The 57,215-nt window shown below is 33.6% G+C and carries 67 protein-coding genes (2 of these 67 cut by a window edge); 53 read left to right on the plus strand and 14 right to left on the minus strand.

Features of this window, described 5'->3' with window-relative positions:
• Together B5V89_RS08785 and B5V89_RS08790 are read right to left on the minus strand one after the other, a co-directional pair.
• Positions 1-1,566, minus strand: partial view of an ABC-F family ATP-binding cassette domain-containing protein gene (locus B5V89_RS08785; RefSeq protein WP_108071519.1) — the 5' portion only. Its footprint begins 54 nt before the window's first position; only the first 1,566 of its 1,620 coding nucleotides appear in the window; the start codon lies at positions 1,564-1,566; its stop codon lies beyond the left edge, outside the window.
• 90 nt (positions 1,567-1,656) lie between these two features.
• Complete coding sequence (locus B5V89_RS08790) at positions 1,657-1,851, minus strand: hypothetical protein (protein WP_108071521.1); 195 nt, start codon at positions 1,849-1,851, stop codon at positions 1,657-1,659.
• Between the two features lie 118 nt (positions 1,852-1,969).
• On the opposite strand from B5V89_RS08790, the gene B5V89_RS08795 reads away from it, so the two are divergent.
• Both B5V89_RS08795 and B5V89_RS08800 read left to right on the plus strand, forming a co-directional pair.
• Entirely contained in the window at positions 1,970-3,502 is a 1,533-nt protein-coding gene (locus tag B5V89_RS08795; RefSeq protein WP_108071523.1) for an FAD-dependent oxidoreductase, read from the plus strand.
• A 116-nt stretch (positions 3,503-3,618) separates the two neighbouring features.
• On the plus strand, positions 3,619-3,825 hold the full coding sequence (locus tag B5V89_RS08800; protein ID WP_066229683.1) for a zinc ribbon domain-containing protein: 207 nt from the start codon (positions 3,619-3,621) through the stop codon (positions 3,823-3,825).
• A gap of 52 nt (positions 3,826-3,877) precedes the next feature.
• Here the strand turns inward: B5V89_RS08800 and B5V89_RS08805 are convergent, their stop codons facing one another.
• Entirely contained in the window at positions 3,878-4,090 is a 213-nt protein-coding gene (locus B5V89_RS08805; protein ID WP_235993038.1) for a methionine aminopeptidase, read from the minus strand.
• Between the two features lie 61 nt (positions 4,091-4,151).
• A complete protein-coding gene (locus B5V89_RS08810) occupies positions 4,152-5,138 on the minus strand; it encodes an acyltransferase family protein (RefSeq protein WP_108071525.1) in 987 nt (328 codons plus the stop codon).
• Between the two features lie 336 nt (positions 5,139-5,474).
• Between B5V89_RS08810 and B5V89_RS08815 the strand changes: the two genes are divergently transcribed.
• Positions 5,475-7,655 carry a DNA topoisomerase III gene (locus tag B5V89_RS08815; protein WP_108071710.1) on the plus strand — a complete coding sequence of 727 codons (2,181 nt, stop codon included), beginning with the start codon at positions 5,475-5,477 and terminating at the stop codon, positions 7,653-7,655.
• 36 nt (positions 7,656-7,691) lie between these two features.
• Here B5V89_RS08815 and yhfH read toward each other — a convergent pair whose 3' ends face one another.
• Positions 7,692-7,826, minus strand: a complete 135-nt coding sequence (gene yhfH, locus B5V89_RS08820; protein WP_108071527.1) for a protein YhfH — start codon at positions 7,824-7,826, stop codon at positions 7,692-7,694.
• 264 nt (positions 7,827-8,090) lie between these two features.
• On the opposite strand from yhfH, the gene B5V89_RS20600 reads away from it, so the two are divergent.
• The 15 genes from B5V89_RS20600 (at position 8,091) to hisIE (ending at position 19,809) form a co-directional block, all read left to right on the plus strand.
• Positions 8,091-8,225, plus strand: coding sequence for a hypothetical protein (locus tag B5V89_RS20600; protein ID WP_280523956.1), 135 nt, complete (start codon positions 8,091-8,093; stop codon positions 8,223-8,225).
• A gap of 199 nt (positions 8,226-8,424) precedes the next feature.
• Positions 8,425-9,357 carry a metal ABC transporter solute-binding protein, Zn/Mn family gene (locus B5V89_RS08825; protein WP_108071529.1) on the plus strand — a complete coding sequence of 311 codons (933 nt, stop codon included), beginning with the start codon at positions 8,425-8,427 and terminating at the stop codon, positions 9,355-9,357.
• A 13-nt stretch (positions 9,358-9,370) separates the two neighbouring features.
• The gene (locus B5V89_RS08830; RefSeq protein WP_108071531.1) at positions 9,371-10,123 is read left to right on the plus strand and encodes a metal ABC transporter ATP-binding protein; all 753 of its coding nucleotides are present in this window, start codon (positions 9,371-9,373) and stop codon (positions 10,121-10,123) included.
• 10 nt (positions 10,124-10,133) lie between these two features.
• A complete protein-coding gene (locus B5V89_RS08835; protein ID WP_108071533.1) occupies positions 10,134-11,063 on the plus strand; it encodes a metal ABC transporter permease in 930 nt (309 codons plus the stop codon).
• Positions 11,060-11,932, plus strand: coding sequence for a metal ABC transporter permease (locus B5V89_RS08840; protein ID WP_108071535.1), 873 nt, complete (start codon positions 11,060-11,062; stop codon positions 11,930-11,932). Before B5V89_RS08835 ends, B5V89_RS08840 begins: the two co-directional genes overlap by 4 nt.
• Positions 11,933-12,007: 75 nt before the next feature.
• Positions 12,008-12,694, plus strand: a complete 687-nt coding sequence (locus B5V89_RS08845) for a sigma-70 family RNA polymerase sigma factor (RefSeq protein ID WP_108071537.1) — start codon at positions 12,008-12,010, stop codon at positions 12,692-12,694.
• A 15-nt stretch (positions 12,695-12,709) separates the two neighbouring features.
• Positions 12,710-13,291 carry an ATP-dependent Clp endopeptidase proteolytic subunit ClpP gene (gene clpP, locus B5V89_RS08850; RefSeq protein WP_108071539.1) on the plus strand — a complete coding sequence of 194 codons (582 nt, stop codon included), beginning with the start codon at positions 12,710-12,712 and terminating at the stop codon, positions 13,289-13,291.
• Positions 13,292-13,461: 170 nt separating this feature from the next.
• Positions 13,462-14,595 (plus strand): ATP phosphoribosyltransferase regulatory subunit, encoded by a 1,134-nt coding sequence (locus tag B5V89_RS08855; protein ID WP_108071540.1) that lies wholly within the window; start codon positions 13,462-13,464, stop codon positions 14,593-14,595.
• Complete coding sequence (hisG, locus tag B5V89_RS08860) at positions 14,592-15,212, plus strand: ATP phosphoribosyltransferase (protein ID WP_108071542.1); 621 nt, start codon at positions 14,592-14,594, stop codon at positions 15,210-15,212. The genes B5V89_RS08855 and hisG overlap by 4 nt, the downstream gene beginning before the upstream one ends.
• Entirely contained in the window at positions 15,209-16,495 is a 1,287-nt protein-coding gene (gene hisD, locus B5V89_RS08865; protein ID WP_108071544.1) for a histidinol dehydrogenase, read from the plus strand. The genes hisG and hisD overlap by 4 nt, the downstream gene beginning before the upstream one ends.
• A gap of 25 nt (positions 16,496-16,520) precedes the next feature.
• Positions 16,521-17,108: an imidazoleglycerol-phosphate dehydratase HisB gene (gene hisB, locus B5V89_RS08870; protein ID WP_108071546.1), complete on the plus strand. Its 588-nt coding sequence runs from the start codon at positions 16,521-16,523 to the stop codon at positions 17,106-17,108.
• Positions 17,105-17,707 (plus strand): imidazole glycerol phosphate synthase subunit HisH, encoded by a 603-nt coding sequence (gene hisH / locus B5V89_RS08875; RefSeq protein ID WP_066229665.1) that lies wholly within the window; start codon positions 17,105-17,107, stop codon positions 17,705-17,707. Before hisB ends, hisH begins: the two co-directional genes overlap by 4 nt.
• On the plus strand, positions 17,704-18,408 hold the full coding sequence (gene hisA, locus B5V89_RS08880) for a 1-(5-phosphoribosyl)-5-[(5-phosphoribosylamino)methylideneamino]imidazole-4-carboxamide isomerase (protein ID WP_108071548.1): 705 nt from the start codon (positions 17,704-17,706) through the stop codon (positions 18,406-18,408). The genes hisH and hisA overlap by 4 nt, the downstream gene beginning before the upstream one ends.
• Positions 18,405-19,175: an imidazole glycerol phosphate synthase subunit HisF gene (gene hisF / locus B5V89_RS08885; protein WP_108071550.1), complete on the plus strand. Its 771-nt coding sequence runs from the start codon at positions 18,405-18,407 to the stop codon at positions 19,173-19,175. The genes hisA and hisF overlap by 4 nt, the downstream gene beginning before the upstream one ends.
• Positions 19,159-19,809 carry a bifunctional phosphoribosyl-AMP cyclohydrolase/phosphoribosyl-ATP diphosphatase HisIE gene (gene hisIE / locus B5V89_RS08890; protein ID WP_108071552.1) on the plus strand — a complete coding sequence of 217 codons (651 nt, stop codon included), beginning with the start codon at positions 19,159-19,161 and terminating at the stop codon, positions 19,807-19,809. Before hisF ends, hisIE begins: the two co-directional genes overlap by 17 nt.
• Before the next feature lie 96 nt (positions 19,810-19,905).
• On the opposite strand, the gene B5V89_RS08895 is transcribed toward hisIE, so the two are convergent.
• Positions 19,906-20,661 (minus strand): DUF1836 domain-containing protein, encoded by a 756-nt coding sequence (locus tag B5V89_RS08895; RefSeq protein WP_066229650.1) that lies wholly within the window; start codon positions 20,659-20,661, stop codon positions 19,906-19,908.
• Between the two features lie 222 nt (positions 20,662-20,883).
• Between B5V89_RS08895 and B5V89_RS08900 the strand changes: the two genes are divergently transcribed.
• The 11 genes from B5V89_RS08900 to B5V89_RS08950 all read left to right on the plus strand — a co-directional run bounded on the left by B5V89_RS08900 (position 20,884) and on the right by B5V89_RS08950 (position 27,959).
• On the plus strand, positions 20,884-21,309 hold the full coding sequence (locus tag B5V89_RS08900; protein ID WP_066229647.1) for a hypothetical protein: 426 nt from the start codon (positions 20,884-20,886) through the stop codon (positions 21,307-21,309).
• A 1-nt stretch (position 21,310) separates the two neighbouring features.
• A complete protein-coding gene (locus B5V89_RS08905) occupies positions 21,311-21,601 on the plus strand; it encodes a DUF2653 family protein (RefSeq protein WP_066229871.1) in 291 nt (96 codons plus the stop codon).
• 113 nt (positions 21,602-21,714) lie between these two features.
• A complete protein-coding gene (locus B5V89_RS08910; protein ID WP_066229645.1) occupies positions 21,715-22,683 on the plus strand; it encodes a DMT family transporter in 969 nt (322 codons plus the stop codon).
• Positions 22,684-22,767: 84 nt separating this feature from the next.
• Positions 22,768-23,016: a sporulation protein gene (locus B5V89_RS08915; RefSeq protein WP_108071554.1), complete on the plus strand. Its 249-nt coding sequence runs from the start codon at positions 22,768-22,770 to the stop codon at positions 23,014-23,016.
• 21 nt (positions 23,017-23,037) lie between these two features.
• The gene (locus tag B5V89_RS08920; protein ID WP_066229639.1) at positions 23,038-23,232 is read left to right on the plus strand and encodes a YbxH family protein; all 195 of its coding nucleotides are present in this window, start codon (positions 23,038-23,040) and stop codon (positions 23,230-23,232) included.
• Positions 23,233-23,517: 285 nt separating this feature from the next.
• The gene (gene def, locus B5V89_RS08925; protein WP_066229636.1) at positions 23,518-24,096 is read left to right on the plus strand and encodes a peptide deformylase; all 579 of its coding nucleotides are present in this window, start codon (positions 23,518-23,520) and stop codon (positions 24,094-24,096) included.
• A 46-nt stretch (positions 24,097-24,142) separates the two neighbouring features.
• A complete protein-coding gene (locus tag B5V89_RS08930; RefSeq protein ID WP_066229633.1) occupies positions 24,143-24,769 on the plus strand; it encodes an NUDIX hydrolase in 627 nt (208 codons plus the stop codon).
• 273 nt (positions 24,770-25,042) lie between these two features.
• Entirely contained in the window at positions 25,043-25,966 is a 924-nt protein-coding gene (locus B5V89_RS08935) for a metal ABC transporter substrate-binding protein (protein WP_108071556.1), read from the plus strand.
• A 94-nt stretch (positions 25,967-26,060) separates the two neighbouring features.
• Positions 26,061-26,768: a metal ABC transporter ATP-binding protein gene (locus tag B5V89_RS08940; RefSeq protein WP_066235330.1), complete on the plus strand. Its 708-nt coding sequence runs from the start codon at positions 26,061-26,063 to the stop codon at positions 26,766-26,768.
• Positions 26,714-27,565 carry a metal ABC transporter permease gene (locus B5V89_RS08945; RefSeq protein ID WP_066235328.1) on the plus strand — a complete coding sequence of 284 codons (852 nt, stop codon included), beginning with the start codon at positions 26,714-26,716 and terminating at the stop codon, positions 27,563-27,565. Before B5V89_RS08940 ends, B5V89_RS08945 begins: the two co-directional genes overlap by 55 nt.
• 193 nt (positions 27,566-27,758) lie before the next feature.
• Positions 27,759-27,959 carry a cold-shock protein gene (locus tag B5V89_RS08950; protein ID WP_058006790.1) on the plus strand — a complete coding sequence of 67 codons (201 nt, stop codon included), beginning with the start codon at positions 27,759-27,761 and terminating at the stop codon, positions 27,957-27,959.
• A gap of 50 nt (positions 27,960-28,009) precedes the next feature.
• On the opposite strand, the gene msrA is transcribed toward B5V89_RS08950, so the two are convergent.
• Positions 28,010-28,546, minus strand: coding sequence for a peptide-methionine (S)-S-oxide reductase MsrA (msrA, locus tag B5V89_RS08955; RefSeq protein ID WP_107920332.1), 537 nt, complete (start codon positions 28,544-28,546; stop codon positions 28,010-28,012).
• Positions 28,547-28,729: 183 nt separating this feature from the next.
• Here msrA and B5V89_RS08960 point away from each other — a divergent pair, with 183 nt between their 5' ends.
• From B5V89_RS08960 to B5V89_RS09000, 9 genes are all read left to right on the plus strand, one after another.
• Positions 28,730-30,979 (plus strand): AAA domain-containing protein, encoded by a 2,250-nt coding sequence (locus tag B5V89_RS08960; RefSeq protein ID WP_108071558.1) that lies wholly within the window; start codon positions 28,730-28,732, stop codon positions 30,977-30,979.
• Positions 30,980-31,152: 173 nt separating this feature from the next.
• A complete protein-coding gene (locus B5V89_RS08965; RefSeq protein ID WP_107920334.1) occupies positions 31,153-31,542 on the plus strand; it encodes a GntR family transcriptional regulator in 390 nt (129 codons plus the stop codon).
• Positions 31,539-32,228 (plus strand): ABC transporter ATP-binding protein, encoded by a 690-nt coding sequence (locus tag B5V89_RS08970; protein WP_107920335.1) that lies wholly within the window; start codon positions 31,539-31,541, stop codon positions 32,226-32,228. The genes B5V89_RS08965 and B5V89_RS08970 overlap by 4 nt, the downstream gene beginning before the upstream one ends.
• On the plus strand, positions 32,225-33,058 hold the full coding sequence (locus B5V89_RS08975) for a hypothetical protein (RefSeq protein WP_108071560.1): 834 nt from the start codon (positions 32,225-32,227) through the stop codon (positions 33,056-33,058). The genes B5V89_RS08970 and B5V89_RS08975 overlap by 4 nt, the downstream gene beginning before the upstream one ends.
• Before the next feature lie 10 nt (positions 33,059-33,068).
• Entirely contained in the window at positions 33,069-34,256 is a 1,188-nt protein-coding gene (locus B5V89_RS08980; RefSeq protein WP_108071562.1) for a hypothetical protein, read from the plus strand.
• Between the two features lie 132 nt (positions 34,257-34,388).
• The gene (locus B5V89_RS08985) at positions 34,389-35,000 is read left to right on the plus strand and encodes a DUF4304 domain-containing protein (RefSeq protein WP_181294636.1); all 612 of its coding nucleotides are present in this window, start codon (positions 34,389-34,391) and stop codon (positions 34,998-35,000) included.
• Between the two features lie 124 nt (positions 35,001-35,124).
• Positions 35,125-35,553 (plus strand): cell wall hydrolase, encoded by a 429-nt coding sequence (locus B5V89_RS08990; protein WP_108071566.1) that lies wholly within the window; start codon positions 35,125-35,127, stop codon positions 35,551-35,553.
• 95 nt (positions 35,554-35,648) lie between these two features.
• Positions 35,649-36,275: a spore coat protein gene (locus B5V89_RS08995; RefSeq protein WP_108071568.1), complete on the plus strand. Its 627-nt coding sequence runs from the start codon at positions 35,649-35,651 to the stop codon at positions 36,273-36,275.
• A 140-nt stretch (positions 36,276-36,415) separates the two neighbouring features.
• A complete protein-coding gene (locus B5V89_RS09000) occupies positions 36,416-37,342 on the plus strand; it encodes a manganese-dependent inorganic pyrophosphatase (RefSeq protein WP_108071570.1) in 927 nt (308 codons plus the stop codon).
• Positions 37,343-37,372: 30 nt separating this feature from the next.
• On the opposite strand, the gene B5V89_RS09005 is transcribed toward B5V89_RS09000, so the two are convergent.
• Together B5V89_RS09005 and B5V89_RS09010 are read right to left on the minus strand one after the other, a co-directional pair.
• Positions 37,373-39,094 (minus strand): transglutaminase domain-containing protein, encoded by a 1,722-nt coding sequence (locus B5V89_RS09005; RefSeq protein ID WP_108071572.1) that lies wholly within the window; start codon positions 39,092-39,094, stop codon positions 37,373-37,375.
• Between the two features lie 179 nt (positions 39,095-39,273).
• On the minus strand, positions 39,274-39,426 hold the full coding sequence (locus tag B5V89_RS09010; RefSeq protein ID WP_108071574.1) for a YpzG family protein: 153 nt from the start codon (positions 39,424-39,426) through the stop codon (positions 39,274-39,276).
• Between the two features lie 182 nt (positions 39,427-39,608).
• Here B5V89_RS09010 and B5V89_RS09015 point away from each other — a divergent pair, with 182 nt between their 5' ends.
• From B5V89_RS09015 to B5V89_RS09045, 7 genes are all read left to right on the plus strand, one after another.
• Positions 39,609-40,364, plus strand: coding sequence for an exodeoxyribonuclease III (locus B5V89_RS09015; RefSeq protein ID WP_108071575.1), 756 nt, complete (start codon positions 39,609-39,611; stop codon positions 40,362-40,364).
• A 54-nt stretch (positions 40,365-40,418) separates the two neighbouring features.
• On the plus strand, positions 40,419-41,156 hold the full coding sequence (locus B5V89_RS09020) for a YqcI/YcgG family protein (protein WP_108071577.1): 738 nt from the start codon (positions 40,419-40,421) through the stop codon (positions 41,154-41,156).
• 170 nt (positions 41,157-41,326) lie between these two features.
• Complete coding sequence (locus B5V89_RS09025; protein WP_108071579.1) at positions 41,327-42,094, plus strand: prolipoprotein diacylglyceryl transferase; 768 nt, start codon at positions 41,327-41,329, stop codon at positions 42,092-42,094.
• On the plus strand, positions 42,084-43,490 hold the full coding sequence (locus tag B5V89_RS09030; RefSeq protein ID WP_066235299.1) for a radical SAM protein: 1,407 nt from the start codon (positions 42,084-42,086) through the stop codon (positions 43,488-43,490). The genes B5V89_RS09025 and B5V89_RS09030 overlap by 11 nt, the downstream gene beginning before the upstream one ends.
• A gap of 43 nt (positions 43,491-43,533) precedes the next feature.
• Complete coding sequence (locus tag B5V89_RS09035; RefSeq protein WP_066235297.1) at positions 43,534-43,833, plus strand: hypothetical protein; 300 nt, start codon at positions 43,534-43,536, stop codon at positions 43,831-43,833.
• Between the two features lie 93 nt (positions 43,834-43,926).
• Positions 43,927-44,496 carry a YdcF family protein gene (locus B5V89_RS09040; RefSeq protein ID WP_235598374.1) on the plus strand — a complete coding sequence of 190 codons (570 nt, stop codon included), beginning with the start codon at positions 43,927-43,929 and terminating at the stop codon, positions 44,494-44,496.
• A 370-nt stretch (positions 44,497-44,866) separates the two neighbouring features.
• On the plus strand, positions 44,867-46,414 hold the full coding sequence (locus tag B5V89_RS09045) for an ABC-F family ATP-binding cassette domain-containing protein (RefSeq protein ID WP_066235295.1): 1,548 nt from the start codon (positions 44,867-44,869) through the stop codon (positions 46,412-46,414).
• Between the two features lie 60 nt (positions 46,415-46,474).
• On the opposite strand, the gene B5V89_RS09050 is transcribed toward B5V89_RS09045, so the two are convergent.
• Positions 46,475-47,074 carry a YdcF family protein gene (locus tag B5V89_RS09050; protein WP_107919778.1) on the minus strand — a complete coding sequence of 200 codons (600 nt, stop codon included), beginning with the start codon at positions 47,072-47,074 and terminating at the stop codon, positions 46,475-46,477.
• Positions 47,075-47,317: 243 nt separating this feature from the next.
• Here B5V89_RS09050 and B5V89_RS09055 point away from each other — a divergent pair, with 243 nt between their 5' ends.
• Entirely contained in the window at positions 47,318-47,599 is a 282-nt protein-coding gene (locus B5V89_RS09055) for a DUF6509 family protein (protein WP_066235292.1), read from the plus strand.
• A 55-nt stretch (positions 47,600-47,654) separates the two neighbouring features.
• Here the strand turns inward: B5V89_RS09055 and B5V89_RS09060 are convergent, their stop codons facing one another.
• Complete coding sequence (locus B5V89_RS09060; protein ID WP_108071581.1) at positions 47,655-48,503, minus strand: hypothetical protein; 849 nt, start codon at positions 48,501-48,503, stop codon at positions 47,655-47,657.
• A gap of 163 nt (positions 48,504-48,666) precedes the next feature.
• On the opposite strand from B5V89_RS09060, the gene B5V89_RS09065 reads away from it, so the two are divergent.
• Together B5V89_RS09065 and B5V89_RS09070 are read left to right on the plus strand one after the other, a co-directional pair.
• Positions 48,667-49,212 (plus strand): RNA polymerase sigma factor, encoded by a 546-nt coding sequence (locus B5V89_RS09065; protein ID WP_108071583.1) that lies wholly within the window; start codon positions 48,667-48,669, stop codon positions 49,210-49,212.
• The gene (locus tag B5V89_RS09070; protein WP_066234287.1) at positions 49,166-50,074 is read left to right on the plus strand and encodes a hypothetical protein; all 909 of its coding nucleotides are present in this window, start codon (positions 49,166-49,168) and stop codon (positions 50,072-50,074) included. The genes B5V89_RS09065 and B5V89_RS09070 overlap by 47 nt, the downstream gene beginning before the upstream one ends.
• A 42-nt stretch (positions 50,075-50,116) precedes the next feature.
• On the opposite strand, the gene B5V89_RS09075 is transcribed toward B5V89_RS09070, so the two are convergent.
• The 3 genes from B5V89_RS09075 to B5V89_RS09085 form a co-directional block, all read right to left on the minus strand.
• Positions 50,117-51,244 (minus strand): DUF2515 family protein, encoded by a 1,128-nt coding sequence (locus B5V89_RS09075; RefSeq protein WP_108071585.1) that lies wholly within the window; start codon positions 51,242-51,244, stop codon positions 50,117-50,119.
• Between the two features lie 160 nt (positions 51,245-51,404).
• Complete coding sequence (locus B5V89_RS09080) at positions 51,405-52,169, minus strand: hypothetical protein (RefSeq protein WP_244913475.1); 765 nt, start codon at positions 52,167-52,169, stop codon at positions 51,405-51,407.
• 105 nt (positions 52,170-52,274) lie between these two features.
• Entirely contained in the window at positions 52,275-53,927 is a 1,653-nt protein-coding gene (locus B5V89_RS09085; protein WP_108071586.1) for an FAD-binding dehydrogenase, read from the minus strand.
• Between the two features lie 226 nt (positions 53,928-54,153).
• On the opposite strand from B5V89_RS09085, the gene B5V89_RS09090 reads away from it, so the two are divergent.
• The 5 genes from B5V89_RS09090 to B5V89_RS09105 all read left to right on the plus strand — a co-directional run.
• Positions 54,154-55,038 (plus strand): polysaccharide deacetylase family protein, encoded by an 885-nt coding sequence (locus tag B5V89_RS09090; RefSeq protein ID WP_108071588.1) that lies wholly within the window; start codon positions 54,154-54,156, stop codon positions 55,036-55,038.
• A gap of 30 nt (positions 55,039-55,068) precedes the next feature.
• A complete protein-coding gene (locus B5V89_RS09095; RefSeq protein ID WP_181294637.1) occupies positions 55,069-55,743 on the plus strand; it encodes a YkyA family protein in 675 nt (224 codons plus the stop codon).
• Positions 55,744-55,821: 78 nt separating this feature from the next.
• Positions 55,822-55,980: a hypothetical protein gene (locus tag B5V89_RS20070; RefSeq protein ID WP_181294638.1), complete on the plus strand. Its 159-nt coding sequence runs from the start codon at positions 55,822-55,824 to the stop codon at positions 55,978-55,980.
• A 161-nt stretch (positions 55,981-56,141) separates the two neighbouring features.
• Positions 56,142-56,924 (plus strand): LAGLIDADG family homing endonuclease, encoded by a 783-nt coding sequence (locus tag B5V89_RS09100; protein WP_108071592.1) that lies wholly within the window; start codon positions 56,142-56,144, stop codon positions 56,922-56,924.
• A gap of 22 nt (positions 56,925-56,946) precedes the next feature.
• Positions 56,947-57,215, plus strand: the 5' portion of a protein-coding gene (locus B5V89_RS09105) for an rRNA methyltransferase (RefSeq protein ID WP_066233640.1). The gene runs 103 nt beyond the window's last position; 269 of the gene's 372 nt are visible here — the first part of the coding sequence; its start codon is at positions 56,947-56,949; the stop codon falls past the right edge of the window.

Raw genomic sequence — 57,215 nt, forward strand, 5'->3', positions numbered from 1 at the left:
ATCGTAGGTCATTACTTTATCAATCATACCATTAGGTGTCAGCTCTATGATTCGATTTGCGATCGTTTGAATGAATTGATGATCGTGTGACGCAAAAATCATTGACCCTTTGAAGCGAATCAATCCGTTATTTACGGCTGTAATTGATTCTAAGTCTAAATGGTTGGTTGGTTCATCTAATAACAGAACATTAGCGCCGCTTAACATCATTTTTGAAAGCATACAACGAACCTTTTCTCCTCCGGATAATACATTTGCTTTTTTTAATACTTCTTCACCGGAGAAAAGCATTCTCCCTAAAAATCCTCTTAAAAAGCTTTCACTTTGATCATTCGGGGAGTATTGGCGCAACCAATCAACAAGATTCAAATCACCATTTTCAAAGTAACTTGAATTGTCTTTTGGGAAATAGGATTGTGAAGTTGTCACACCCCATTTGAATGATCCACTATCTGGTTCCATTTCACCAGCCAATATTTTAAATAGAGTCGTTTTTGCTACTTCATTTTGACCAACGAGTGCAATTTTATCATCTTTATTCATGATAAAGCTTATATTATCAAGAACTTTAACCCCGTCAATTGTTTTTGTTAGCCCTTCAACACGGAGTAAGTCATTACCAATCTCACGTTCCGGCGTAAAGTGAACATAAGGATATTTTCTAGAAGATGGTTTAATATCATCTAATGATATTTTGTCCAGCAATTTTTTACGCGAAGTAGCTTGTTTAGATTTCGAGGCATTTGCACTAAATCTGGCAATAAAGCTTTGTAATTCTTTAATTTTCTCTTCTTTTTTCTTATTAGATTCTTGGGCCATTTTTTGGGCTAGTTGACTGGACTCATACCAGAAATCATAATTTCCTACATATAATTGAATTTTACCAAAATCTAAATCAGCAATATGTGTACATACTTTATTTAAGAAATGTCTGTCATGCGAGACAACAATTACGGTATTTTCAAAGTTTATTAGAAATTCCTCTAACCATTGAATAGCTTTTAAATCAAGATGGTTTGTAGGCTCATCTAGTAGAAGAATATCCGGTTTTCCAAATAGGGCTTGAGCAAGTAATACTTTTACTTTTTCAGCTCCTGTTAGTTCTGCCATCTTTTTCGTATGCAGTTCTTCTTCAATACCAAGCCCTTTAAGTAAAATAGCTGCTTCCGATTCAGCTTCCCAACCATTTAACTCAGCAAATTCACCTTCGAGTTCAGCAGCTCTCATCCCATCTTCATCGGAAAAATCTGCTTTCATATAAATGGCATCCTTTTCCTGCATCACTTCAAATAAGCGGGTATGTCCCATAATGACAACTTTCAGTACTTCCTCTTCTTCAAATTCAAAGTGGTTTTGCTTTAATACAGCTAGTCTTTCACCAGGAGTAACATGAACATCACCTGTTTGTGCATCTAATTCACCGGAAAGAATTTTCAGAAACGTAGATTTACCTGCTCCATTAGCACCGATTAATCCATAACAGTTACCTGGTGTGAATTTAATATTAATATCTTCAAAAAGTTTACGTTCACCAAATCGTAAGCCAACATTGTTAACAGTAATCAAAGACAAATACCTCCAAAACAGTAATATCCTATTGATTATAACATGACTTGAACGAAAAGGGGAAAGTACACTATACAACTTATACTCAAATTATAAATTCTCGTTTTGTTGTTTAATTTCATCGCCTGTAATGATTGTATTTGCTTCTTCTAAGTTTTTATGTTCTTCAACCGACCCACCCGGATAGTATGGTTTTTGATTGAGCGCACTCATAGCAGTATTTATTGTGAATTTTTCCGTCTTTGGTGTATCGGTTACCCTTTTTTCATTACTTTGATATGTCATACTTACAACTCCTAGTATTTATTTAAAATAAATCTATTTAAGTATTATTGCAAAAAACACATGAAAATAATCCATTGTGGTAAATATAGTTATAAATATTAATTTGGAGGATTAATAAATGACAAACGAACAAGTGAATATGCCGCAATTTCCTAAACCTATTTGGAAAGAGGGTGTCGAGTTACCTCGTTTTTCAACTTTAAATGAAGATATTGAAGTAGATGTCGCAATTGTTGGTGGAGGCATTACTGGAATTACAACTGCCTATTTGTTAACGAGAAAAGGGTACAAAGTGGCAATTATTGAGGCGGGTGAGCTGCTAAATGGTACAACTGCGCATACAACTGCGAAAATCACTGCACAGCATGGTTTAATCTATGATGAACTAATTCAAAATAATGGAAAAGACCAAGCGAAATTATATTATGAAGCTAATATAGATGCATTCAAATTTATTAAAACGACGATTGACGAACTACAAATTGATTGCGATTTTAGTGAAGAGGATGCTTATATATATACGAATAGTGAGGATTATATTAGAAAATTAGAAGCAGAAGAAAATGCCTATAAGGAACTTGGTATTAATGGTGAATTAATCAATGAAATTCCAGTTGATTTTCCTATAAAAGCAGCTCTTATTATGAGGAATCAAGCACAATTTCACCCATTAAAATATTTAAAGCCACTACTTGATTATATACAAAAAGAGGGTGGATTGATTTTTGAAAAGACGACAGCTACAGATGTCGATTATTCAGATCAGCCAATTGTTATTACGAAAGAAGGTTTAAAAGTAAAAAGTAAATTTGTTTGCGCATGTTCACATTTTCCGTTTTATGATGGGCTAGGTTTTTATCCGACCCGAATGTATGCGGAGAGATCTTATTTAATTGCAGTTAAAACGGATAAGGATGTTCCACGGGGAATGTACATTAATGCGGAACAGCCGACAAGATCCTTCCGAACAATGACGTTGAACGGAGAAAAAGTCCTATTAGTCGGCGGTGAAAATCACAAAACCGGCCAAGGAATACCGACAATTCTTCATTATGAGGCGTTAGAAGAGTTTGCGGAAAATGAGTTTGGAATAAATGAATTCTTATTTAGATGGTCTGCTCAAGATTTAACTACATTGGACAAGATTCCATACATTGGGCGGATTACGAATAATCATGATCAAGTTCTTGTAGCGACAGGATTTAGAAAATGGGGTATGACAAACAGTACAGTTTCGGCCATTTTATTAGCCGATATTATTTCGGAAACTACAAATAAATATGAAGATCTATTCTCACCATCAAGATTTAATGCAAACCCAAGTGTAAAAGAATTTATCACGACAAATCTTGATGTGGCCAAACATTTAATTGAAGGTAAATTGGAGTATCCTTTGCGAGACATTAATGATTTAGCTAATGATGAAGGTTCAGTTGTCAATGTAAACGGTAAACGTGCGGGAGCGTACAAAGATGCTGACGGTAAAGTTTATGTAGTCGATACGACCTGTACACATTTAGGCTGTGAAATTGAGTGGAATTCCGGTGATCGCACATGGGACTGTCCTTGTCACGGTTCACGATTTTCAATTGTTGGGGATGTGATTGAAGGACCTGCAGAAACACCATTGGGGAAAGTCGATTTAGATTAAGCAATGACCACCTAATGTTGGTGGTTCTTGTTTTTGAAAAATTTAAAATGAAACTTAAAGGAGTTTTGCAACGTAAAAATTAGTTGAAAGTTATTTTAATGAAAGAAGGTTTCTTTATGAGTGATAAAGGATGTATAAAATGTGGAAGTACGGATGCTGGAAAAAAGGAAGTGGCCATGACAGGAACTGGACTTTCGAAAATGTTTGATATCCAAAATAACCAATTTATCGTTGTTTACTGTAAAAACTGTGGCTACTCGGAATTTTACAATAAACAATCCTCGACCGCCTCGAATGTATTAGACTTTTTCTTTGGAGGCTAATAAAAAAAGGAGTTTCCTTTAACTGTTCTACAGTTAAGGAAGCTCCACTTACCTATTGATTATTTTCATACCAATCTGAGAATAACCCACTGCCATTACACCCCGGGCAATCAAAAACATTTGTTACATAAAATTCATTAAGTGCTAGAGAATTGATGCCCTTCCCATAACAATCCGGGCATATTCCTTTAGACTCCATTTTTGCAATTTTTTCTTCATATTTATTTGCTTTCCACTCTTGAAATGTATTGAATAGTCCCAACATATCCACCCCATCCTTTTATTTTTAGGATGGATAGGATTTGGGAAATTTATACGCCTATTTATTAAAGCCTAAGTTCAATTAATGGTTTAGTGTATTTTTTAATTAAATAACTTCCGAGAGTTAAACAGACGACAAATGAAAAAATGAAAAGCAAGAAATAATTTTGCGAAATTGATTCAAGTGTTTCGTCTGAGACAGCTGTTTCAATAATCTTAATAATAAAACCATGTAATAAATAAATATAAAGTGTTCGTTGTCCTATAATCGTTAATTTTGATCCGGTCGCAGGTACGAGTGCAAAAAATCCAAAAATAACGATTAATGTTAACAAGTATTGAAGCATACGGAAAAGCCCATCAAACCATTCAGCATTGCCCATATCTGCGTAAGAGGAGGAACCAAGCAACCATGGAACCGCATCCTTAGGAAAGGATAAACCAAATAGCAGAAAAGTTGACAATATGATTAAAACACCTATTACTGCTGAAAATTTCATGTTCTTTATCCAATTAATATGCTTTTGTTCAATTAAGAATCCTAATAGAAAATATGGGAAAAAGACAAAAGTTCTTGACAGACTTAAATAGTTCCCAACTTGATCCACATATCCTATTGCGATTCCTATTGCTACAGCAACGATAAGACCAATCCATTTTAACTTTGCGAAGGCATAAATGAGTACATTCCAACAAAATAAACTCAATAAAAACCATAAAGTCCAGTGTGGCTGTAAGAAATCAAATGTTAGGGATTTTTCATCGCCATTGATAAAATAAAAAAATGAATAGATAGCCTGAAAAATTAAATAGGGCAATAATATTTTTTTTACAGATTTAAGTAAATACCCTTTTTTACGATATCCTTTCGCAAAATAGCCAGATATTAAAATGAAGGCAGGCATATGAAAGAGAAAAATGACTGTATACAAAGTGAAAAGAAGATCATCATTTCCTTTTAAAGGACTAATAACGTGTCCGAATACGACTAAGAAAATAAGGATTAACTTCGCATTGTCAAAATAAAGACTTCTCTTTGAAGTAGAAGCCATGCTAACACCTCCGAGAAATATTATTTTAAAAAATATTCTAGTGTTGTATTCTTAACTTACCATTAAAATATATAAAGTTTAGCTTGAGAATTTTTACATTGAAAAATCAACCTTTCTATAAGCAAATTTTATCATTTATATACCACAATTCAGTTACGCTAATCTAAAATCTAGATTAAAAAATATTATTGTATGATTATTTTTTTTACAAAAAGATTACATGTCTCTAAGTTAGTGAATTTAATAGTATTTCTTTCATGTGATGAAATATAGTAAAATATAGTATGAATATAATGCTAGATACCAAAAGAAAGAAGGTTTTTGGAACTAATGACTATTCCATTAATCATTGCCGAAAAGCCAGATCAAGGAATGAAACTTGCCGCCCCTTTTCCTCATAAGAAAATGAAAGGCTACATCAAAATCTCTCCAAATCAAACATTTCCAGATGGTGCTTATTTAACTTGGGCAGTTGGTCATTTATGTGAACTCATTCCTCCGGAAGAATATAACCCGAAATGGAAAAAGTGGTCCCTTGATACATTGCCTATTCTTCCTGAATCCTTTCAATATAAAGTAAAAAAGGACAAGTGGAATCAGTTTACGATCATAAAAGATTTATTAAAGCGTTCTGACATTGACGAAGTGATCATGGCGGGAGATGCGGAACGTGAAGGGGAAGCAATCATACGGATTATTTTAAAGCAATGTCATAATCGAAAGCCGGCGAAACGATTATGGATTTCCTCCCTCACTGAAAAGGCTGTAGTAAATGGTTTTCACCATTTACTAAGTGAAGAAGAAACAAGAGCTATTTACTATGAAGCAATGAGTCGTGCATGTGCTGATTGGCTAATTGGGATGAATGCATCGAGGGTCTATACATTATTGCTACAACGAAAAGGGATACGAGATGTGTTTTCAACTGGACGTGTGCAAACACCAACGTTAGCTTTAATCGTTAAAAGAGAAAAGGAGATTGAAAATTTCAAAAGTGAAACATTTTGGGAAGTCAAGGCTATTTTTCAAATGACAAATAAAAAGTATGAAGGCACATGGCATATCGATTCCGAAACGAGATTAAAAGAAGAAAAGAAAGCAATTGCCATCGCAAATTTTTGTAAAGGGAAGTCTGCTAAAATTGATGAAATAGAAAAGGAAAGAAAAGAATTTCAACCACCATTATTATTCAATTTGTCATCCCTACAAGCAACGGCGAATAAATTATTTAAGTTTTCACCAAAGAAAACATTAGATATTGCTCAAAAATTATATGTAAAAGGAATTATTTCATATCCGAGATCAGATTCGAGCTATGTTACAAAAGAAGAAGCAGCATTATTCCCTGAAATATTAAATCAAATTAGTCGTATTGAATCATATAAAGGATTTTTCCCGCTTCCTAATCAATCAGTTATGAATAATAAAAGATTCGTAAATGAAAAGAAAGTGACGGATCACTATGCAATTATTCCTACAGAGCAAGTGGTAAATCCGTTAACATTAGAAAAGGATGAAGAAAAAATCTATGATTTAATCGTTAGGAGATTAATTGCTGCTCATTTTGAAAAGAGTATTTTTGACTATACAACTGTTCATACAATTGTAGATGAGCGGGCAACATTCATTTCTAAAGGAAAACAGATGGTACAAGAAGGATGGAGAAAGGTCATCTATCAAATGGAAGAATCAAAGGAGGATAATGAGCAAGTTCTTCCTAATTTAACGAAAGATGAAACTGGTATTGTTTCGAAAGTAATGGTTAAAGATGGCAAGACACAACCTCCTAAGCGATATACGGAAGGGCAATTAATCACATTAATGAAAACGGCTGGTAAGTTTATAGAAGATACGCAAATGCAAAGTATTTTAAGAAAAACAGAAGGATTGGGAACAGAGGCAACCCGTGCGGGGATAATTTCCGTTCTTAAAGATCGAAAGTATATAGAAGTGACTAAGAATGTAGTGTATCCCACTAAAAAAGGAATTTTGCTAATTGATAGTATTGGAAATAGTATTCTAGCTTCTCCGGAAATGACAGCTAAATGGGAGCAAAGACTTCATGAAATAGGAGAGGGAAAGGCTTCACCGAATGTTTTTTTGGAACAGGCAAAGAAGTTGTCAGTTAAATTAATTGATGATGCGAAAATTGCAGAATCAAAATGGGCATTTCCCACGAATCTTCTTAAAGAAATATCCGCTAATACAATTGCGGGCAAAAAGGGGAAAAGAGTAAAGGCTAGGCTTGGACAATGTAAAAAATGTGATGGAATGTTGATTGAAAAAGGAAATTTTTATGGTTGTACGAATTATCAAAAGTCAAAATGTGATTTTACTATTTCAAAGAAAATTCTTGGCAAAACAATTTCTCAAAAAAATATTTCAAAACTATTAAAAGAAGGGAAAACGGATTTGATTAAAGGATTTAAAAAGGGTGAAAATACATTTGATGGCTATTTAGAATGGAATCAAGAAAAACAAGTGATTCAATTTGAATCGGCATCTATAAAAAAGTAGTGGGGCGTATTTCGCTCCACTACTTTTTTATAGATGCTATTCCACTCTTTTTGATAAGCAGTGTTCGCATTCTAAAATATATGATTCTGCCTGATCCTCTACATATTCACCGCATTCTGGACAAATCTTTTTTGATAAATTCAGAAAAAACTCGACTGGATTTTGTAACATATAAACCCCTCCGTAAATTTAATTTAAAATAGTGAAAACATGAAATATTTTTATATTTTAACACTAATATAATACAGTTGTAAATAAGTTATTCTGTTATGATACAGATTATGTTGAAAAGTATATGATTGTGCATAGACAAAATGCCCTTTTCTATTTAACAATAGAAAAATATTTGGTGGATTCATTATTTTTTCTTTAAGGAAACTTTCTTTAAATAGCACATATAATTTTACAACAACTATAAACTAGGTGGTGTTAAGCATGAAAAAAGTTATTTTTTACACAATCCTTTGTGAAAAAATTGGACTTTTATCAAAAGAAGAAACAACAAAAATTTTAAAAAACAATTCTGTAAGTATAATAGAACATCATTTAAAAAATGAAAACCAGAACTAATCCAAATAAAAAATAGTTGACTAAAGAAAATATTTACAGTATTTTTTCCTTAAGGAAACTTTTTTGCGAAAGAAAGTAGATTTTTTTAAAACAAAAGTTGCGTTAGTGAAACAAAGTGTCATTAATGAAAAAGGAGGAGTGTTATTCAAGAGTGTGAACTTAATCATGCACTTATCCACTAAGGAAAAGAGGGGAAAAAATGAAGGAAACGAAAATGTTTTTTCTAGGGTTATCAATCGTAGTATTCTTACTTTCAGCCTGCACAAAAGCTTCAACAGACAGTAAACCAATAGATGGGAAGATCAAGGTAACGACAACGATAGGGATGATAAAAGACATAGTTGATCACGTAGGAGGAAACTATGTCAAAACAATTGGATTAATGAAGTCAGGTGTGGATCCACACTTATATAAAGCATCTCAAGGTGACATAAAAAAATTAGAGGATGCGGATATGATTTTTTATAATGGGCTGCATCTTGAAGGGAAAATGGTCGATATCTTTGAGAAGCTGGCAAAGAAGAAGGCAACTGTACCTGTATCCAAAAACATTCCGGAAACAGATTTACGAACATGGGATGATGGGACAGAGGGGCATGATCCTCATATTTGGTTTAATGTAAAGCATTGGATAACAGCGACGGAAACCGTTCGTGATGCATTAATAAAATTTGATTCGAAGCATAAAGAGAATTATGTAAATAATGCTGACGAATATATTGAGAAATTAAAGGAACTTGATCAATATACGACTGAAAAAATTGCAAGCATTCCGAAAGAATCTAGAGTATTAGTTACCGCACATGATGCGTTTGGTTATTTCGGGGATGCATATGAAATAAAAGTTATGGGTTTACAAGGTATTAGCACAGCCTCCGAGTATGGGGCTAAAGATGTTAGTCAGCTACGTGACTTTCTTGTTGATAATAAAATTAAAGCTGTTTTTGTTGAATCGAGTGTTCCGAAAAAAGCGATAAATGCAGTTGTCGAAGGAGCAAAGAAAAAAGGTCATGAAGTGAAAATTGGCGGTGAACTTTATTCTGACGCAATGGGAAAGGAAGGAACGGATGAAGGTACGTATATTGGAATGGTTAAACATAATGTCGATACGATTGTAAATGCACTGAAATAAGGAGGTAAGAAAGATGAGTTCACCATTATGTATAAATAATTTAACTGTAGCCTATCAAAAAAATCCAGTATTAAAAAAAATTTCTTTCACTATTCCTGAAGGCAATTTAATTGGAATTATTGGTCCGAATGGAGCCGGAAAATCCACATTAATCAAGGCGATATTAGAATTGATTCCAACTATTGCTGGTGAAGTATCTATTTATGGAAAACCATATAAAGACATGCGAAAAATCGTTGGTTATGTTCCCCAACGGGAATCAGTTGATTGGGATTTCCCAACAAATGCTTTGGATGTTGTGTTGATGGGAAGATACGGACATCTTGGGTGGATTAAACGACCACGTGAAAAAGATAGGCAAATAGCTTTGGATTGTTTAGAAAAGGTAGGTATGGAAGCCTACGCACAAAGACAAATAAGTCAATTATCGGGAGGACAACAACAAAGAATCTTTTTAGCAAGAGCGTTGGCACAAGATGCGAAAATTTACTTTATGGATGAACCATTTGTAGGGGTAGATGCAGCAACTGAGAAAGCAATTATTACTCTTTTAAATGATTTGAAAAGGCAAGGAAAAACAGTATTAGTCGTACATCATGATTTAAATACAGTGAAAGAATATTTTGATTGGACGATATTGTTAAATGTTCATTTAGTAGGCGTTGGACCGACGGAAAAGCTATTTACGAAGGAAAATCTTCAAAAAACATATGGTGGAAAATTAACGATGCTTGATTCAAATTCTTCACCTTTAATTATAAGTTGAGGTGGATCAGATGAATGTAATTGCTTTGTTACAAGACCCAAACACACTTTGGATATTAGTAGGCTCAATTCTACTTGGAATAAGTAGTGGAGTGATTGGTTGTTTTGCTTATTTAAGAAAACAATCTTTGATGGGCGATGCATTGTCACATGCGGCATTACCGGGAGTGTGCTTCGCTTTTATCCTAACTGGTACAAAGTCAATCTTTTACTTTTTAATTGGTGCGATTATAGCCGGAATTATTGCCACCATTTCGATTGGTTACATTACAAGGAAAACGCGTATTAAACAAGATTCCGCTTTAGGAATTGTCCTTACCGTATTTTTCGGGGTTGGTATTGTATTATTAACTCAAATTCAACATAGTGCAAGTGGGAATCAAAGTGGATTAGATAAATTTTTATTTGGTCAGGCAGCATCCATGGTACAATCTGATGTTTACACAATGGCTGGCATAGGTCTTTTCGTAATTGCTATGTGTACTCTCTTTTTTAAAGAATTTAAGCTTCTTTCTTTTGATTCCGGTTTTGCTAAAGGGATCGGCCTTCCAATCACTTTGCTTGATCAATTAATAATGATACTTATGGTAATTGCTGTTGTGATTGGCATACAAGCTGTTGGAGTAGTGTTAATGGCCGCCCTACTCATTACACCGGCAGTATCAGCTCGTTATTGGACTGAAAAATTGCATGTAATGGTGATGCTTTCAGGCTTATTTGGTGCAATTAGTGGTTTGATAGGGACTATCTTGAGTACACAAGTGAATAATTTACCGACTGGGCCATTAATTGTTTTAGCAGCTACATGTATTTTTGTTCTATCCGTTGTAATTGCACCAACACGAGGAGTGATAGCAAAGATTGTAAGTCGAAAGAAATCAAAAAATGCGTTCTTGAAACAGCATATAAAGCATAGTGTAAAGGATAGAAGTACGATATGAATCATTTATGGATTATCTTAATTGGTGCATTAGTCGCATCATCTTGTAGCATTGTTGGATGCTTTCTTGTTTTAAGGAAAATGTCAATGATTGGGGATGCTATAAGTCACGCAATCTTGCCAGGGATAGTCATTGCCTTTCTCCTATCCGGAACAAGAGACTCTATCGTAATGATCGTGGGGGCAACTTGTATCGGTTTAATTACAGTCTTTTTAATCCAAATGTTTCAAAATAGCGGTGTACAGTCGGATGCATCGATTGGGGTGGTCTTTACTGCACTCTTTGCCGTCGGTGTTGTATTAATAAGCCTTTTCACTAGACAGGTTGATCTGGATTTAGATTGTGTATTATATGGTGAAATTGCTTATGCTCCATGGGATACATTGGAGATTGGGGGAAGGAATTTAGGACCAACAACGGTATGGGGAGTTGGAAGTATTTTTTTCGTAAATATTCTTGTCATCAGTTTATTCTATAAGCAATTTAAACTTTGTTCGTTCGATCCTACTATGGCGGCGGCGTTAGGAATACCTGTAGCGTTTTTTCATTACTTATTAATGAGTCTTGTTTCCATAACTACAGTATCTTCTTTCGAAAGTGTTGGAGCAATACTTGTTGTAGGAATGATAATTGTTCCAGCAGCCACTGCATATTTACTTACCGATAAACTGAATCGAATGATCATTTATAGTATGATCATTGGTATACTCAGTTCTATTATTGGATATTATGTAGCATATTTAGTAGATGCATCGATTGCAGGATGTATGATCATGATTGCTGGTTTACTATTCTTAGTTACCCTATTTCTTTCGCCAAAGCATGGGGTTCTTTTGAAAAAATGGAAACAGCAAAAAGTTGCCGTGTAAATATTTTTAAACTTCCCGTAACTTTTTAAAGATAATAAACGTTTATTAGTTAGAGGTTCAAAAGGAGTGATCACTTTGAAAACCAAGCTTGGTTATGAATCGATGAATAAACAATTGCAATTAATAAATTGGTATCCTGCTTTGAAGAGGTATTGCCGGAGTATAACGAGAAGTGAGTGGGATGGAGATGACCTTGCCCAAGAAACAATGATAAAAATGTATCGTTCGTATGTTGGGAAAGACTGTAATAGTAATAAAATTAGTCTTACCCTTCTTTATAAAATCGCACATAATCATTGGATAGACCAACTAAGGAAAACAAAAGAAACGACCGCTACACATAAGGAACTATCCTATGAGCCAATGAAAGGTCTGCCTGATTTATATTCAAATATTGAAAAACTGGTAAATCATTTGACGCCAAAACAAACCATCATATTTCTTCTAAAGGATGTATTTGAATATAGTTTAGCCGATATTTCTGCCCAATTAGCTATGTCGGAAGGCTCTATAAAGGCGTCTCTATTTAGAAGTAGAAACTGGTTGAAATCCATTGAAATAAAGGAAGAATCCGAAAATCCTTCAATAATAAGTGATGTTAAAGATCAAATGTTTCGTCAAACGATACTCGAAGCGATAAGAAAAGAAAATCCATCTGAATTAATTAAACAGTTCTATGAGATAAAAATGAAAGAAACAGGTTCAGTTCCGTCACAATCTTCACACTTCAAACCGGAATGCCTCCTTTTACAAGCAGCATAATAGGAGGAAGCAAAAATGAATGCAATTCCATATGTCATTGAACAATCATCACATGGGGAAAGATCATACGATATTTATTCTAGATTATTAAAAGACCGTATTATTATGATTAGTGACGAAATAAATGATACAGTTGCTAATAGTGTTGTCGCCCAATTGCTTTTTCTGGCAGCTGATGATCAAGAAAAGGATATTTCACTATATATTAATAGTCCTGGTGGTTCCACCTCGGCTGGTTTTGCCATCTTAGATACGATGCAATACATTAAACCCGATATTCAGACGATATGTATTGGAATGGCTGCGTCATTTGGAGCGATGTTGCTTTTAGCCGGGACTAAGGGAAAGCGTTTTGCGCTACCAAATAGTGAAATTATGATTCATCAGCCATTAGGTGGTGTGCGTGGTCAAGCAACGGATTTAGAAATTTCCGCGAAAAGAATATTAAAACTTAAAGATCGTTTGAATCATATGATTGCGGAGCGAACAGGACAATCGATTGAAAAAGTAGCACATGATACAGACAGAGACTATTTTATGTCAGCTGAAGAAGCAAAAGATTATGGGATAATTGATAAAATTATATACGAAAGATAAGAAATAAAGGGGTACACAGTTAAAATGTGTACTCTTTTTTAGTATACCTTGTAGTTTTATTTAAAAAATGGATTGACCAATAGTTTTCTATTGTGATATTGTATTAACAATTCAAATACTTTAGTATATTAGAGTGATAATATGATAAAGAACTTAGGAAGTGAATTAAAATGTTGTTACCAATTGGAAGTCAGGATGATTTTGGAAAAACGGTTGCAAACAGAAATTTTGTCTTCGAAGCATTCCGAAAGGTTACTACATTACGAGGGTATGAGGAAATCTCTACCCCAGTTGTTGAATATGCGAGTATATTTACAAACAAGCATGTAGGAATGTCCCTTCAAAGTTTAATGAAATGGTTTAATAGCGAAGGAGAAATTGTAGTATTACGTCCTGATTGGACGACTGCGATTGCACGAGCCTTAACAAAGCATAGTAAATCCCCTGAAAAATGGGCCTATCAAGGATCAATATTCAAAAATAATAAACTTGGTGTTGAAAGTCGACAGGTAGGTATCGAAATTATTAATTTTCCTAATTTTCAAGGGGAAAGTGAATGTTTATTACTGACAAAAGACTTTCTCGATGAATTAACTATTAACCATTACATAATTGAATTAGGACATACTGGTATTTTTGAGTTTCTAATAAACCAACTTGATTTAAATGATGGAGAAATAGAAACACTACAGCTCGCCATGCATGATAAAAGAAAAGACAAAGTTTATGAATTAGCGGCACGAAACGGAAAAGAACATATTGCATCGGAATTAGTTGTTTTAATTGATGCTTTTGGCCCTTTTGATGAGGTATTGAATGAATATGAGATACGATGGAAAAATCGCCCCGCTCTTCTAAAAATCGTTAAACATATTAAAAAGTTAGCAAAATTACTAAATGAATCGGGCAAGATACATGTCATCGTTGATTTAGGAATGGTTAAAAAATTACCTTATTATTCAGGAATCATATTTAGGGGGTTTTTAGAGGGAAATGGATCAACATGTTTCTCGGGTGGACGTTATGATAAGTTATATGATCAATTTGGAGAAAACAAAAATGCTGTAGGCTTGGCCTTTGATGTCGACATTTTAGCTGAACAACTGAGAATTGATAAAATACCAAAAAGAGTGTGCATTATTGCATCAGATGAAACATTGTCTTATGCAGAAAAAATTAGAAAAAACTATGAAAATTTCATTGTAGAGGTATTTTATGATGATGGAATGATTAATAAAGATGACTTCCATAAGGTACTTTACATACTTCAAAAAGACGGAACATATGAGGTGGTGGAAAAATGAAAATATGTATTGCTTTAACAAAAGGTAGGCTAGAAAATCAATTTTTAGAGTATTTTCAATCACTTTCATATAACTTAGAACCATTGTTGCATAAAGGGCGGAAGCTTTCAATTGAGACAGAACAGTTTCATTTCATTTTTGCAAAAGGAGTGGATGTAGCCACTTATGTAGAACATGGGATAGCTGATTTAGGAGTTGTTGGAGAGGATATTTTACTTGAGTATCAGCCGGATGTGTATAACCTATTGGCACTTCCTTTTGGAAAATGTCAATTTGCCCTCGCAGAGCGAAAAGATCATTCACCAACAGTGAGTAAAAGAACAATCGCCACGAAATATCCATTTGTTGCAACAGAATATTTTCGAAAAAAAGGTGAATCAGTGGATATTGTCAAGCTTGAAGGTTCTGTTGAACTAGCACCAATTCTTGGATTGGCTGATGCGATAATCGATATCGTCGAAACCGGGACTACATTAAAGGCTAATGGATTGATTGTTAAAGAGACAATCCATTCAATATCTGCACGATGTATTGCTAATCGCTCCTCATTGAAAATAAAAAGAGAAAAACTAGCCCCTATTATCGAATTGTTGGAGTCAAAGGAGTTTATTAAATGATTCGTACATTCACAAGTGAACAATTTATTGAAACATTTATTAGATCGAAAAATAAAGCTAAATCATTAAGTGATGACACGTTAAAAATTGCTAAACAAGTCATTGATCAAATTCGTTTGCAGGGTGAATCAGCTTTAAAAGAATATGTGCAAAAGTTTGAAGGATATCTTCCTTTAAACTGGGAAGTAACAGATGAAGAAAGAAAACAGGCATGGTCTAAGGTTGATGTAGAAACAATTACATCTCTACAAAAAGCTGCCGATAATATAAAGAAATTTCATTCAAAGCAAATTCAACAATCTAAAATAATGGAACTAACTGAAGATATCATTGCTGGGCAATTATATCGTCCGATTGAACGTGTAGGCATTTATGTACCCGGTGGGACTGCTTGTTATCCTTCAACCGTTTTAATGAACGCTATACCTGCTGTGCTAGCGGGTGTTAGTGAGGTCATCATGACAACACCTGTACGTGAAGAAGATTCCATTGCACCTATTCTTTCAGTAGCCGCAGATATTTCTGGAGTAAATAAAATATATAAAATAGGTGGAATTCAAGCGATAGCAGCACTAGCGTATGGAACAGAAAAGATTGCACCTGTTGATAAAATCGTTGGACCAGGTAATAAATATGTTGCTGCAGCTAAATCACTCGTATTTGGTGATGTTGGCATTGACATGATTGCCGGTCCTTCGGAAGTGGCGATCATTGCTGATGAAACAGCAAATCCAAAATATGTAGCAGCGGATTTAATTGCCCAAGCTGAACATGATGAAAACGCACGTACATTCCTTTTAACCACTTCTGAAAAACTTATAAATGAAACGAAGATAGAAATTGTAAAGCAATGTGAAAAATTACCGAGAGCAACAATTGCAAAAAAATCATTATCTACGCAAAGCGCAAGTGTACGGGTAAGTAAAATTGATTTTGCATTTGATCTTGTAAATAAATTAGCACCTGAACATGTAGAAATTCAATTAGAAAATCCTTTGTCGTATTTAAGTAAGGTGAAAAATGCAGGTTCCATTTTTTTAGGTTCTTATACACCTGAAGCAATCGGTGATTACTTTGGTGGACCAAACCATGTATTACCAACATCAGGTACAGCAAGATTTTCCTCAGGTCTGTCTGTTGATGATTTTATGAAGAAAACGACTTACTTATATTATTCTGAAAAAGCATTGTGTGATGCCGCCCCACATGTTGTAAACATTGCTTCAGAAGAAAAATTAATTGGTCATACTCGTGCAGTACAAGTTAGGTTGGGAAAAGATTAATCGTAATATTGGAAGGGTGAAGAATATGCGGACGGCCGAGAAATCTAGAAAAACGAATGAAACTGCCATTTTTATTTCATGTAATTTAGACGATTCAAGTGATACTTCAATAAACACTGGCATTGGATTTTTTGATCATATGCTTGATTTATTTGCAAAACATGGCCGGATTGGATTAAACGTTAAGGCTGATGGAGATTTACATATTGATGGTCATCACACAGTGGAAGATGTTGGAATTGTTCTAGGTCAGGTAATTAAGGAAGCCTTAGGCGATAAAAAAAGTATCACCCGTTATGGAACTGCTTACGTACCTATGGATGAATCATTAGGATTTGTAGCTATAGATATTAGTGGTCGACCATTTTTACATTTTGAAGCCGAGATTACTAATTCAAAGCTAGGTGATTTTGATACGGAATTAGTGAAAGAATTCTTAACTGCTTTAGCGTTTCAATCAGGTATAACACTTCATGCACGAGTTTTATATGGTGATAATACCCATCATAAAATTGAATCTTTATTTAAAGCACTAGGTAGAGCATTTTCACAGGCAATTCAGATTGACCCGATGATTACAGGAGTCAATTCGACGAAGGGGTTCATCGAATGATAGCAATTGTGGATTACGGAATGGGAAATATCGCCAGTGTTTCAAACGCATTTAAAAGTCTAGGGTATGATGTTTGTATTACTGATAATTATGATGAACTAGCAAAGGCATCACATATTATCCTACCGGGGGTTGGCTCTTTTCGTGCAGCTGTAACAGAAATAAACCGCAGAGACCTGAAAGATTCATTACGTGAGTTGGCAAAGCGAAAACCTGTTCTAGGTATTTGTTTAGGCATGCAATTATTATTTTCTGATGGATATGAAGGTGGAAAGTCGAAAGGGCTTAACCTCATACCAGGAACCGTTGAAAAAATACAAACGAATCTTATCTTGCCTCATATTGGTTGGAATACATTGAATATACAAAACTCGCAATTTGAAAATCTACAAAATAAACATGTATATTTTGTCCACTCATACGAAGTGAAAACGAAAAATGAGTATATAATGGCTACGACTAATTATGAAGTGAAAATTCCCGCAATCGTTCGAAAAGATAATGTCTATGGAATGCAATTTCACCCCGAAAAAAGTGGGGCTGTAGGAAGACAATTGTTAAATATATTTCTTCACTCTACACAGGAGGTACGAATGTGAAAATAATACCAGCGATCGATTTAATAAACGGAAAATGTGTACGTTTATATCAAGGAGACTTTAGTAAAACGACAGAAGTTGGTAGTGATCCGGAATCCCAATTATTACGTTTCATCCAGGATGGAGCTGAAATGATCCATATTGTTGACCTCGATGGGGCACGCGCAGGAAAACCAAAACAATATGAATTAATTAATAAACTTTGTTCCCTTTCAACTATTCCTATTGAAGTCGGAGGAGGGATACGGGATATTGAAACAATTGATAAATACGTTTCTATCGGTGTATCTCGTATTGTACTAGGTACCGCAGCTTTAGAACGAGAAGACTTTTTAAAGGAAGCACTTGATAAATATAATCAATATATTGTCATCGGCATTGATGCGAAAAAAGGTAAAGTAGCAACGAGGGGATGGGAAACAGTTTCAGAAATTAAATATATTGATTTTGCAAAAAAAATAGAGTCACTTGGGGTACAAACGATTATTTATACAGATATTTCAAAAGATGGGACGATGGCAGGACCAAATCTTGAAGAACTTAAACAAATTTCTAATGAAGTAAGATGTAATATTGTGGCATCTGGAGGTATTCGAAACATGGAAGACTTGCAGGGATTGGAAAAAATTGGGATCACTGAAGCGATTGTCGGAAAAGCAATCTATGATGGACAAGTGAAATTAATTGGAGAACGAGTATGATTGCAAAGAGAATTATCCCCTGTCTAGATGTAAAAAATGGCGAGGTCGTTAAAGGGACCAATTTTGTTTCGTTACGTAAAATGGGTGATCCGGTAGAAATGGCAGAATATTATTCAAAAAATGGTGCTGATGAACTTGTGTTTTTAGATATTTCAGCTACAAATGAACGTAGAAAAACGGTAATAAATATGGTAAGAAAAACAGCCGAAAAGGTGTTTATCCCCTTTACAGTTGGAGGAGGGGTTCGCACAATAAATGATGTGACAGCATTATTGACTGCGGGAGCGGATAAAGTTGCGATTAATTCAGCAGCTACCCAAAATCCAGAATTAATAAAGGATGCTGCCTTTCGATTTGGATCCCAATGTATTGTTGTCGCGATTGATGCAAAAAAGATATCACATGGATCTTGGCATGTGATGTCCCATGGTGGGAAGAAAGATACAGGTTTGAACGTAGTTGAATGGGCGAGAAAGGTAGAAAAATTAGGTGCTGGTGAAATTCTTCTAACTAGTGTTGATTGTGATGGGGTAAAGAATGGTTTTGATATCCCACTGATAAACGCAATAGTCAATTCTATATCAATCCCCGTGATTGCTTCAGGCGGTTGCGGCCAACCACAGCATTTTCTTGATCTATTTGAACATACACAAGTATCTGCAGGACTTGCCGCGTCTATTTTTCACGAAGAAACGTTTACAATTAATCAAGTTAAACAACTTTGTATAAAGAATGGGGTGAATATTAGAAATGATCAATTTTTCTAAAGGTTTAATTCCGGCAATTATTGTTGATATACATACAAATAATGTATTAATGCTCGCTTATATGAATAAGGAAGCATTTGATAAAACAATAGAAACAAAAGAGACTTGGTTTTATTCACGATCGAGAAAGACATTATGGAATAAAGGAGCAACATCAGGAAATAAGCAAAACGTCATCTCAATAAAAACAGATTGTGACGAAGATTCTTTATTAATCTATGTAGAACCACTTGGACCAGCTTGCCATACTGGAGAGTATACATGTTTCTACAAAAACATTTTAGAACAGAAAAACATAAACGATTTTTCAACGTCAATATATACACAAGTTATGAATGAAATTATTGATCGAAAAACAAATACAGTTGAAAATTCATATACAAATTATTTGTTTGATAATGGAATTGACAAAATTGGAAAAAAGGTGATTGAAGAAGCAGGTGAAGTTGTTATCGCTGCAAAAAATAAAAACAGCCAAGAAATAATAAATGAGTGTAGTGATCTCCTTTATCACACATTTGTTCTTTTAGCTAATCAAAATATCCAATTAGAAGAAATTGAAGAAGAATTAAAGAAGCGCTTTGCTAAAAAAGGAAATAGTAAAGGGGAGCGTAAGGAAATTGTGAATTGGTAGTTAATGTTTTTTGCTATAACAGAATTGATCGGAGTGTTCATCTTAGTTGGTTTGCATTTAGCACTAAGTGGATATCCCCTTAGTGCAAAACCATTATTAAGGTGTAGTAAAGTCTTGTAAAAATAATGTTGCTGATAAATATTTTCTTGCATACATTTGAAAATACGCAGTGTAAACAGATAGGGTAGCAATAACAATGGTATTTCTAATTGCTTCCTTTTGTTGTTTACTTAAATGTGTATACTCATCAACCATTTGTTTAGCAGAAGATTCTATTATATTTTCAATGTCTTTAATTGAATAATTTGTCATTTTATAAGTACCGTGATTGATATGGTCAAATAATGTAGAATAACATGCATATAGGTGTACTGGATTTATAAGATCATCATTCTCGTTTTCGGGATCATTAACGACCAGTTTCAAAAGCTTTCGAATGGAATCAAAATCTAAGGCTGTTTTTAAATCTTCAACGAGAAAAAGTAATGCTGTTTGTTCTAATGAATACTTTTTTCCTATTTGAGGAGAAGAAATCATTTCTTTTAAATCTCTTTTTACCCAATTTTGTACAGCGGTCGTCGTAAAGTTTGTATTTTCAATTTGGTTTCCGAGTGCGACAATCTCATTGATAGAAAAAGCCGGTTCTGCCTTTTCAAATTTAATGACCTTGTCCAAAATCGGCGCTAGAATTGTTGTAATAAAGGCTGTCATCGGTTTTTCATTTTCAATAGAAATTTTGTTTGACCGAATCCATGCATCCCGCAAAATAGTTAGAGGTTTTTTATTCCCCCATCCTTTTAGAGCTACCAAGATGTCAGCCATCTCTTTCCTCGTTAATTGAAATGTGAGCATGAGTTCATCTCCATCTTTTAAGTTCTTTTGACCTTATCTTATGATTAGTATTTTGAATTGTCAAATGCTCTTTTTTAAAGAGTTGTGACAATTTTTTTGTATGTAGGGAAAATACTTGCATTTAATAAAATAAGTTCATATAATAAGTTCATAGGAACTTAAAAAGTTTAAGAGAACAATAGAAATAAACTCTCTTAAAAACTTAAATAAAGGAGAATTGATTTGAGAAAAAAATTATTAATGTTTTTAACTGTATTTACACTCATTTTTACCGTAACTAGTATAGGATATGTAGATGATGCTGCTGCAAAAGGGTATCGTTCTGGTAAAAGATCTTTCAGCCCGTCACATTCTAATCAATTTTCACCAAATAAGAGTACAACGAATAAGTTTAAACAAGATACTAGAACGAATTCAACTAATAAATCATTTACGAATAATAGCAACAAAGGTGGATTTATGAAAGGAATGCTACTTGGCGGTTTAGGTGGATTATTAATCGGTAATTTATTTGGACACCTTGGAATGGGAGCATTTGGCTCAATTTTAGCTGGATTTGTTAATATTATCATTTTAATAGGTGTTATTATGATCATTGTTCGGATATTTAGTTTCTTTAAACGAAATAAAACAAAAAGGTATAATTAATATGGAAAAGACGGCTATTTATGAACAAGATATTATCAATGCGATTTGTATTTATATTGCAGACAAATATTATATTCAGCCTGAAGAAGTTTCTGTTGAATTAATTTATGATGACGAAACTGGCTTTTCAGCCGAGATTGAAATGAATGATCGAATCCAACAATTATCTGAACTTAACCTAATTGAGGCACTTCGTCATTGGCTTGGCACAGAGCATGGTCTAGATTCAATGTCGGTTGCATTAGAATTAGAATTAAATGATGATGAAGGAATTATAGCTTATGTTAGTTAAGTAATAATGACTTCATACTTAATGAAAAAAAATCTAGAGAAAAATTCTCTAGATTTTTTTTCATTTAAAGAATATTCTTGTTATATAGTTTTTTAATGGAGGGGACCAATCAAATGCGAGCAATTTTATTAGGTATCGCTGCAGCTTTCTTTTTTGCTGTTACGTTTGTCCTTAATCGTTCCATGGAATTATCGGGTGGAAATTGGTTATGGAGTGCATCCTTACGATATTTTTTTATGATACCGTTTTTATTCATTATTGTTATGTTAAGAAAGAATTTAAAAGAGTTATTTGTTGAAATGAAAAAGCATCCATTTCAATGGTTCCTTTGGAGTTTTATTGGATTCGGATTATTTTATGCACCTTTATGTTTTTCTTCGGCTTTCGGACCTGGCTGGCTTGTAGCAGGAACATGGCAAATCACCATTATATCTGGATCATTGCTCGTACCTTTTATAAGTGAAACTGTGCAAACTGAAAATGGTCCGATAACTATAAAAGGTAAGGTACCACTAAAAGGTTTAGCAATGTCTGTAATTATTTTACTTGGCGTGTTTTGTATGCAGTTGGATCAAAGTCAAGGAATCTCTTTTAAAAGTACTATGCTTGTCGTTATACCAGTTGTTATAGCATCATTTGCGTATCCTCTCGGTAATCGTAAAATGATGCAGATTTGTAAGGGAAGACTTGATGCATTTCAACGAGTCCTTGGCATGACCATTGCCAGTTTGCCATTTTGGATCGTTTTGTCTATCTACGCTGTTCTAACTGATGGATTACCTTCTATTAGTCAGACTAACCAATCTTTAATTGTAGCAATTTCCTCAGGAGTAATTGCGACAGTTTTATTTTTTAATGCTACTGACTTAGTAAAAGATAATTCCTCGCAACTTGCTGCCGTTGAGGCAACTCAATCAGTTGAAATATTGTTCGCGCTAATTGGTGAAATAATCATTTTGCATACATCGTTGCCTTCTAAGTTATCATTATTTGGAATTCTACTCGTTATTATTGGAATGATCTTACATAGCTATGTATCGCGCCCAAAAACAAATGTGATAAATGATAGCATCAGTGCATAATCGCAATTAAATGAATGTATGAATTTTTGTTTATAATCCAATATAAGTGGAAGAAGTATTCAAATTAAAAAATGAGGTGATTTTTTGGACACGACTTTAGCTTATTTACGAGAATCTTTATCAAATCATTTAAATCATTCGATTTGGGAAGAAATATACAAAAAGCTACAAGCAAATACCAACCAAAACGAGATGGAATTTGTTCGTACCTTGTCAGAAGAAGAGACAGCTTTTCTAAATTCAGTGTTGGAAAAAGAAATACGATATGCTCAAGACGAACAGGATCAAATACGTGTTACTCAATTAAATGAAGTGTATGAATTACTTATATAATCTTGAAGGGAAATGAATAATATGGGGGCAATTGAGAGAAATGGTTACGTATTCGAACCTGAATTTAGTGTAGTAAATCAAGATGGTGCAATTCATGTTTATAAAAATGGACAATTCATTGAGGAAATTCAATTCGATTTTACTGGTGATTTTCCAGAACATGATCAAATTGAAGAATTAGTTAATCACTATTGTTCTCAGAAAAGTAAGAAGTAGATTGTAATCAGATTATGTTAACCAATAACGATGTTATCCATTACCCAGGTAGTCAAATAATCATTTGACTACCTTTTAATTAGTATAAATTGTTATGAAATAGTGGAATTATTTGATACTATTTATAATAGATTAGCTTTAAAAGAGGGTGTATTTTTGATTACATTATGTGCAATCGAGATTGGCGATATTGCTAAATAGGAATACTCAGCAAAATTAGACAAAATGAGTTAGTGAAGATATAAAAAATGGATTAATTTTTTTTAGAAAAGGAGTATGTACTGCATGGGTAAGTTTAATGAAAATTATGTTATTACGATGAAAGATATCGTAAGAGAAGGTGCACCGATTTTACGAAAAGTGACGGATGAGGTTGACATCCCACCGAGTGAAGAGGATAAAGAAACATTATTATGTATGCTTCAATATTTAAAAAATAGTCAAACACCTGAAATAGCTGCAAAATATAAACTACGGTCAGGGGTAGGATTATCTGCAAATCAAATCGGTTTAGATAAACGAATGTTTGCTGCTTATATTGTTGATGATAAGGGTGAACATGAGTACACTTTATTCAATCCGAAAATTATTAGTCACTCACTAACAATGATCTATTTACAACAAGGTGAAGGGTGCCTATCTGTTGATCGCGCTGTCCCGGGATATGTGCCAAGATATGAGCGTATAAAAGTCAGAGCATATGACATTACCGGGGAAGAAGTAGTACTTAAACTAAGTGGTTATCCTGCAATTGTTTTTCAACATGAAATCGATCATTTAAATGGAATTATGTTCTATGATCATATTAATCCTGATAATCCATTTCAACTTCCGGAAAATGTAGAAATAAAAAGCGTTTTTTAAGAGTAGGACAAGTAGTAAGATTTATAAATAAAAGAGGAGGAAAACGATGCGTATTGATCTTTTGTTTGATAAATATTCAAACCGCGTCCCGTCCATAATTGGTGAGGAAAAGTTCGCAAAATATGCGGTTTTTCTTCCCGTTTTAAAAAAAGGTGACGAATATCATATATTATTTGAAGTACGTGCCTTACATATGAGAAGACAACCAGGAGAAGTTTGCTTCCCTGGAGGAAAAGTTGATAAAGACGATGTAAATTCGATGGAAACAGCGCTTCGCGAAACAAGAGAAGAGCTTGGGATACAAAAAGAAAATATACAACATATTTTTCCGTTAGATTATATAATCTCTCCATATGGTACGATAATCTATCCGTATGCAGGCCTTATTAACGAAATCCAAAATATTCAACCGAATCCATCTGAAGTAGCCGAAATCTTTACTATTCCATTATCATTTTTTGAAAATATAGAACCCGAGTGTTTTAAAATAAATTTTAAAGTAGAACCGGAAAAGAACTTTCCTTTTCATTTGATCATTGGTGGTGAAAATTATAATTGGCAAACTAGACAAATGGATGAACTATTTTATTATTTTGAAGATAAGACAATATGGGGTTTAACAGCAACCATCTTGAATAATTTTATAAATTTAATAAAAAAAGATAATATGTAAAATTAGCTAATAATAAATATATAGAAAAAAATACTTGCAAATAAGAATGATTACGTATTATTATATATAAGGATCATTTAAATAGAAAATCTTTTTGAAAAAATAAATCGTAATGATTTTGTTTTATCGATTTTTGCAGTCTTTAACTAGATTATTCGAAGAAAAAATGCTATTTGTCTATAAAAAGATTAATAGCATCTAATATTTATCAAAGCTAAATCGTAATAGTACCGATTAACAATTCCGATTTATTTATAGAAATGGGGAGTATGTTTGAGAAAAAAGAACTATTCTATTATTTTATCTCTATTACTTTTGACTGTTTTAATTATTAGTGGGTGTGGCACTATTAATCAAGTAAGCAATAAAAACGTTTCAAGTAATAATAAATTACAAATTGTTACAACATTTTACCCAATGTATGAATTTACTAAAAACATCGTTAAGGATAAAGCGAACGTAAAGTTATTAATTCCGTCAAACGTTGAACCACACGATTGGGAACCTACACCGAAAGATGTTGGAAAGATTCAAAAAGCGGATATATTTGTTTTTAATAGTAAATATTTCGAGACATGGGTTCCTTCAATCAAAAATAGCGTAAGTAATGAAAATCTTTCTTTTGTTGAAGCAAGTAGTGATATTCATTTAATGAATGGGGATGGACATCATCAATTTGATCCCCATGTTTGGTTAAATCCAGTGTTGGCACAGCAAGAAGTAAAAACGATCACTAAAGCTCTAATAAAGGCTGATCCGGAAAATAAAGAGTTTTATCAAAAAAATAGTGATGCGTACATCGCAAAACTTGCAAAACTTGATCATCAATATCGTGAAACCTTAAAGGATGCCAAGAAAAAGGAGATTATCACTCAACATACGGCATTTGGATATTTAGCAAAACAATACGGAATGAAACAAATCCCAATTGCTGGACTGTCACCTTCACAGGAACCAAGCCCGGCAAGATTAGGGGAACTAAAAGAGTTTGCTGTTAAACACCATGTTAAAGTAATCTATTTTGAAGAACTGGCATCACCGAAAGTTGCCGAAACATTAGCTAAAGAAATTGGTGCAAAAACGGAAGTACTCCATACGTTAGAAGGATTAAGCAAGGAAGAGCAAGATAAAGGAATGAATTATATTAGTGTCATGCAAAAAAATCTTGACGCGATTAAAAAGTCCTTATTTGATTAAAATGATAGTGAATGTATATTTTTATTTTTCTTACAGCGTGTGTCATTCTAATTACGCACGCTTTTTCTTGTTTTTTGTAGAAAGGATGGTCGATATGAAATTAGCTTCATTACATAATATTGTTTTTGGCTATACACATGTACCAGCATTAAATGGGGTTTCCTTTGAATTAAATAGCGGGGAGTTTGTAGGAATTACAGGCCCGAATGGCGCTTCTAAATCAACTATGCTTAAAGTAATGCTCGGCTTACTGAAGCCTTGGGAAGGCGAAGTTAACATTAGTAAGAAAAATTGTGATGGAAAGCGCCTAACTATTGGATATGTACCACAACAAATAGCCTCTTTCAATGTAGGTTTTCCAAGCACAGTGATAGAACTTGTGCGGTCTGGGAGATATCCAAGGGGAAAATGGTTTAAACGTCTTGATGAAAATGATGATTTACAAGTTAAGAACGCTCTTGAGATGGTTGGGATGTGGGAGTATAGACATCACAAGATTGGCGCATTATCCGGTGGGCAGAAACAAAAAATTTGTATAGCTCGAACATTAGCTTCAGAACCTGACTTATTAGTTTTAGACGAACCTACAACAGGAATGGATTTCGAAAGCAGGAAAGGATTCTATGAATTTATGAGTCACCAAGTAAAGAAGCATAATCGAACAGTCGTAATGGTTACACATGATCAAGACGAGGTGGAAGATTATCTTGATAAAATCATCCATTTAGAGAAAGGGGAGCAAGGCGGTTGGAAATGTTTAACCTTGAATTCATGCAACGGGCGTTTTGGGCTGGCGGATTAATCGGGATCATTGCTCCACTATTAGGTGTCTTTCTCGTTTTAAGAAGACAAGCATTAATGGCAGATACACTTTCACATATTTCTTTAGCAGGGGTAGCCATTGGATTTTTTATTCATTCGAATATAACTTTTTCAACAATTGTCGTCGTAGTAATAGGGGCGATTGGCATCGAGTATATGCGTAGAGCGTATCATACTTACTCCGAAGTTTCGATAGCGATATTAATGGCGGCTGGTCTCAGTTTTGCTTTATTTTTAATGAGCATTACAGATGGGGGGATGACAACAAATATTGATCAATTCCTATTTGGTTCCATCGTAACGATTAGCGCTACACAAGTTTATACGATGGTAGGAGTGACCATTGTTATATTATTGTATTTCTTTATTTTGCGAAGACCATTATATTTAATGACTTTTGATGAGGATACGGCATTTACAAGTGGAATAAATACGAATCTTCTTTCCTTATCATTTAGCATTATTACTGGTTTAGCGATCTCGATAATTATACCAACCATTGGCGTATTGCTCGTCTCAGCATTATTAGTTTTACCTGCAGCGTTTGCGATACGATTAACGAAAGGGTTTAAAATGGTCTTTGCCACAGCGATGATCGTTTCTTTATTTAGTATCTTTACAGGTCTTATTTCATCATACTCGTTAGGGACTCCACCAGGCGCAACAATTACATTATTATTAGTGGTGATTTTGTTAGTCGGCTTTACATGTCAAAAAATAATTTTGCATTTTACAAGAAGTATAAAGAGAAGGTCACATAAAAGGCTGAATTATTAAAGATTAATTTTAAAATTAACAAAAAATTGTTTACCAATTACTTGCTAAATTGAATTACTTCTGTTATTCTAAAGAAGAATTATTTTTGTTCGGTATGTAAGGAAAAGATAGTGTTTTCAAACTTATCGCCTAATATCACTTGAGCAAGGATAGTAATACAATGTGTGTATTGCACACTAGGAGGAAGATTTACATGACACAAGGTACAGTTAAATGGTTCAACAGTGAAAAAGGATTCGGCTTCATCGAAGTTGAAGGCGGAGACGATGTATTCGTTCATTTCTCAGCGATCCAAGGCGAAGGTTACAAAACACTTGAAGAAGGTCAAAAAGTAACTTTTGACGTTGAACAAGGTCAACGTGGAGCTCAAGCTGCTAACGTAGTAAAAGCATAATAATGCTTAAAAAAAACAGACTCATTTGAGTCTGTTTTTTTTCTCTGAACTTATTTTTCTTCGTTCCAATGTGCCGAAATAAATTCATCACGACCTGATTTCTTCCTATCATCCATGTAGTCATCTTTATTCTTCTTATAATAATCCTGATGATAATCTTCAGCAGGATAGAAGGTAGCAGCAGGAAGTATTTGCGTCACAATTGGTTTTTTAAACTTTCCACTTTCACTTAACTGTTGTTTTGATTTTTCTGCTAATTGCTTTTGTTCTTCAGAATGATAGAAAATCGCTGTCCGGTAGGAATCTCCGCGATCATGAAATTGGCCACCATCATCAGTAGGATCGATTTGCTGCCAATAAATTTCAAGTAATTTTTCGTAAGGGAAAATGCTTGGATTATAGGTAATCTGAACAACTTCATAATGTCCGGAGTTACCTGCTTTAACCTCCTCATATGTTGGGTTATCAATATGACCTCCAGAATAACCGGAAACCACTTTTTCAATTCCATCCCATTGGTCGAATGGCTTGACCATACACCAAAAACAGCCGCCTGCAAAAGTTGCTTTTTCTACTTGATTGTCCATTATGTACCTCCATAAATATCGAGCTTAATCGGATAATATCATTTTTAGCGTAAATATAGCAATAAATAGGTTTGAAAAATAAGAATATAAAACTAATTTTATATATAAAGCAGAATACGGTAAAATATATGGGTTCAATCAAATTGACCTGATTCAAAATATTTAAAAGGGATTGCAATACCAATGACTATAAATACTAAGCTATTAATAAAAGAATGGCAGCATGCTTTACAACTAGAAATTCAACATTTGAAAAAATACGGGAGTACAAAATATCATGTTTCAAATGGTTTTTTAGTTTCTAATGATTCATCATATACTTATTATTTTGAGACGGCTGTAAGTTTGAAAATTCCAATTGGTGCATCTGTACGTCTTGAATGGGAGAAAAATAAGTATAACGGAAGAATCCTCTCTTCAGAAGGAAAAAACATGATAATAAGTTTCGATAAATATATCGGTGATCTTATCAGCACGGCTTTTCTTTACCATGATCCATGGGAATTATTAGAACAACTTATAAATCGTTTAGACGAAGCGAAGAAAAATAAGCGAAAAAGAATTAGTATAAAGCAGTTAATGGATCCTGGAAGCCAAGTTAAACACCCAACAAACAAAATAAAAAGTAATATTCATGAGTTAGTATTACGATCAAAATATAATCCTGTTACATTTGTCTGGGGGCCACCTGGAACGGGGAAAACCTATACATTAGCAAGAGTTGCAGCAAACAAGTATTTTAAAGAAAAAAGAGTCCTTATACTATCCCATAGTAATAAAGCCGTAGATGTGCTAATGAATGAAGTATTATCATTTGTTCAACAAAAGAACCGTTTTGTTGAGGGTGATGTTATACGGTTTGGCATGGGTGGAGATTTACGGGAAGAGAATCAATTATCAATGATGCATTTACTTGAAAAACGAGAACCTGCGCTATTTGAAAAAAAACAACAGTTTTCCATTCAGAAAAAAGAAATAAAGAAAGATTTAGGCAATTCATTTAGCAATAGGGATACAGACAAGCTTTTAGAGGTAGAAGGAAAACTTGCGAAAATATTAGAAACGATCCGGCGGAAAGAAGTTGAATATGTAAAAGAGGCTAGGATTATTGGAACAACTTTAGCAAAAGCAGCTGGAGACCCGACGATATATGAACAAGAATACGATCTAATAATTATTGATGAAGCAAGTATGGCCTATATACCGCAAATTGCTTTTGCAGCGACTTTAGCCAAAAGAGTGATTGTTTGCGGTGATTTTAAACAATTGCCGCCAATTGCATCTTCAAGACATTCTTTAGTCAATAAATGGCTAAGAGAGGATATCTTTCATAAAGCTAATGTCGTTTATACGAATAACGAAGATCAATTGCATCCACATTTATTTTTGCTAAAAGAACAAAGAAGAATGCACCCGGACATTTCCGCTTTTACGAATCGATATATTTATCAATCATTGGTTGGGGATCACGAAAAAATAGGAGAGATGCGAAAGTCGATTGCGCGGAATTTCCCCTTTCCTAACCGCGCATCTATTTTACTGGATACAAGTTTTTCAGGTTCATATTGTATTAGTGAACGAATTTCAACATCAAAAATAAATCCATTTCACCTCTTGCTATCTTTTCAGTTAATCCACGAATCTCTTGTCTCCGGCATTTCTTCGATAGGATTTGTCACCCCATATCGGGCACAAGCTACTCTAATGGATCAATTACTGATGGATCTTTATCCTTCAGAAACGCTAAATGGAGACATTGTTTCGGCAACTGTACACCGTTTTCAAGGTAGTGAAAAGGATTTAGTCATATTCGATACGGTTGATGGATCACCTCAAACTCGTCCAAGTATGCTTCTTTCCGGAAGTGAAAGTGAACGTTTAATAAATGTCGCAATGACTAGAGCAAAGGGAAAGTTTATCCACATAGCCAATAAAGATTTCATTCGCCATCATGTATTTCGTAATAAAACAATAAGACAATTAGTAGAACATCAAGATCGGTTAGGCCAAACGGTTTCACTGAACGATATTGGTAAGTGGGTGAGACACTCACATCCTAAGTTAAAGTGGATCTATGCACGTAAATTGGATCAAGTATTTATCGATATTCATACTGCACAGGACATTATCATACTCTCATTGCCAAAACATGCAACTCTTTCTAAGCAATGGGAAGATGTACTAAATAACAGGGATAAAAAAGTTAGATTGCTTATTATTTCAACAAAGGAATGGAAAAATATCCAGCCAAACGAACAGATTAAAGATCATTTGCCATTCCCATTTGTAATAATAGACCAAAATATTTTTTGGTTAGGTCTCCCTCTTGAAGGGATGATAAATATTAAACCTCCATATATTACAGCAAGACTAGAATCGGATGCTTTTGTTAATTACTTCATTAAACAATTGCCGATAAGTAGAATGATATAATCCATTTTTTAGCCAGGATAATTTACTGGCTATTTTTTTTGAAATTTTGTTGACACCAAATGTGTATTACACATATAATACACATATGAAGTGTATGAACTGAATAATACATACATCTTTCTAATCAAAGTGTATGAACTAATTAATACACACAATAAATAGGAGATGTTTCAATGAAAATAAACTTTAATAATCGTGATCCTGTATATGCTCAAGTAGTAAGGTATTTCAAGGAACAGATAGCGATTGGAAATTTAGGGGCGGGGCAAGAAATTCCATCTCGAAGGGAGCTTGCATCCATGTTAAAGATTAATCCTAATACAGCTCAACGGGCGTATAAAGAAATGGAGGAACAAGGGTTGATTCATACTGAAAGAAACCACCCAAGTCGAATAACAAATGATGAAGCGATACTAGGGAAATTAAGATCAGAACTTATTGTGGAAGCTGTTGATTCTTTTGTGGAATCAATACGGGCGATTAATGTGCCGGTAGAGGAGATTCTCACCTTAGTAAAAGATAAATACACTTCTACAGAAAAAGGGAGGATGGAAGCAGAATGATTGAAGTAAAAAATGTCACGAAAAAATTTGGTCGCAAGAAAGTACTAAATGGCATATCTTTCACTGCCAATAAAGGCGAGATTACTTGTTTAATTGGGATTAACGGGGTAGGTAAAACGACCACATTAAAAGCGATTTTAGGACTCACACCGATAAATAGCGGCACGATCTTAATTGATGGAGAAAAGTTAACAAAATCAAGTTATGAAAAAATTACGTTTATCCCTGATGCAATTACGATGCTGCCGCAAATGACGATTCGTGAAGCGATGGTATTTATGAACGACTTTTATCAAAATTGGAATCAAAAACGAGCAGATGATTTATTAACGTTTTTTAAGTTAGATAGGCATACACGAATATCCGATTTATCGAAAGGAAACGTAGCAAAGGTTAATTTATTATTAGGACTTTGTCTTGATGTTGATTATGTATTAATGGATGAACCTTTTTCAGGAATCGATATTTTTAGTCGTGAACAAATAGCGGAGGTTTTCACAAGTCATCTGATTGAGGATAGAGGAGTTATTATCACTACCCATGAAATTAATGATATTGAACATTTAATTGATAAAGTTGTATTAATGGATAATGGTGTTGTCCTAAAAGAATTTAATACAGAAGAAATTCGATTCTCTGAAGGGAAATCCGTTGTTGATGTCATGAGAGAGGTGTACCAACCGTGAACAAGTTTTTAAAATTAGTTAACTTTGAAATGAATCGTTTTAAAAAGATATACATTGTCCTACTACTGATTACTGTTATCTTTCAATTTGTTGGCGTATTTGTCATATCATTAAGTTTTATGAATGATTCAAAGCGTATTATGCACGATGAATCTTTGTCTGTTGTTCAATATGTACACCAATATGGATTGTTTGATTTTACTCATATATTACGGAGTTTGTGGTTTTTCGCACCAATCGGTATTGGTGTTACAGCAATATTATTCTACATTTTTTTCATCTGGTATCGCGATTGGTTCGGAAAAAATACATTTATTTATCGACTATTAATGCTTCCAACCTCAAGATTAAATATTATTTTGTCAAAAGGATTGACAATTCTTATATTTGTTCTTGGTTTAATTGCCTTTCAACTAATTTTACTTCCAATTGAAAACGCAATGGTAAATTGGCTTGTTTCTAATGAATTTCTTAATAGAATGAACGTACAAGAAATTTTAGGATCATCATTTGAATTATCTTTATTAATTCCAGGCTCTTTTATTGAATTTATCCTTTATTATGCAACAGGGTTAATGGCGGTATTTGTTATCTTTACTGGTATTTTATTTGAGAGAAGCTATCGAATAAAAGGAATCATTTTTGGAGTATTGTATGCAATTGCGGCATTTATTGTCTTCTTTTCTCCTTTCCTTGTGGAAATGATTTTACAAAAAGATTATTTATATGGGATTGAAAAACTACTACTGTTAATAGTAATGGGGATTATCGTTTTCATCGGTTCATTACTTGTTAGCAATTTCCTATTAAAGAAAAAGGTATCAGTTTAAGGGGGATCATATGAAACGATATATTAGTTCAATTGTTATTATAGCAATAATGTTTTGTACCATCGGTGCATTTTATATTTATACTTCAGCAGCAAATTCTTTACCGGAAATGAAAATCGTTAAAGTGAGTGGAAATGATGATGAATTAAAAAATGTCGTAATAAGCGGAAACTATCACATTGGCAATACGAATGAGAACTTTGAAGCTACGACGAAGGGAACAACATACTTTAGTGAAAGATCTTTCTTTGAAAAGCTAGATTTAGAAAAAGGGAAGCTTTTAGAATTAAGGAAAAACTATCGAAATTTTATGAGGGGAAAACATGACCTTGACTCAATATTTGAAGATCAAGAATTACTCACCTATACAGAATTAAATACGCGTTACAATAAATATTCATTGAATATCTCAATTTTAAATAAAAAAAATAAAAAGAAAAATTCCTTTCAAGTAGATATTCCAAACTATCAAGAATTTACAGGAGTTTATTTTCATGACGTACAACGTGTAGGAAATGAATTAAAAGTAATTACGGAAAATAATCGACGTTTAGATCAGGGCAAAAGTAAAATTGAATTACATCTCTATACCATTGATTATGAACAGAAAAAGATAATTAAAGATGATATTATTGCTTCAAAATTTACGGATAATCGCCATGGTGATCAGTATGATTCGATTTATTCAAATGACCCTACAATCGCTAATAAATATTATTTCATGCAAGATAATAAAGTAAAGTTTCAGGAACTCCCAGATGGGGGAATGGATGAACAAATCGTTAATAGTGAAATTGTTGCTTATAATTACGAAAAAAATAGTCTAGAAAAAATCAAAGTCCCAAAGCAATATTATGGAACTCAAAGACCTCAAATGGTAAACGATATAGACGGTACAGTTTATTTATTTTTAGAAAATGAAAAAGATGTAATTTTATCTAAAGTCAACATTGATAAGCATTCTATAGAAAAAATCAGAAAGATTTCATTACCGGAAATGGGAGGGAATCAGAATCAAGTAATAAAAATTGATAATGGAAAAGTATACATTTTAATCACACAAACGAACGCAAATGATAAAAATACACTAATTGTAATGGATATACGAAGTGGTCAAAATCTATACAAAGGAAAAATTACTCAGTCCAAACAAAAAAAGAATAGTAATATTGAATTATTTGACTTTGAAATAAACTAAACAAATAATGTGAAAAAAGAAATATTTAGAATAAATGCAACTTTTTAAGCAGTCATTACGTCTAATATATATGGAGATATTTTGAAAGCAAATTAACGTTTTTTTCATCAAAATATAGCAGGGGGGATTGACTTGATTGTTCGGAGTAAAATTGATAAAAAAATAAAACGAATTCTATCTCCGGTTTTGAAGGAATTTGGATTTTTAAGTATTAACAGCCGAAATTATTACGCACTTCATAATGATTGTATATGGGTTTTAAATATTAATCATGTGGGGAAATACTCTTCCGAATTATCAGGTTGGCCTGCTCAATCACTAAATGCTACGGTAGGGATATATTATGATTTTATCCCTCCATTATCGGATGACATTGAAAGGATTGAAAATTTCCCGAAATATTATGAATGCCAATTGCAAATGGAATTATGTTGTCAAAATAATGAAATTTATGACCAAATTAAAGATAATAAAAAGTTAGAAAGTATATGGTGGTTTCATCCAAATGGAAGTAATATTGAAGATGTAGTTCATGATATTAGAAATGCTTTTGTTAATACAGGTTTACCTTGGTTAAAAAAATATTCCAATTTGGAACGCGCCTTTGAAAAGATTGAAGGCGAACTGAATTCGTATCATAAATTTTATAAAGCAAAATTTTTTGCAAAATATTTAAATCAATGGGATAAATATGAGAAGTATAACCATTTATTTAAAGTCGAAGCAACTAAATTTGGTGAGTAAAAGTGAAGGAAATAAACTCCTTCACTTTTTTATTTATTAATCTTTTTCGTCTGTCAATATATAAATGGTCATCAAACCAGCTGTAAAGAATATGATAAGGTGAAAAGTTTTTGGAGGTGAAAGAATGGCAGTTGTAAAAGCGACTGATTCAGATATTGCCCTATTAGCAAGGCTGTTAAGAGCGGAGGCAGAGGGAGAAGGAGTTCAAGGAATGCTTCTTGTCGGCAATGTGGGAATAAACCGAATACGAGCAAACTGTTCTGATTTCAAAGGTTTACGGACGATACCGCAAATGGTTTACCAGCCACATGCATTTGAAGCAACCATTCATGGATACTTTTATCAACGAGCAAGAGAAAAAGAAAAACGATTGGCCCGGAGATCGATTAATGGAGAAAGTTTTTGGCCAGCTAAATATAGTTTATGGTATTTTAAGCCACCGGGTAATTGTCCTTCAACATGGTATAACCAACCATTAGTGGCACGGTATAAGTCTCACTGTTTTTACGAACCAACAGCGGAAACTTGTCAAAATGTTTATAATACTTTTTAATTACATTCATGCTAATAAAAACGTAAAAAATGAATAACTCCCATTTCTAAATAAATAATAACAGAGTAAATATTATTATTTATGGAGGGTTATTTATGGATCAAAACCATCAGAACATGCATACTGGTAGTATTCCACAGCAAATGAATCATGGCGGCCATGAAGTTTTAGATGTAGGGGAAGTGTTGTCTGGTGCGATTGGGACAATGAATACCTATACACTTCTTAAAGATCATGTACAGGATCAAGAGCTGCGCGGGATTCTTGATCGGCAGTATCAATTTATGCAACAAGAATATAATACAACAGTTGATTGCTTTAAGACTGGTCAAGATCCACAAGTACCAACTCAAAGTTATAAGATGCAACAAAATAATGACTTTATTTATGGTCTGCAACCATCTCAACCTAAAAAACCGATACAATCTGCCAATGAGCTAACAGATGAATGTATTTCTGGATTAATGCTTGGAGCTGTTAAATCATCTGCATCGATGAAAGCAGTTGCGGCATGTGAAACGACGAACCCTGTCGTCCGCCGGGTATTAGCAGATTCAATTCCAAATTGCATCGAAATGGCTTATGAAATTTCACTGTATCAAAATAAGCACCATTATTATCAAGTACCACAATTTTCACAACAGGATATGCAACAAATGTTAAATGCATATGCTCCTGCACAAGGAACGATGCAAACACCGAATAATTATATGACCCATTAATGCAATAGAAAACACCATTTCAAAAGGAATGGTGTTTTCTTTCTTTTGAACATACGTGAAAGTGTTTGATTTTTTTGCTAAAATATAAAATGATATTTATAATAAAATAGAATTTCAGTATGAAAACGAAGGAGAAAACGATGGATAAAGTATTAGTATTTGGACACAAAAACCCTGACACAGATACAATCTGTTCGGCCATTGCGTATGCACATTTAAAAAATAAGTTAGGAATTAAAGCTGAGCCTGTTCGTTTAGGCGATGTAAATGGGGAAACGAAGTATGCCCTTGATTATTTTAAAATGGAAGCACCTCGTTTTGTTGAAAAAGTTGCAAATGAAACGAATGGAGTGATCTTAGTTGATCATAATGAACGTCAACAAAGTGCTGACGATATTGATCAAGTAAAAGTACTGGAAGTAATTGATCATCACCGCATTGCAAATTTTGAAACGAGTGATCCATTATATTATCGTGCAGAACCTGTTGGCTGTACAGCAACGATTTTAAATAAAATGTATAAAGAAAACGGTGTAGAGATTAGCAAAGAAGTTGCGGGATTAATGTTATCTGCAATTATTTCAGATTCGCTTTTATTTAAATCACCTACATGCACAGAACAAGACATTGCTGCAGCTAAAGAACTAGCCAGTATTGCAGAAGTAGACGTTGATAGTTATGGTTTAGCTATGCTTAAAGCAGGAGCGGATTTAAGCGATAAGACGATTGATCAGTTGGTTAGCTTAGATGCAAAAGAATTCCAAATGGGGAACCACAAAGTTGAAATTGCTCAAGTAAATGCTGTAGATATCAATGATGTGTTGAATCGTAAAGAAGAATTAGAATCGAAGCTAACATCCGTGCTTGCTGAAAAGAATTTAGATTTATTCCTTTTTGTTGTTACAGATATTTTAAATAGTGATTCTACTGCTGTTGCAATTGGACAAGCGACAGATGCTGTTGAAAAAGCATTCAATGTGAAGCTAGAAAACAACAGTGCTTTACTAAAAGGTGTCGTATCACGCAAAAAACAAATCGTTCCACAATTAACAGATGTGTTGAAATAAAATAAAGTCGGGGATATCCCGACTTTATTTTTAATATTCAACTTTATCTCGTAAATGTGTTTTGTTAAATTCGTTCATATTTGGTTGGAAATATTTATCGGTATATTTTGCTACAAATTTATCATTTTGAACAAAACCTGCACCCCAAGTTGGATCCATCGTTAACCACATTCCATTTATTTTTGCTTCTATCCATGCATGATTTTCTTTTAATAACCCTGTACCGGCTTTTCCTGTTATCACTCTTGCCTCAATATTACTTGCGCGTAAAAGTGCTCCTGCAAGATACGCATAATCTTGACAAACACCCGTTTTTAATTTTAAAGTCTTTAGTGCATTGTCATCCCATTCAAATTCATTGTTTTTAAATTTAGCAACATCATAGGAAATTGTTTTTGCTGTATATTCATAAATTGCTTTTGCCTTGTCAAAATTGTTCTTTTTATTTTTCGTAATTTTTTTTGCTAGATTAATAATTTTTGGGTCATCAGACGGAATTCCACGTGAAGGTAATAAATCTCGTTTATCTTCGTTTGCCATATTCTCGACGGAAAATGATGCAACGGAAAAATAGCGGAAATAGTTCGATTTTTCCTCTTTAATTTCCGGAACGTTTATCGATACTTCATATTCACCTGGACCAAATCGAAGATAAATCGAATCATCAAAATTAAAGTGTTTTACTGGAATAATGTCAAGTGCTTCATCATTACCTTTTTTTGTTTTTACATAAATATGAGAAGTTTCTTTAGCAAATTTGGCACTTGGATCGATCTGTCCTTTTATATGGTAGGAAAGTTTTGCTTGATCTCCACCAAATTGAGGGGTATCAAGTGTAATTCCTCTTTCTTCATAGGTACGATAGTATTCGATAGGTTTCATTGTTCGATCGGATTGATTATCGACAAAAAGTGTTGTGCCATATTGATAATAATTTTCTCTTTGCTGATCCGGAACTAAAACATTAATTTGATGGATGCCTTTTCCATAAAAAAGAGGAACTTCATAAGAAAATTTCCCATTTTTAATAGGAATTTCGTGTTTCCACTGATTGCTATCCTTTTTTACTTCAATCATAATATTCTTGGATGATGTTTGCTCTTTGATCGTTCCCCCAACCGTTATTAATTCCTTCCCTGACATAAAACCGGATTTAATCGTATCGAGGGTTAATTGTGCTTCTTGAGCAAACGGGGTATAAGTAAGGTCTCTTTGTTTTATTGGGTTAACATTCACTACTTCAAATGTGGAAAGATCATAATAATAATTTTCGCGATCTGTTGCAGGAAGCATTACATGTACGGAATATTTGCCTTCCCCATTATAAAAATGGATTTTGTCTGAAAACTGTCCATTTTTTATAGGAATATAGTATTCTTGTACTGAATTAGAATCAATCACATCGAGAGAACTGACTTTTACCCAAACATATTTTTCTTTTAATAACTCGTGTTTTTCAATTTTACCCGTTATTTCAAGTTCTTTATTAACTGCAAAAGCATTATATTTTGGATTGGTAATTGTCGCTCCTACTTTTTCACTATAGTTAGTCAAAGTAATCGGTTTTAAATCTAATTCACTATTTTTTTCTTTTACAAGCGCAGCATATTTCGCATTTTCTTTTTCTGCCTTTGTTTCTTGTTTGTTTTCTTTCTTGCTGCTTGTTTTTGAATTCGCATCATGGCTACATGCGGAAGCAGAAAGAAATAAAACAGAAAGTAAACCATATAAGAATATTTTTTTTTTAGGCATGCCATTCCTCCTAGTGATTTCCCACATCTTTATTAGTTATATCACAATTTGGGTAACAATGAATATAAGCGGAAAAGACTATTTTAAACATATGCTCTTTGAAGGAATAATTATTTATAACTTAATAATAACAAAAAAGACGCACATGGCGTCTTTTTTGTTCATTTCTTGTATGTTCCTTACCAAAAATGTGCTTTAGCGTTACTTCTTAAAATGATTGTGTTTTGAGTAACTTGAGTTTGTCCATTCACTTGAGATTTCGTATGCTTTCTTCTCGTAGTATGATGGTGAAATAGCTCAGAGTGGGGATCCAAATGGTCTTTATAACTCATCTAAAATCACCTCTTTGGCAGGATTTATACTTCGAAACATCGATATTCAAATAGAATATCTGTATTATCTTGTGAAGTTTGAACATAAAAAATACATCAACCTAAAAATTCAATGTTTTATAAAAAACAATGTTATAATTAACTTAATCTGATTGAAAAAATCGTGTTAGGAGTTTTTAAAAGTGAAATTGGTTTCTTGGAATGTAAATGGAATTAGAGCGTGCATAAAAAAAGGATTTTTAGATTATTTTAATGATATAGATGCAGATATTTTTTGTATTCAAGAAACAAAATGCCAAGATGGTCAGGTCACATTAGATATACCAAACTATCATCAATATTGGAATTATGCTGTTAAAAAAGGGTATTCCGGTACAGCTGTTTTTACGAAGAAAAAACCTTTATCTGTTAAGTATGGAATTGGAGAGAATGTTGAAGAACCTGAAGGTCGAATTATCACATTAGAATATGATCAATTTTATTTGGTCAATGTGTACACACCTAATTCCCAAAGAGATTTAGCAAGATTAGATTTTCGCTTATCTTGGGAGGAGCGGCTTCGCGAGTACTTAATTGAATTAGATCAAATGAAACCAGTCATTTATTGTGGAGATTTAAATGTTGCTCACAATGAAATTGATTTAAAAAATTCAAAGTCGAATATTGGAAATTCTGGTTTCACCAATGAAGAACGTGAGAAAATGACAAAACTTTTGAATAGTGGATTTGTTGATACGTTCCGTTATTTATATCCTGATAAAGAAGAATCCTATTCTTGGTGGTCATACATGAATAAGGTTAGAGAGCGGAACATCGGTTGGAGAATCGATTATTTTATTGTTTCTAGTAGATTAGTAGAGGCTGTTAAAGATTCACACATACACTCTCATGTTTTTGGGAGTGACCATTGTCCTGTTGTGCTTGAAATAATACAATAAGTACATTCACCCCTTTCAGTTATTACTAATATTGTAATTGAAGGGGGGGAACTCATGGTAAAATTATACGATTCAATTACTGCAACTCAGAATTTACTTTCATGGAAAAAAGATGCACTATATTCTTTTCATCGAATGATGATGGATAAAAGAAGAAAATTTCCATGTATCCCTGCATATCAAGGGTATGTCTTAAATCACTTACGGTTTGGATTCGTCAGCGATCCGAGAAATTCAAAAGCCGTTGTTGAGCTTGTTGGATTAATGAAGGAGTATGGTCGAACATCTGAAGAATATGGGGATTATACTGCCTTAATAATCATTTTTGAAACACCTGAAAATTTAAAAGCATTTAGTACACATGAATTTGAAGAGATTTTTTGGCAATTATTAAATCAGCTTTCTGCTTTAGATGACAGTGAATGGCCAGAGGAAATTTCTTCAGATCCTTCACATCATTCATGGGAATATTGTTTTAATAAAGAAAGGTACTTTTTTTATTGTGCTACTCCAGCTCATAAAAAAAGAAAAAGTCGCTATTTCCCATATTTTATGTTGGCAATAACACCTAGATGGGTGTTGGATAAATTTAATCGATCATCTATTCAATCGCAAAAAATGGAAAACCAAATACGTAAAATGCTAACAGTTTATGATGAGCTTTCACCCCATCCGGATTTGAAAAAATATGGGGAAAAAGATAATTATGAATGGAAACAATATTTTTTGCGAGATGATAATACCACTATTACAACGTGTCCTTTCCATACAAAAAAGATTAACAAATCTTAATAAGTATCGTACATCCAATTTTACGTTGGATGTTTTTTTGTTTTTATATACAAGTAGTAAATGTGAATTGGTCAGTTTAATTTTATTGAAGGATGTTTTGCATTTTTTCGCGAATATATATATAAAGTGTTATAAAATTAATTATTTCGAATAGTATTTCGGAGGTAATCATGGAGTTTCCTGTTTATGTATTTGGTATCCACCCTCATTTTTTATTTGAAGCAATAGCTTATTTTATCGGTTTTCGCGTTTATTTATATACAAGAAATAAAGAACGAATTCCGATGGATAAAGCGATGTGGGTAATTGTAGGTGCTATATTTGGGGCAGCATTTGGTTCAAAATTTCTTTACTGGTTTGAAAATCCGATCAAGACGATAGAACAATGGGATAATTTGAAATATATGTTAGAAGGAAAAACAATCGTAGGTGGATTATTAGGAGGACTAATAGGTGTTGAATTAGCAAAGAAATGTATTGGATGGAAAAGATCAACCGGTGATGACTTCGTTTTGCCTTTAACTGTTGGAATGATGCTCGGAAGAATTGGCTGTTTTCTTACCGGGATGGATGATCACACATATGGAATAGCAACAACATGGATTACAGGGGTAGATTTTGGTGATGGAATCGAAAGACATCCAACTCAGTTGTATGAAATTGCGTTTTTATTTATTTTAATTATCATCCTTCTCACGATAAAAAGGAAGAATGCAATTAAATGGGAAGGTTATTTATTTCAACTTTTTATGTTGTCCTATCTTGTTTTTCGATTCAGCATAGATTTTATTAAACCTACACCACATCCGTATTTTTCCTTAAATAATATTCAAGTAGCAAGCTTAATAGGAATAATCTATTACATTACATTAATGAGAAGAAAACGACAACAGCATCAACATTACATAAAAAGAGAGGAACAAATTCATGCCAAATAGACCGTATACTTATTACGATTTAACGATTAGTATTTGCACAAAGTGTTTGAGGAAAGTAGAAGCGAAAATTATTTTTGAAAATGGAAACGTTTATATGGTTAAAACATGTATGAAACATGGAAGGGAAAAGGTATTAATTTCGACTAATATCGAGTATTACAAATGGTGTCGAGACTTTATTAAGCCGTCTGAAATGCCGCATCGCTGGAATACTCCAATAAAATATGGTTGTCCATATGATTGCGGCCTCTGTCCAGACCATGAACAACATAGCTGCCTCACTCTGTTGGAAATTACGGAAAGATGCAATTTAAAATGTCCAATCTGTTATGCTGAGTCTTCCCCGCAAAAAGGAACTTTTCGATCTTTAGAACAAATTGAGTTTATGTTGAATGCGATTGTTGAAAATGAAAAGGAACCGGACATTATTCAAATCAGTGGGGGCGAACCGACTATTCATCCACAGTTTTTTGAAATATTAGATCTTGTAAAATCAAAACCAGTTAAACATATTATGGTCAATACGAACGGATTAAAAATTGCCAATGATAAAGAATTTGTTAAGCGCTTGGCAACGTATTTACCCGGTTTTGAAATCTATTTACAATTTGATAGTTTTGAAGCGGATGCATTGAAAGAATTAAGGGGAGTCGATCTTACTAAGATAAGACAAAAGGCGATTGATCGGTTAAATGAATACAATATTTCAACAACATTAGTGGTCACATTAAAAAAAGGCTTAAACGATCATGAAGTAGGTAAGATAATCCAATATGGTTTAGAGCAAAAATGTGTTCGGGGTGTTACGTTCCAGCCAATTCAAAGTGCTGGCCGATTAGAGGATTTCAATCCTGAAACGGATCGCTTAACATTAAGTGAAGTTAGACAAATGATTATTGATCAATCGGGTGTGTTTGGTGAAAAAGATATGGTTCCAGTCCCTTGTCACCCGGACTCTTTAGCGATGGGTTATGCTTTTAAGAAGGACGGTATTGTTACCCCGTTAACCGGGATGATTGACCATAATATTTTATTAGAGGGTGAACGGAATACAATCGTTTTCGAACAAGATGAAAATATTCGCAATATGATCTTTAATTTATTTTCATTGAATCATTCACCTAGCTCATCCGCGTTATCCTTTAAAGATTTACTTTGCTGTCTTCCGAAAGTCGATATTCCAGGTGAAATCGGCTACGATAATGTTTTTCGCGTTATCATCATGCAATTTCAAGATGCTCATAATTTCGATGTTCGTTCGGTCAAAAAATCTTGTGTACACATCGCTCATCCAGATGGAAGAATTATTCCTTTTGATACATATAATTTATTTTATCGGGATGAAAAAGAACTGGAATTAAAAAAAATACAAGAAGAGATCATGTTAACACGTTAATTTCAACTTTATAAGAATAGGATTCTATTAAAGGGGGATAAGAATGAATAACGAAGAAGAGGGAAGTATTAGGCAAAGTGATAAGAAAGATGAAGGGAATGTATGGCTAGGAATTGGAATAGGGTTCTTAATTTATTTAATTCCTTCGTTATTTACAATTTTCGGGCTATTTCCGGTGGCTTTTATCGCTCCGATTATACATGTTGCGGCCATTATCTACTTTTTCTCCAAGAATAAGAAGATGACTGGAATTGGCCTTTTGATATTCGCTGGTATCGTAATTTTGTTAATTACTGCTTGTTTTGGTTTTGTTATATTTAGTTTGAATAATTATCAAGGATAAACATAAAGCAGGTAACGGATCACTATAAATTGAAACTTTTCTCAAAAATCCTCGTCTAACATTTATAGTTGTTGTCACTTGAAGGGGGTTCACATGAAAATAAGAATGATCATTACTGCCATTTCCGTTCTTCTTTTAATTGCGATTGTCTGGGCAAGTTATACTTTTAGTCAAATAAAGAAAACCGCGAGAGAAGAGCCACCTAATGATATTCCATATATACTTATTCTTGGTGCAAAGGTAAATGGAGAAAAAATGTCCAAAGCGTTGACCGAACGGGCAAAAGTGGGACTAGAATATTTAAGGGAAAACAAAAATTCAAAGGTTATTGTTACCGGTGGCCAAGGCCCAGATGAGAAAATTACCGAGGCAGAAGCGCTTCGTCGCTACATGCTTGACAATGGAATATCTGAGGATCGTATTTTAATGGAGGATAAATCCGTTAGCACTTATGAGAATATTAAATTTGCTAAAAAACTGTATTCAATTGATGAAGCCGTCATAGTTAGTAGCGATTTTCATTTGTACCGTGCAATCCAATTGGCGACAGAACAAGGGATAAAAGCATACCCACTTGCCGCAGAGACGCCAAAGGTTGTAAAAGTGAAATTATATGCAAGAGAAATATTGGCCATACTAAAGTGGAAAATTATCGGTGATTAAAGTTTCCCTTTACCGAATATTCAAACTTTGTTAAAATGAAAACAATACATTAATAAAAAGGAGTGGTAAAGGTCTTATGAGTATGTCTGTTGTTTTTCAAATGGTTTGAGCATAGAACGGGATAAGTCTGCCTATTTTTTGCTAAACCAATCGTAAAACAACGGATAATCCGACCTTTACTCTTTAAAAACGTTCGTGTTTTAGAATACTTCATTCTAATGGAACAAAGATGGTAGGGGATTTCCCTGCCTTTTTTTATAGAAAATTGAATAAAACTAAACGAATGATTTGAATTGGTCTTCGATCTTTGCATCCTCCGTGTTTTACGATTGGTTCTATTTTATTAGAACTTTGTGGAGGGAAAATAAATATGAGTATTTTAAACGTAGAAAAATTAACCCATTATTATAGTGACCAATTGGTGTTTAAAGAAATTGATTTTCGTTTATTAACAAATGAAAGAGTTGGCTTAGTCGGTCCGAACGGGGCTGGGAAAACAACATTGTTAAAGATTTTATCCGGCACATTACTACCTGATCATGGAAAGATTGAGAAATTGCCTAATATTCGGATAGGTTATTTAGAGCAGCATATAAATTTAAAAGAAGGATTAAGTATACAAGACTATTTACGAAGTGCATTTAAGCATTTATACGAATTAGAAAATGAAATGCTTCAACTAACCGTTGAAATGGCTTCAAGTCATTCCGAACAGTTAAAATCTCAATTAGATAGATATTCACATATACAGGAGCAGTTGGAGTTTCATGATTTTTATTCAATTGATAAAAAAATCGAAGAAATTTCTTTCGGTTTAGGGATTCATCTCTTAGGTATGAACACAGATGTATCAAACCTAAGCGGAGGTCAGAGGACGAAATTATTGCTTGCCAAGCTTTTATTGAGTGAACCGGATATTTTGTTATTGGATGAACCAACGAACTATTTGGATTATGCACATATTCAGTGGTTAAAGGATTATTTATTAAATTACAAGAATTCTTTTATTTTGATATCCCATGATACTGATTTTCTAAATGATATTGTAAACGTCATTTATCATTTGGAACATAAACAGTTAACAAGATATGTAGGGAACTATCAACAATTTACAGAATCCTATGAACTCAGGAAACATCAATTGCACAATGCCTATGAAAGACAACAAGAAGAGATTCAAAAGCTTGAAACATATATTCAAAAGAACAAGGCACGTGCATCCACTACTAAACAAGCTAAATCACGCGAAAAAAGATTAATGAAAATGGAGCGAATGCATAAACCGATAGAAGTCCCAACACCTAGATATATATTTACATTATCTGAACGACCAACAAGTGTAATTGTTGAAACAAAAAAATTGATGGTTGGTTATACAAAACCTTTACTTTCCCCTTTAACGGTCAAAATAAAAAGGGGAGAAAAAGTGGCAATAAAAGGGCATAATGGAATCGGCAAATCTACGATGTTAAAGACTATCATCGGTGAGATTGCACCTCTTGGAGGAGATATTAGCTTCGGACACAATGTAAAACCTGCTTATTTTTCACAAGAATGGAATACTTCTTCTGCAATGACACCGCTTGAGTTTATTTGGTCTTTAAATGAAGGAATGACACAAAAGGAAATTCGTCTCGCGCTTGCTCGTGCAGGCATAAGAAACGACCATATGTTTCAATCATTGCATTCTTTAAGTGGTGGGGAACAAACGAAGGTAAGATTAGCTCAATTAATGCTGGAAAAAAGTAATTGGCTAATTCTTGACGAACCAACCAATCATCTAGATGTCCAGGCAAAGTCTGCACTTTCTGATGCATTAAGAAAATACGAGGGGACCGTTTTAATCGTTTCTCATGAGCCGGATTTTTATGCAGATTGGTGTACACAGATTTGGGATTTGGATAAATACTGCAACTAATAATGTATAAGGTCTTCATTTGAAGGCCTTATAGACTTTGATAGGAATTACTAATTGATATTATATATCAGCATCTATAATTGCCCCTTGTTTCACATAACGAATAATTTTTTTCGATTCCAATTCAACGCGTTTCCGCATATAGGGTTGTTTAAACCAGCTATCTTCCATGGAGGTTTGATTATCAACTGGACAAAGTGAATAATCAATCCAATTCGGCATATATGTTTTCAAATTAAGGTACATTCTTCGCATGTGCGGAAACGTCGTTACAATAAGTAATCTTTGAATCTTGTGTAATTGAAATTCCCTATCTAGGACAAGTAAAGAGGCAAGAACATTTTCTTTCGTGTGCATGGACAATGTTTCAACTAATATATCATTATCTGGAATTCCTAACTCAATCGCTTTTGATTTTAAAAGTAAAGCTTCACATAAGCCAGAGTTATTCCAAATCGCACCACCAGAAAATAATATTTTCTTTGCCCTTCCTTTTTGATATAACTGAATGGCCTTAGGTAACCGATATTGAACAGCTGATCTACTGCCGGGGACGAATATACACTCTCCATTTTTCTTATCGTCAGAAATATTGGAATAGATCAAGCGAGTCATTAATTCGTCAGTTAAGTTATTTTCATCTAATTCCGATATTCTCATTTTTTCACCTCTGAATTTATACATAAATTTATATATGCTTTAAAACAAATTTGATGTTACTTCATTAAATAAATTAGGTAAAAGACTCATTTACAACAATTCAAAAAGGTATACAGTTCCACGGGATGAAGCAGAAGAGAAAACGCATTGTTTATAAAAATATTATTTTATACAAACCATTTCATGTGTATAATAATCAAAGTATACTAATTTATATAGATTTTGAAGGGACGGCAGTCATAAATGAACATTACAGGATTTACAATAGAAAAGCTTGAAGACCCGACAGGAATATTAGTTGGAGACCGTTATGAATACATAATTGATATCGAAGTACCGGAAGATGATGAACTTTTTTCTGAAAATGGATTATATGTTAAAGTTATTTATGTGGTAAATGGTAATGAACAACGAATTGCGCAATATCAAATTTTTGAGAATATTACACACACGTATTTAGACTTTGAACTTGAGGAAGAAGAATTACAAATGTTACATGTATTTTGTAAAGAAAATCTTGAATAACTAAAGGAATAATTTCATATATCATAGACGAAAAAAGCAGGTATTTCCTGCTTTTTTAATTTTTTTCAATTTCAGCTAATAGTGAATCAATACTAATTTTCCATCGAGAAAGCGGTGAGGTTCTCATTAATTGAAAAGATACTCGAGTTTTTAGTGCTCCTTCTTCTTTTATATACATTTGAAGATTAACAGGTACAGTATATAAAAGAAACTGTTCATCTTCATTCTTCGCCGCTTGACTATCCCATCGAATGGTATCAATTTGATCCAGTTTTTTAATCTTTTTTTTAATATTTTTATGTTTGCTGACAGCAATTTTTTTGATTAGCCCTTCATCTCCATTCTTAATAAAGACCATTAGCGCGTCTGTGACTTGGTTTGGTGTAGCATTGGCTAAATATTCGTCAATTTTCCCCGCGGCTTTAAGTATCATTAATTGATGTGATAAATCTGATCTTTCCGTTTTGTGTGTCGTACTCCCAATGAAATGAATACAAAAGTGACCAGGAAAACCATTTTGAAGGGCACCAGCACCGTGGGGCATTCCGTGCATGGAAGCTGTGATTAAACGATCCTTTGCTAATATTAATATCGCTCTTCGACGCCAGCTCCAGTGTCCATGATAAATATTTTTCATAATTTTTGTATCTTTCCTCGTTAACGGCTGTACATCCGCATGATGCTTTCCGGCCCTTCTTTGCACATCAAAACTCTTCCCGGATTCCACATCAATTACAGTGAATTTTGACATTTTTGGGATGATTTTATTTACCTCTTTCCAATGTTGCGTTTCAATCTGAAAATTTATTGGAAAACCATAAGGCTGCAAACTACTAGCATATGCATTTGTGTAAAAGGGATAAATGGTTAGGACAAGGAATATAGACAGTAGAAGTTTTATCATTTTAGTAACTCCACCTTCATTTTGATTGATTTATTTGTATTTTTTCCAATCATATTGATTGAATAGCTTTAAATTGTTGGAAATTAATGCATTGAAATAAGAAGAATATTTCTTGTAATATTTGAACTTTCTATTCGTCTAATCAGTAAAGGAGGGGAGACGTTTGGGGGGATATTCAATTGAAGAGTTATTTCAGAAATATGAGCAAGATATCACAAGTTATTTAATTTATTATACAGGTTCTGCGGATGTAGAGGATTTAGTACAAGATACTTTCTTGTTAGCAATGAAGAATTTATCAAACTTCAAAGAGAATTCGCATCCAAAAACATGGTTAATCTCAATTGCAAGAAATATCGTTATCGATAAGTTTCGAAGAAAACTACTATGGCGGAAAATCAAAAATATATTATCGTCTGAACAAAACATGTTAGATACCGTTGAAATGGAAATTATCAAAAAACAAGAAAATAATCAACTATATAAGGCAATTTATAAGCTACCTACACAATATAGAGAGGTAGTCATCCTCCGTGGAATAATGGAACTATCATCAAAAGAAGCGAGTGACATAGTAAAATGTAGTCCTAATAAAGTGAATGTTATGTACCATCGTTCCTTAAAAAAATTAAGAGAAATTTTAAAGAAGGAGGGATATACTTATGGAGGAAATGAAAGATATACAGGAAAGTCTAAAAAATCTTCCTAAATATTCTTTAAATACTGAGCAAAAGCAGAAAATATTACATTCGCTACAGACAAAACAACTGCCAATGAAGAGAAGGCAATATAAGTTACCAATCATTTCATTTGCAGCATGCTTATCTATCCTATTTTTATTAATTTTTACCCAGCTACCAATAAGTAATCAACCACATCCTCAAAAGACTTTAACCCAGTTAAATGGTCAAAAAGGAAAGATGTTTACACTTCCTGATACGAAACAAGAAGTATTAGGGATTGAAAATAAAGTAGGGATTTTAAATGTATTTAATCATTTTGTTGCAAAAGACGAGAGAAGGGTTGCAAAGCTAATGCTCTTTTTCTGGGGAAACCCAAATGCACTAGTATCAAAAACATATCGTGTTGAAGCAGTTAATCAATTTGGCGAAAAATTATTACTGTCTGAAGGAGAGCTTTCTTCAGGTTTAAATAATGAAGATGCACATACATTAACGCAGTTTTCCCCATTTCCAATGGAGGGAAAGTGGCAACTCTCATTTTATGTTGATGATAAATTATATGATGAGTTTACACTTGATGTTTTACCGCCATTTCCGAAGACTAAACATTATATGTTAAATGATTCTCCAAAGGAATTGATCATTGGAAAGCAAGAGCAGATTAGTATTGAGAGTTCCTGGAAAAATAAAAAAGAAATAACCGTAAAGCTAGTTGATGATAAAGGTAAAGTGGTTGATCAACAAATCTTCGAGAGAGAAGAAATGAATTATCGTGAAGCTAGTTCAAATGATCTCATTTATTTCTTTAATGGAAAGCTTACATTTCCGAAGAAGTCTATTTGGACGTTAGAAATAGATGGAGAAAAAACAAAATTTTTCAGCAACTGAATGCCCTAAAAGGATGCGAGTAATAATGTGGGAAGGTATGTTCTAATCAATGAAGGAAAGGGCTTTTTTCGTAATTGCTGCCAGTTCAAGTCTTTCGAGCGTTTTACAATATTCATGTTCAATCTCTCCACCTACATGTTCTTTTGAATTAATAAGATAATAGATTACTTGCCAATTTGAGTACCAGTCGCCAACTTCGGCATCTTGATGAACCTGATTTTTCCAAGCGTATTCTAATCTCGGACTATAGAATCGGGGGGATTTAGGAAGTAATTGACAGGATTTTAACCTTGCTTTTACAAGTCGACCGGGTGTTTCCTCATTAACATCATTAAATATTTGGGGCCAATAGTCTTTTCGCGATGCTGTGTGCGGATGGTTAATAGCCCATTTTTCAGTTAAAGTTAAAAGATTGCGGTTATTAAATAGGATGTTATATAAACGCTTCCCTAAGAGTATTCGCTCATGTAAATTTAGAAAATGGTTCAATGTTTGTCCTGATAAATATAGTTGTTTATTTCTAATATAAGGGAATAGGATTTGGTTCATTGAAAGGAAATCTTGTATTTTGAACTCAATTGTACCGAAAACGTCTTTTTTAAATACTGGATTATTTATCACCCTTTTTTCCAAATAATTTTGTTCGTTTACAATTAAAGCAATGGCTAATGGATATGGATCTTTATCCTGCCAAAATTGATTCCAAACTGCGACCATAAATTTAGAAACATGAAAATGGGGGAGGAGATGAAAGAGGTTTTGTCCTTTCATTTTACTTTCTTCATAAACTAGAAATTGTGGATATGCATCTTGAAAGATTAACCAATTCCCTCTTTCTAGAAATGTAAAAAACGAAGTAGCTTCTTTGTTTGTCAGCAGTTTTGATAAAAGGCTTCCTTTTAGGTCCGTCATATTCCATCCACCATTTCTTGATACCATATGGCCTAAAAATGCCCAATGAATTTCGGGATGCCGTAGATAAAAATCAAGATAGGCATTCGTTCTAGTAATATTATTTTTGTTTAGCAGCCTTGTTTGTTCTACAATACTCTTAATGATGGCTTCTTCTTTTGGAAAAAGATTAATCGTTACTTTCTTATTTAATTCCTTTTTTATATTTATAAGGGGTTTAGAAAGAAATTTCCTTTTTTGCTTATTAAACGTTAGCAAATGATTAATTCCCTCCTCGAACAATTAGCTTTATTAAATGAAGAGGATGTAAGCAGTGAATTTTTTACCTGTTTTTGTATATTTTATTATGTAGATTTGAAAGAAATGATTAATTTAACTATTTCAGCCGATAAAAAAGCTAGAGGCATGAATTTTTCCTCTAGCTTTTTTTGATTTTTGATGGGTTGTTAATTTTATAATAAACGGGAGCATCAATGATGTATTTTTCCTCAACATCTTTTCCTTTAGGTAATTTCTTTTTTACTATTTTTCCATTAAAATCTAGTGTGTCACCTGGAACGAGCTCCAATTTCTTTAATGTTTTCGAATGAGAACACCAACAAAGATCAATTTCAATCGGAGTCTCTTCATGGATAACAACATTTTCAAGAATAATGACTTCATCATTTTCTTCATTAAAGTTATTCCAGCTTAATGCAAATTGCTTAACTGCTGCTGTAAAATGTACTTTTTCTTCTGGTAATTGGATCTTTGCAGGCTTCTCTTGCTTTTCTTTCTTTGTAGTTGTTTCTTTATGTAATCTTTCTGATTTATTTTCTTTAGTCTGAGATGCTTTCGGTTCCTCTTTTTGTTTAGGTGGTGATTGTTCACTTTTGTTAGAAGCGACATAAACCTTTCCGAAACTTGGTGATTGCATTTCCTTTAAATAGGCGGGGTGAATACAGCATAAATTCCCATCTTCAAATTCAATAATAACAGTATTATATTCCTCAGATTTACCATATACCTCATAACCGATTATTTTAACTATGCTCTGTTGTGTATCATCCTTAAACCAAAATTGTTTTTTTACTTCTTTAGTGGTGGATAAACCCCATTCCCGAACTTTTTCTTCATAATGGTTTTCATCTATAAACTTAGAATAGTCTCCCTTTGGAGGAAGATACATTGTGTTATTTGTCACCTGAGTCACTTCCTTTCTTACCTATTGTACACGATATTCATTCTCGTAGAAAATTGAAAGCAGGGAATAGATAGATGAATAGCATTCCTCAACCGATGAACCGTTTTATTTTAACTCTTGAATAAGTGCTCTTCCTGCTTGGCGACCAGTAAAGAGGCAACCACCTACGAATGTTCCTTCAAGTGAACGATAGCCGTGTACTCCGCCGCCACCAAAACCGGACACTTCCCCAGCTGCGTATAGTCCATTAATTGGATTTCCCGAAGAGTTTAAAACACGACCAGACAAATCAGTCTGTAATCCTCCGAGTGTTTTTCGACTTAAAATATTTAATCGAACAGCAATTAACGGACCATTTTTCGGATCGAGAATTTTATGTGGTTTTGCAACACGAATAAGTTTATCGCCAAGATATTTACGAGCACCACGTAAAGCAGTAATTTGTAAATCCTTTGTAAATGTATTTTCCATTTCTCTATCCCTAGCAATGATTTGACGTTCTATTTCTGCAAACTTGAGCAAGTTCGTACCAGTTAATTTATTCATTCCATCAACAAGTGCTTGTAAGTTATCTGCAATGACGAAATCTTCGCCTTTATCCATGAAAGCTTGAACAGGAGCGGTGGCACCTGGTTTTACACGAGACAATACTTGTCTTATACTTTTACCTGTTAAATCGGGATTTTGCTCTGATCCAGAAAGTGCGAATTCTTTTTCTATAATTTTTTGGGTTAAAATAAACCATGAATAATCATATCCGGATGCTTGAATTGACTCTAACGTTCCTAACGTATCAAATCCTGGAAAATTTGGAGCCGGGAAACGTTGGCCTTTTGCATCAAGCCAAAGGGAGGAAGGACCTGGAAGGATGCGAATGCCATGCATAGGCCAGATCGGATCCCAATTTTTAATTCCTTCTGTATAGTGCCACATACGATCCCTATTAACGATTCGGCCGCCAGCCTTTTCAGTTATGGCCAACATACGGCCATCCACATGTTCTGGTACGCCACTAATCATATTTTTTGGAGGAATACCTAATCTTTTCGGCCAATTCTTCCTAATTAGCTCATGATTCGCACCAATCCCGCCGCTTGACACAATAACTGCTTGGGAATGAAATTCGAAGTCACCTATTACTTCCCGTGAGCTTGATTGACCACGAGCGGCAGTGCTAGCTACTAGTTGGGATCCTTGTACTCCTACGACCGGACCATTTTTAGTTATTAATGAATCAACTCTATGTCTAGGTCGATAATCAACGAGACCATTTTTTATTGCATTTCGAACTCGTGTCTCAAATGGTTTCACAATCCCTGGACCTGTACCCCAAACAATATGAAATCGAGGGACAGAGTTACCATGACCTTCAGCTAAATAACCTCCACGTTCGGCCCAACCTACTACAGGGAAGAATCGTACACCTAATCCATATAACCATTCTCGTTTTTCACCGGCTGCAAAGTCAACATAGGCTTCGGCCCATTTTTTTCCCCAGTAGTCTTCGTCGTCTCTATCAAATCCCGCAGTCCCTAACCAATCTTGCCAAGCTAGATCCCGTGAATCCTTTATTCCCATTCTGCGTTGCTCGGGTGAATCCACTAGAAATAATCCGCCAAATGACCACCAAGCTTGGCCGCCTAAAGAGTTTTCAGGTTCTTGATCGAGAAGTAACACGCGTTTATTTGCGTCTGCGAGTTCGGCAGTTGCAACCAAACCAGATAAACCAGCCCCTATAACAATTACATCATATTCCATTTATATCCCCCTAAAATATGGTTATTATTAGAATATACGAATTTATCTGAATTATAATATGCTATTTATATTATAGTCGGGTGCCAATCTTATGTAAATGTAACAAAACTTTTTAAAGTGATGTGGAAATTTGGAAGTAAATGTTGAAGTTTGTAATTTTTTTGTCACCTTTTTTTTGGATTTACCCATTATACTAGTTGAAGTAGAAAAACTCGAAGGTGATTAAATGACTAACAAGCAAAACCAGAGAAGAAAAAGAATGATTTATGAGATTGGAGCAATAATAATCATCTTACTATTTATTGTCGGATTTTCTTTTAGAGGAACGGAAGATGATGTAATGGTGGCTGTTAAAAAACAAGGTCCTCCGAATGAAATTCCTATGATGGAAAATGCCCCTCAACTAAAACAAACGATGAAAGGTTCAATTTATGCAACTTCTATAATTCAGAAAGAAAAGGAACTAATTCAACAAGAGGAAAATCAAAAGATTGTTTATTTAACTTTTGATGATGGGCCTTCATCTGATGCGAACGAGTTACTTGATGTTCTCGACCATTATGGTGCAAAAGCTACGTTTTTCATGCTAGCTCCTCATATAAAAGCATATCCCGAAGTTGTTAAACGGATGGTAAAAACAGGATATGCTGTAGGTCTACATGGTGTAACACATGATGCCCGTCAATTTTATCATTCAAAGAAAAGTCCATTGCATGAAATGCAGGAGGACCAGAAAGTGCTTGAGAAAATTACTGGTGTGAGATCGACACTTATTCGAACCCCATATGGAAGTGTTCCGTATATGTTGGATTCGTATCGAAAAGAAATTGAATCATATGGATTCCAGCTGTGGGATTGGGATATCGATAGCGATGATTGGAAATCAAATAGTAAGGCATATGTTTCACGTGTTATAAACGGAATTAAATTTATGGATAGTATTGGAAAGCATCCTGTTATATTATTACATGATCGTGGGCCAACAATTAAATATTTGCCAATATTATTAAATTGGTTAAATAAAAATCATTTTGTTACAAAAAATCTTGAAGAAAGTATGGACGCATATAGTTTTAAATGTAATGACCGTTGTCATCCTTATGGTTCATAATATAATAGATTACCAGAAAGGGGGATAAAGGTGAAAAAAAAGGGTACGATAAAAACAATTGTTCTCATTTTTGCAATTGTCACAGCAAGTATAACAATTCTTGTAGGGTGTGAATCGGCAAATAAGGAAATTGCTACAATTTATCTTCACTTGGAAAAAGCCGCAAATAAAGAATCGAGTTTAAGTAAATATCAAAATGAACTGAATAACTTGCAAAAAGAAGAAAATAAACTGTATACATCAATACTTAATTTAAAGGTTACGAGTAAAAAAATAGATCCAATACTTGATAAAGCGCGTGAATCATTACAAAAGCGGCAAAAGCTTATTCAGAAAGAAAATACTATTATCGAAAACTCGTATAATGAAGCAAAAAAGATTAAGCCAATTATGAAAAAAATTGACGATCAAACCCTTCGAAATAAGACGAAAAAAGTGGCAAATTCTATTAATAAACGTTATGAAATATACAAAAAAATTTACAATTTATCAAATGAAAATATAAAAGCTGATCAAAAGTTATATAATTATTTACAACAAAAAAACATTCATATTACAAATTATGATAAACAAATTAAGAAATTTAACAAGGATAATAAACAATTGAAAGACCTTAAAGAACAGTTTAATCTTTATACAAAGCAGTATAATAAGGAGAAAATGACGCTTTATAAAGCAGGAAATTTGAAATGGTCTTCAAAATAAAAAATGATAATCTTAGTTAAATTATAAAAAGGGATATACGTATTTCTACTTTATAAAAAATTATTTGGGGGGGTATGAATGAGTAATAATAAAGAAAATGTTATATTAATTGCCTCCGCTTCAAAAGAATACGGGAAAAAAGTTGTTACCAATCGATTAAATCAAATGAAACGTGATCGTGCAAATCTACAAAATAAATTATCTAATATCAAGACAACAACACGTTATGTAAACTAATATATAATTGCCTTTACGAAGATGTTCCCTGTAACAGGGGCATCTTTTTTTTGACAACTTATTGCAAATAAGAACGTGTATTCGTATAATGGAAGAAACAGATTATTTTTGTACATCCTTTGTTTTAAATATATTTTTTATTTTTCCAAAGGAGTGATGTTATGCCTAGAAATCCAGGTATTACAGATGAGATTATTGTTAATATGTATAAGAGTGGTATGTCATATAGTGAAATGATTCCTATAATTGGTTTATCTGATCGAGGCATTCGAAATGTTCTTTATAAACATGGAGTGAAAATGAATCGCGAAAAATCATCTGGACAACCCCGCAAGCATTCAGTTAATGAAAACTTTTTCAAAGTTTGGTCTCATGAAATGGCATGGGTCTTAGGACTTTTTTTGACGGATGGACATGTTCATAAGCAAACTCATACTATCTCATTTTCCCAAAAGGATGAAAAAATTCTTCGATTAATTGCAAAATTAATGGAAGCTGACTATGTCTTAGCGCCTTTTGGAAAAACGAAAACAACACCTACACTAAATATTTACTCAAAATCTATCAAGATGGACCTTAAAGCACTAGGAATTATTCCAAATAAATCCTTAACTGTTCCGTTTCCCGCTGTTCCTAAAGAGTATTTGCCTTCTTTTGTAAGAGGAGTAATAGACGGAGATGGGTGGGTTCAGCATACGGGGTATGTAATGAACATCACAACAGCAAGTTCACAATTTGCAAATGGACTTTTTAATGTATTCCAGACATGGGATTTACGTTCAGAGATAACAATCACAAACAGTAAGTCTGGGAATGTAATCTATCGTGTCTGGGTGAAAGGGAAGTTTGATTTACCTAAACTAGCTGATATTATATATAAAGATGCAAATGATTATTTTATTCCATATAAAAGAAATTTTATGACCCTTCATAAAAAAATGTAGCATGAAATAAGGAGTGATATTAATGTGGAAATTAGTAAATGGAAGTTTGGTTCAGGTAACAGATACTTCAAGAGTAAAATTCAGAACAAATATTAGCAAACGTTTATTAGATCAATTAAATGCTTTGGCCGAAGAACATGACACTCATGTAAATTATCTAATTGAAAATGGATTACAACATGTGCTTTCACAAGGAGTAATTTTGTTTAATAAAAAAGAGAGACCTAAAGATCGGATTCAGTATAAAACTACTTATGATAAAGAATTATTAAATTGTGTAAAAGAATTTGC

It is taken from the genome of Heyndrickxia sporothermodurans, assembly GCF_003055045.1.
Taxonomy (GTDB): Bacteria; Bacillota; Bacilli; order Bacillales; family Bacillaceae_C; genus Heyndrickxia; species Heyndrickxia sporothermodurans.

What these genes read in the sequence shown, in the direction of transcription:
- B5V89_RS09050 (WP_107919778.1), bottom strand. Translation starts at nt 47,074, where the DNA reads ATGAGAATATCGGAATTAGATGAAAATAACTTAACTGACGAATTAATG.
- B5V89_RS09045 (WP_066235295.1), top strand. Translation starts at nt 44,867, where the DNA reads ATGAGTATTTTAAACGTAGAAAAATTAACCCATTATTATAGTGACCAA.
- B5V89_RS08835 (WP_108071533.1), top strand. Translation starts at nt 10,134, where the DNA reads ATGAATGTAATTGCTTTGTTACAAGACCCAAACACACTTTGGATATTA.
- B5V89_RS09005 (WP_108071572.1), bottom strand. Translation starts at nt 39,094, where the DNA reads ATGCCTAAAAAAAAAATATTCTTATATGGTTTACTTTCTGTTTTATTT.
- B5V89_RS09010 (WP_108071574.1), bottom strand. Translation starts at nt 39,426, where the DNA reads ATGAGTTATAAAGACCATTTGGATCCCCACTCTGAGCTATTTCACCAT.
- B5V89_RS08980 (WP_108071562.1), top strand. Translation starts at nt 33,069, where the DNA reads ATGAAACGATATATTAGTTCAATTGTTATTATAGCAATAATGTTTTGT.
- B5V89_RS09060 (WP_108071581.1), bottom strand. Translation starts at nt 48,503, where the DNA reads ATGATAAAACTTCTACTGTCTATATTCCTTGTCCTAACCATTTATCCC.
- B5V89_RS09030 (WP_066235299.1), top strand. Translation starts at nt 42,084, where the DNA reads ATGCCAAATAGACCGTATACTTATTACGATTTAACGATTAGTATTTGC.
- B5V89_RS09085 (WP_108071586.1), bottom strand. Translation starts at nt 53,927, where the DNA reads ATGGAATATGATGTAATTGTTATAGGGGCTGGTTTATCTGGTTTGGTT.
- msrA (WP_107920332.1), bottom strand. Translation starts at nt 28,546, where the DNA reads ATGGACAATCAAGTAGAAAAAGCAACTTTTGCAGGCGGCTGTTTTTGG.
- B5V89_RS08950 (WP_058006790.1), top strand. Translation starts at nt 27,759, where the DNA reads ATGACACAAGGTACAGTTAAATGGTTCAACAGTGAAAAAGGATTCGGC.
- B5V89_RS08805 (WP_235993038.1), bottom strand. Translation starts at nt 4,090, where the DNA reads ATGTTGGGACTATTCAATACATTTCAAGAGTGGAAAGCAAATAAATAT.
- B5V89_RS08905 (WP_066229871.1), top strand. Translation starts at nt 21,311, where the DNA reads ATGGAAAAGACGGCTATTTATGAACAAGATATTATCAATGCGATTTGT.
- B5V89_RS08790 (WP_108071521.1), bottom strand. Translation starts at nt 1,851, where the DNA reads ATGACATATCAAAGTAATGAAAAAAGGGTAACCGATACACCAAAGACG.
- hisF (WP_108071550.1), top strand. Translation starts at nt 18,405, where the DNA reads ATGATTGCAAAGAGAATTATCCCCTGTCTAGATGTAAAAAATGGCGAG.
- B5V89_RS08910 (WP_066229645.1), top strand. Translation starts at nt 21,715, where the DNA reads ATGCGAGCAATTTTATTAGGTATCGCTGCAGCTTTCTTTTTTGCTGTT.
- B5V89_RS08930 (WP_066229633.1), top strand. Translation starts at nt 24,143, where the DNA reads ATGCGTATTGATCTTTTGTTTGATAAATATTCAAACCGCGTCCCGTCC.
- B5V89_RS08825 (WP_108071529.1), top strand. Translation starts at nt 8,425, where the DNA reads ATGAAGGAAACGAAAATGTTTTTTCTAGGGTTATCAATCGTAGTATTC.
- B5V89_RS09020 (WP_108071577.1), top strand. Translation starts at nt 40,419, where the DNA reads ATGGTAAAATTATACGATTCAATTACTGCAACTCAGAATTTACTTTCA.
- hisIE (WP_108071552.1), top strand. Translation starts at nt 19,159, where the DNA reads ATGATCAATTTTTCTAAAGGTTTAATTCCGGCAATTATTGTTGATATA.
- B5V89_RS08920 (WP_066229639.1), top strand. Translation starts at nt 23,038, where the DNA reads ATGGGGGCAATTGAGAGAAATGGTTACGTATTCGAACCTGAATTTAGT.
- B5V89_RS08800 (WP_066229683.1), top strand. Translation starts at nt 3,619, where the DNA reads ATGAGTGATAAAGGATGTATAAAATGTGGAAGTACGGATGCTGGAAAA.
- B5V89_RS09100 (WP_108071592.1), top strand. Translation starts at nt 56,142, where the DNA reads ATGCCTAGAAATCCAGGTATTACAGATGAGATTATTGTTAATATGTAT.
- B5V89_RS08970 (WP_107920335.1), top strand. Translation starts at nt 31,539, where the DNA reads ATGATTGAAGTAAAAAATGTCACGAAAAAATTTGGTCGCAAGAAAGTA.
- yhfH (WP_108071527.1), bottom strand. Translation starts at nt 7,826, where the DNA reads ATGTTACAAAATCCAGTCGAGTTTTTTCTGAATTTATCAAAAAAGATT.
- B5V89_RS09025 (WP_108071579.1), top strand. Translation starts at nt 41,327, where the DNA reads ATGGAGTTTCCTGTTTATGTATTTGGTATCCACCCTCATTTTTTATTT.
- B5V89_RS08810 (WP_108071525.1), bottom strand. Translation starts at nt 5,138, where the DNA reads ATGGCTTCTACTTCAAAGAGAAGTCTTTATTTTGACAATGCGAAGTTA.
- B5V89_RS08960 (WP_108071558.1), top strand. Translation starts at nt 28,730, where the DNA reads ATGACTATAAATACTAAGCTATTAATAAAAGAATGGCAGCATGCTTTA.
- B5V89_RS08995 (WP_108071568.1), top strand. Translation starts at nt 35,649, where the DNA reads ATGGATCAAAACCATCAGAACATGCATACTGGTAGTATTCCACAGCAA.
- B5V89_RS08795 (WP_108071523.1), top strand. Translation starts at nt 1,970, where the DNA reads ATGACAAACGAACAAGTGAATATGCCGCAATTTCCTAAACCTATTTGG.
- hisB (WP_108071546.1), top strand. Translation starts at nt 16,521, where the DNA reads ATGCGGACGGCCGAGAAATCTAGAAAAACGAATGAAACTGCCATTTTT.
- B5V89_RS09055 (WP_066235292.1), top strand. Translation starts at nt 47,318, where the DNA reads ATGAACATTACAGGATTTACAATAGAAAAGCTTGAAGACCCGACAGGA.
- B5V89_RS08830 (WP_108071531.1), top strand. Translation starts at nt 9,371, where the DNA reads ATGAGTTCACCATTATGTATAAATAATTTAACTGTAGCCTATCAAAAA.
- B5V89_RS08895 (WP_066229650.1), bottom strand. Translation starts at nt 20,661, where the DNA reads ATGCTCACATTTCAATTAACGAGGAAAGAGATGGCTGACATCTTGGTA.
- B5V89_RS09070 (WP_066234287.1), top strand. Translation starts at nt 49,166, where the DNA reads ATGGAGGAAATGAAAGATATACAGGAAAGTCTAAAAAATCTTCCTAAA.
- B5V89_RS20600 (WP_280523956.1), top strand. Translation starts at nt 8,091, where the DNA reads ATGAAAAAAGTTATTTTTTACACAATCCTTTGTGAAAAAATTGGACTT.
- B5V89_RS09035 (WP_066235297.1), top strand. Translation starts at nt 43,534, where the DNA reads ATGAATAACGAAGAAGAGGGAAGTATTAGGCAAAGTGATAAGAAAGAT.
- B5V89_RS08840 (WP_108071535.1), top strand. Translation starts at nt 11,060, where the DNA reads ATGAATCATTTATGGATTATCTTAATTGGTGCATTAGTCGCATCATCT.
- hisH (WP_066229665.1), top strand. Translation starts at nt 17,105, where the DNA reads ATGATAGCAATTGTGGATTACGGAATGGGAAATATCGCCAGTGTTTCA.
- B5V89_RS08965 (WP_107920334.1), top strand. Translation starts at nt 31,153, where the DNA reads ATGAAAATAAACTTTAATAATCGTGATCCTGTATATGCTCAAGTAGTA.
- B5V89_RS09000 (WP_108071570.1), top strand. Translation starts at nt 36,416, where the DNA reads ATGGATAAAGTATTAGTATTTGGACACAAAAACCCTGACACAGATACA.
- B5V89_RS09040 (WP_235598374.1), top strand. Translation starts at nt 43,927, where the DNA reads ATGAAAATAAGAATGATCATTACTGCCATTTCCGTTCTTCTTTTAATT.
- B5V89_RS08855 (WP_108071540.1), top strand. Translation starts at nt 13,462, where the DNA reads ATGTTGTTACCAATTGGAAGTCAGGATGATTTTGGAAAAACGGTTGCA.
- B5V89_RS09090 (WP_108071588.1), top strand. Translation starts at nt 54,154, where the DNA reads ATGACTAACAAGCAAAACCAGAGAAGAAAAAGAATGATTTATGAGATT.
- def (WP_066229636.1), top strand. Translation starts at nt 23,518, where the DNA reads ATGGGTAAGTTTAATGAAAATTATGTTATTACGATGAAAGATATCGTA.
- B5V89_RS08990 (WP_108071566.1), top strand. Translation starts at nt 35,125, where the DNA reads ATGGCAGTTGTAAAAGCGACTGATTCAGATATTGCCCTATTAGCAAGG.
- hisD (WP_108071544.1), top strand. Translation starts at nt 15,209, where the DNA reads ATGATTCGTACATTCACAAGTGAACAATTTATTGAAACATTTATTAGA.
- B5V89_RS20070 (WP_181294638.1), top strand. Translation starts at nt 55,822, where the DNA reads ATGAGTAATAATAAAGAAAATGTTATATTAATTGCCTCCGCTTCAAAA.
- clpP (WP_108071539.1), top strand. Translation starts at nt 12,710, where the DNA reads ATGAATGCAATTCCATATGTCATTGAACAATCATCACATGGGGAAAGA.
- hisG (WP_108071542.1), top strand. Translation starts at nt 14,592, where the DNA reads ATGAAAATATGTATTGCTTTAACAAAAGGTAGGCTAGAAAATCAATTT.
- B5V89_RS08940 (WP_066235330.1), top strand. Translation starts at nt 26,061, where the DNA reads ATGAAATTAGCTTCATTACATAATATTGTTTTTGGCTATACACATGTA.